Raw genomic sequence first — 54,367 nt, 5'->3', positions numbered from 1 at the left:
GCGGACCAGCGAGTGCCGCAGATCGGTGTCGAGGAGCAGTTCCTCCACCAGCAGGGCGTCGCCGTCGTCGTCCTCCACCAGCAGGATGCGGAAGGGCATCTCGTAGTCGATCGCCGGTTCTCTCACGACCGTTCCCCCTCACGGGCGTCGACGGCGGGAAGGGTGAACACGATGCGGGTCCCCGGGGTGTGGCCGGGATCGACGGCGATGGTCCCGCCGTGGAACTCGACCACCTTCTTGCACATCGCCAGCCCGATCCCGGTGCCCGGATAGGCGTCCCGGGTGTGCAGCCGCTGGAAGAGGACGAACACCTTCTCCCGGAACTCGGGTGCGATGCCGATGCCGTCGTCGGTGACGGCGAACCGCCAGTCGTCTCCGGCACGTGCCACGCTTACCCGGATCCGGGGCGGTTGCCCAGGGGTGCGGAACTTCACGGAGTTCGACAGCAGGTTCTGCCAGAGGATGCCCAACTGGGTCGCGTCGCCGAGGACGGTGGGCAGCGGATCGTGCTCGATCCCGGCGCCGCTCTCCTCGATGGACACGCTCAGAGCGTCCAGTACGCGCTGCATGACCTCCTCGAGGTCGACCGTGGTGTGGTCGTGGTGGACCCGGCCGACCCGGGAGAAGGCCAGCAGGTCGTTGATGAGGACCTGCATGCGGTTGGCGCCGTCCACGGCGAAGCCGATGTACTGGTCCGCCCGCTCGTCGAGCTGCCCGCCGTAGCGCCGCTGCAGGAGCTGGGTGAAGCTGGACACCTTGCGCAGCGGTTCCTGGAGGTCGTGCGAGGCGACATACGCGAACTGCTCCAACTCGGTGTTGCTGCGCCGCAGTTCCCCGGCCCGCTCGTCCAGCAGCTGCCGCGCCCGCTCGCTGTACTCCAGTTCCTCCACCAGCCGACCGCGCATCGCCTCCACGTCCGCGGCGAGCTGCCGCAGGTCGGCCGGGCCGGTGCCGTCGATGGGCCGGTCGAAGCGGCCACCGGCCACCTCCCGGGCCGCCCGGCCGAGATGGGCGAGCGGCGTGGTGACCCCGCGCCGCAGCCCCTCGAAGACGAGCCCGGCGACCAGGACGATGACACCCCCGATCACCGCCAGGCTGACATTGCGCAACCCGGTGCTGCGCCGCAGCTCGGCCCGCGCCTCGGACTGTCCCTCGCTGAGGTGCTCCTGCTGCCGCTGCGCCGCCCGCCGCACGGCGTCGAACAGGCGCTTCCCCTCGTCGGCACGGTCCGAGGCCACGGCCACCGCCCGGTCCGCACCGGCCTCGGACACCGGCCGCGCGAGACGCTCCCGCCAGCGCCCGGCCAGTCGTTGTACGGTGGTGAGGTCCTCGCGTCCCCGCGCGTCGCCCCTGACCAGCTCCCGCAGCCGCCGCGCCGCGGCCCGTTCGTCGGCCACGCCCTTGGGGTACGGCGCGAGGAAGGAACGCTCACCGGTGAGCCCGTAGCCGCGCACCCCGGTCTCCTGGTCGACCAGGGCCGACTCCAGCCGGACGGCCTGCTCCAGCGCGGGGGAGCGGTAGTCGACCAACTCGTCCGTCACCTGCGACGTACGCGTGATGGCCCACACCCCCAGCGACCCGAGGACGGTCAGCACGGCGAGGGTGACGGCGACCCCCGCCCGCAGCCAGCGCCGGGTCGTCCAGTGGGACCGTCCCGAACGCGGGCCGGTCACACGTTCCTTCGTCACGGTCAGCGCACTCCCTGCACCTCGGCTGTCACTGCGGACGTTGTGGCCGGGCCACCCTGAGGCGGGCCCTGACAACGGCCGTTGTCAGGGATGACGGTGCCCTCTAAGGTGAGCCGCATGCATGCCCCCCACCCCTTCCTCCCTGTGACTCCCGTGACATGCGTGACTTTCGTGCTCCTTGTGACGTCCGCGGATGACTGACGGGGGAATGACCGACCGAGTGGCCGCCGCCGTGGACGAGCTGACGCACCGGCTCGTGCACGACCTCGTCCGCCCGCCGAACGCCGACGCCGGGACACCCGACGCCCGTTGGCACGCACTGGCCCGCCTGCGCGTCCTCGTGCAGGTGGAGCAGGCCGTGTACGAACTGGAGCAGGGTGCCGCCCACGCGGCCGCGGTCGCGGGCGCCAATTACCCCGAGATCGGCCGGGCGGCCAGGATGACACGCCAGGGCGCCCGCCGCCGCTGGCCCGGCCTCAGCCACGCCCGACCCGGCCCCCCTCCCCGACCGTCCCCCCGGAGCCCACGACCATGACCGTTCCCCCCACCCCGGCCCGCCCCTACGACGTCCTGCTGGTCGAGGACGACATCGCCGACGCCATGCTCATCCAGGACGCCCTCGCGGGCCGGGGCGCGCGCAACCTCACCCAGGTCTCCGACGGCCTGGAAGCCCTGGAGTACCTGCGGGACGCGGCCAACCCCCGCCCCGACCTGATCGTGCTCGACCTGAACATGCCCCGGATGAACGGCCGCGAGTTCCTGGCCGTCGTCAAGGAGGACGCCGACCTGCGCACCATCCCGGTGGTCGTCCTGACCACCTCCGCCGCCCCCGACGACGTCTCCGACGCCTACCGCCAGCACGCCAACGCGTATGTCACCAAGCCGGTCAACCTGGCGGAGTTCGAGCAGGCGGTGCACGGCATCGACACCTTCTACCTCGACATCGCGGTGCAGCCGCCACGCCACTGACCCCGGCACGCGCGCGTATGGCGCACCGGGCGCCGCCCCGCAACGGGGACTGATCCGTCCGTGCGGTGACGTCCCCCGAATGGCGCGCCCGGCGCGAACCCCGGCCGTCCGTGCGGTCCCCTGACAGAGACAGGACCGTTCGGCAGACAGGGGAGTGCCGTGTACGAAATGCACATAGGTCCGGGAACCACGGACGGCGAACTGGTGTGGCACCTGGTGCCCCCGCACGACGGCAGAACCCTGTGCGGGGCACAAGTCATCGGATCCCCGGGAGCGGCGGCCGACTCGACCGACCGGCACTGCGCGCCGTGCATGGTCCGCTTCCAGCAGGCCATGGACGCCGAGACCGCCCGGTGACGGTGACGGGCCGCTGCCCCCCGGTCAGCGGGTGAGGGCCAGCAGCCCGTCGGCGTGCCGTGCCCCGCTCTCCGCCGCGATCTCGTCCAGGGTCTGGGCGTCGCGGACCGTGGTGAAGCGTGCCCCCGTGCCGTCGACGGTGAAGCCGTGGACGGCGGGACGGGGCAGGCTGTTGTAGGCCCACGGGGTGGAGAAGTAGTAGGCGCCCGTGTCGTACAGGACGACATAGTCGCCCTCCGCCAGCAGCGGCAGCTCGCGCGCCTCGGCCACCAGGTCACCGGCGAAGCAGCACGGCCCGGCGATGTCCTGGGCCACCGGCGGGCCCGCCTTCGCCCGCCCGCGGGCGTCGAAGGCGCCGACCCGCAGCGGCCAGGAGCCGGGCATCAGCACGGTGCGGGTCGCCGTCTGCGCACCCGCGTGGGTCACGGCGATCCGGCGCCCGCCGGATCGCTTGGCGTACTCCACGCGGGCCGCGATGAAGCCGTTCTTGGCGAGCAGGGACCGGCCGAACTCGGTCACCAGGCCGTACCGCCCGTCGAACAGGCCCGGCACCGCGGCGGTGAGCGCCCGGGTGTAGTCCTCGAAGGTCGGGCGCACCCCGTCGTCGGCGAAGTTGACCGGCAGCCCACCGCCGATGTCGAGGCTGGTGACCTGCCGGTGGCCCACCGCCGCGTTGATCTCCTCCGCCAGCCGGTACGTCTCCGCGACGCCCTCGGCGATCAGTTCCAACGGGCAGCCCTGGGAGCCGACGTGCGCGTGCAGCCGGGTCAGCCACGGGCGCCGGGCGAACGCCTCGACGACCCGTGCCCGGGCGCCGGGGTCGCGCAGCGCCACGCCGAACTTGGAGGTGGCGGTCGCGGTGCTCATCGCGCCGATGGCGCCGCCGCCGACCTGCGGATTGACCCGCAGCCCGACGACGGAGGCACAGCCGTCGGCGCGCAGGGCGTCGATCCGCTCCAGCTCGTCGAGGTTGTCGGCGTTCAGGGCGACGCCCAGGGCGAGCGCCTCGGCGATCTCCTGCCGGGTCTTGGCGGGGGAGTCCAGGACGATGCGCGACGGCGCGAACCCGGCCTCACGGGCCAGCCGCAGCTCCCCGGGGCTCGCCACCTCACACCCCATCCCGGCCGCGGCGAGCAGCCGCAGCACCGGCACCAGCGAGGCCGCCTTGGCGGCGAAGGTGTGCAGCACGTCGGGCGCGGCGCCGAACGCCGTGTGCAGGGCGGCGACCGAGGCACGGATCCCGTCGGTGTCGAGGAATCCGACGACCGGTGCGTGCCCGCAGAGCAGACCGTGGTCGAGCGCTGCCGGGAGCACCGCCGCGACGCGCTCGGACGCGGGACGCGGGGGCGCCGGGGGAACGGGGGTCAGGGTCACGGGCAGGCCTCCGTCGGGACGGGGAGCGCGGACGCTCACTGGTCCCTCGAGGGTCGTCGCCCCGGCCCGCCCCCGTCTTCGTCGCCCGCGCCAAAGGATCGCCGATTCTCTGTACGCCGCTCCCAACACCTACCCGTAACGGGTCAAATCTCCCCGTCCTCCGTGCCCGACCCGGCCAGACGCACCGCCAGCATGACGACCAGCCTGGTGTCCGGGTCGTCGAGGTCGACCCCGAACCGTTCCCTGACCCGGCGCAGGCGGTAACGCAGGGTGTTCGGGTGCAGCGTCAGGCGCTCGGCGGCCCGTGGGATGTCACCGCCCGTGTCCAGGTACGCCGTCAGCGAGCGCACCAGCTCCCCGCCGGACGCCAGGTCGGCCGCGACCATCTCCGGCACCGGCCCGGCATCCCGCCGCCACAACGGCCGTACGGCGTCCAGGACGCGCAGCACGGTCACGGTCTCCGCCACCTCGTCCGGACCGGCGTGCCGCCCTGCCGACCGGCCCCGCGCCTCCCGGTCGCGCAGCGCCCGCACCACCAGCAGCGCCTCCGCGTAGGAGTCGGCCGCGTCCAGCGGGGAGTGGACCACCGGACCGGCCCCGATCCAGACGGCCGGGGCGTCCGGCACCGCGGTGGCCAGGGCGTCGAGTTCCCGGGCGAGACCGACGGCGTCCCGCGCGTCACCGTCCGGGACCGGCAGCAGCACCGTCAGCCGATGGCTCTCCCGCAGCACGCGCGCGGTGGAACGGTGCGCCAGCGCCTGCAACGACAGCGACTGAAGTCCGCGCTCGGTGGCGGGATGCGGCGAGCGGTCGCGCTCGGCGACCAGCACGGCGCACGGCATGCCGGGCGCCAGACCGAGCGACCAGACGTGCGAGCCGCGATCCCCGTCACCGCGCAGCAGCTCACGCAGCGCGTGCTCCTCGCGGCCCCGGCCGACGCTCGCCCGCAGCCGGTGCCGCAACAGGTGCGGCACGGCGACCTCGGCGGCCCGGCGCAGCACCTCGGGCGCGTCCGGGGACAGCCGCCGTCCGTCGGCGGCGGCCCACAGCGAGCCGAGGATCTCACCCCCGCTGCGGACGGCGACCACCAGCCGCTCCGGGTCGTTGCCGTCGGCCGGGCGGTGGATGACGTCGCGGGAGTTCCACAGCGCCCGGAGCAGACCGCTGCGGCGCAGCTCGGCGATCCGCCAGTCGGGGACCTTGCCCTCCAGGATGGTGGACTGCCGCAGGCCGTCCGCGTCGGGGCTGGTCGCCGAGTGGGCCAGCACCCGGAACTGGGTGTCCTCCACGGTGATCGACGCCTGGCAGTACCGGGCGACCTCCGCCGCCAGCGCGCCCAGCCCGCCGCCCGCGGCGCCCTCCGCCAGCGGATCCGCCGTCCCGGCCGCCGCGAACGCCATCGCCGAGCGCAGCAGCTCCACGGTGTCGCCCCAGTCGGCCCACTCCGCCCGCGCCAGCAGCGCGACCCCCCGCTCCCGCGCCGCCGCCGACGCCTCGGCGGGCAGCGACGCCGGGCCACGGCTGCGCAGCACCACCGCGGCGGCACCCCGGCGGCCCGCCTCCCGCACGACCCGCGCCGCGGCCACGGCGTCCGGCGCCAGACCCGTCGCGAGCACGATCCGCCCCTCGTGCAGCCGCTCCGCCGCCTCCTCGCCGATGATCACACCCCGCACGGCGACGTCCTGCCCGGCCGGGGCCAGCAGCAGACCGAGGACGCCGTCCTCGTCGTAGCCGAGGATCTGCCGCAGGGTGACGTCCGGTGCGCCGGTCACGTCACGGCGGGTCGGGTGGGGGATGTGCGCATGGCCCCAGAATACGAAGCACCCGGGGCCGGGGCGGTACGCCCGGCGCTCGGCCGTTCGGCCGCGTCCGCGCGGGTGACCGGCGTCCCGCTCGGGCACACGGCCAGGAATGCTCACGGTAGGCACGCCGGACCGGTCGGGGGGCGGTGCCGGGCCGGGCCACCCCCTCACCCACCCTCTTGGAGCCGCCATGACGCTGCTGCGCGACGAGTACCTGGCCGCCGCCTTCGACCACGCCGCCCGCGGCTACGACCTGTTCGCGGCCGCAAGCCCGGGCTACCACGCCCACCTGCGCCGCTCGGTGCGCCGACTGGGCCTGCCCAGGTACGGCGAGGGCCTGCGCGTGCTGGACCTCGGCTGCGGCACCGGCGCCTCGACCGCCGCCCTCGCCGACATCCTGCCCGGCGCCCGGATCACCGCCGTGGACGCCTCCGCCGGGATGCTGGAGCGGGCCGCGGCGAAGCGCTGGCCGGACGGCGTGACGTTCGTGCACGCCCCCATGGAAGGGCTCGCGGAGGCGGGTGTGAACGGGCCGTTCGACGCGGTGTTCGCCGCCCACTTCTTCCACGACACCGCCGACCCCGACGCCGCCCTCGCCACCGTCCACGACCTGCTCGCCCCGGACGGCAGACTCGCCGCGCACGAGTACACCCTCAGCGGCCGTCGCGCCGACCGCGCGGTGTGGACCCTGGGCTGCCGCATCGTCCAGCCCGCCGCCACCGCCTTCGGCGACGGCCCGTTCTACCGCCATCTGTGGCGCAGCGTCGTCGACTTCGACACCGCCGACGCCTTCGCCGCCCGGCTGCGCGCCGCGGGCTTCGACCGTGTGCGCACACTGCCCCTGCCCGGCTGGCAGACCGGCATCACCCACACCTTCGTCGCCTGCCGGGGGCGGCCGGAGCCCGCCGAATGAAGCCACGGGCGCCGGACCGCCCCGATATCCTCCCTGGCATGTCTGCGTCCATACCGCCCGTCCCCAGCGCCCCGCCCGTTCCCGTCGAGCCGCCCCGCCGCCCCTGGCCGCCGCTGGCCGCGGCACTGGTCGTGGGTCTGCTCCTGGGAGGCGGCGGAGTCGGCGCGGCCTGGGCGCTCGGTGGCGACGACGGGTCCAGCGGTGCCGCGGGCGATGCCCGCGACGGCTGTCAGGCGCTGGACGGCTTCGAGGAGTCGGACTACACGGCCGACGGGGCCAAGGGCGAGATCGCCATGAACCGCTTCGCCGCCGCCACGGTCCTGTCGGCCTCGGCGGCAGCCGGGGACGCCGAGTTCAAGCCCTTCGCGGAGGCGATGCGCGAGGCGCAGAACCAGTACGCCCGCACCTTCGACCTGGCCAACGGCAAGGTGCAGAAGCCCCTGAAGACGGCCCGCGCCTTCTGCGCGGACCTGTGACGGGCGAACCCCCGAGCAACGGCGGGCCTACCGCTCCAGCGCGATCCGGGCGGCGATCGGCAGATGGTCGCTGCCGGTGGCGGGCAGGGTGCGGACATGCCGGACCGTGGCCGAACGGGCCATCACCTGGTCGATCCGGGCCAGCGGGACGGCCGCCGGGAAGCTGAAGGCGAAGCCCCGTTCGGCCGTGTGCAGCCGGGAGACCAGCGGGTCGAGGCCACGGTCGTCGACGGTCCCGTTGAGGTCCCCGAGGAGGACCACCGCACGCACCCGCTCGGCGGCGACGGCCCGGCCCAGCAGACCGGCGCTCTCGTCGCGCCAGGCGGAGTCGAAGCCGCTCGGCCGGACACGGACCGAGGGCAGATGCGCGACATACGCCGCGATGTCGCCGTGCGGAGTGGCGACCACGGCCCGCAGCCCGCGGTTCCATGACTCGGTGATGCCCTCGGGCCTGATGTCCAGCGGCCGTGCCCCGTCGATCGGATACCTGGACCAGAGCCCTACGGTGCCCCGCACCACGTGGTGCGGGAAGCGGGCGGCGAGGACCTCCTCGTAGACCGGCAGGGCGGCGGGCACGAGTTCCTGGAGGGCGATGAGGTCGGGGTCCGCGTCGGCGAGGGCCCGGGCGGTGTCGGCCGGGTCGGGATTGACGTCGCTGACGTTGTGCTGCACCACGACCAGCTCGCGCGGTCCGGGCCCCGGGTCGGGCAGGAGCAGCCCGCCGAACTGCTGCGTCCAGGCCGCGACCGGCAGCAGCAGGGCGATCAGCGCGACCGACGACCGGAACAGCAGCGCGAGCCCGAACAGCACGACCACCGCCAGGCCGAGCCAGGGCAGGAAGACCTCCAGCAGACTGCCCACCCGGCCGACCTGGTTCGGCACCACCCCGGGCCAGGCCAGCAGCAGCGCCGTCAGCGCCGCCAGCCCGGTGAGGAGCACCGTCGGCCGGGTGCACATGGTCGTCCGCCGCAGACCAGCGGCCCAATCCGTCGCTTTTATAGATCCCACGGTCCGAAGACGATCAACGCGGGGATTTGGTTTCCTGGGCTGGCTGCCGCGCGTGGTCCCCCGTGGCCGTGCGGTCGGGCGGTGCCGCTCGGTCCCGGAGCGCGCGGAAGTGGTCGCCCGGCCACCAGAACCAGCGGCCCAGGTCCAGGGCCAGGGCCGGGACCAGGACCGTACGGACGAGGAAGGTGTCCAGCAGGACGCCGATGCCGACCAGGACGCCCAGCTGGGCCAGGGTCACCAGCGGCAGCCCCGCGAAGACGGCGAAGGTGGCGGCGAGGACCATACCGGCGGAGGTGATCACGCCCCCGGTGCTGGTCAGGCCCTCCAGGACGCCCCGGGTGTGGCCGAGGCGGGCGGTCTCCTCGCGGACGCGGTGCATGAGGAAGATGTTGTAGTCGATGCCGAGGGCGACCAGGAACACGAAGCCCATCAGCGGCAGCGACCAGTCCACCCCGGCGAAGCCCAGCACGTGCTCGAAGAGCAGGTTCGCCCCGCCGAGGGCCGCGGCGTACGACAGCACCACCGTGGCCAGCAGCAACAGCGGCCCGACCAGGGCCCGCAGCAGCAGGATCAGGACCCCGAGCACCACCAGGAGCACGATCGGGACGACCGTGCGCAGATCCCGGTCGGCGGCCCGCTGGGTGTCGAGGGCCTCGGCGCTGCTGCCGCCCACCAGGGCGTCGGCGCCGTCGACCGCGTGGACGGCGTCGCGCAGACCGTCGATCGTGTCCTTGGCGGCGTCGCTGTCCGGGGCGTCCGTCAACACCACCGACAGGGCGGCCAGTCGCCCGTCGGCGGTGCGGTCGGGGTCCGGCTCGACGCGTGCCACGCCGTCGACCTCCAGGGCGGCGCGCCGGACCTCGGCGGCCCCGTCGGCGCGGGTGACGACCGTCGCGGGGTCGGAGGCGCCCGACGGGTAGTGTGCCGAGATCCTCTCCTGTGCGACGACCGACTCGGGCTTGTCGTCGAACAGCTCGGCGTGGGTCAGACCCATGGACATCCCGGCCGTGCTCAGCGCCAGCACACCCGTGACGGCCACCGACATCAGCCACGACCAGCGCGGACGCCGGGCCACGGCGGCTCCGACGCGGGACCAGACCGTGCGCGGCGCCCGGCCGGGGGTGCCGTGGCGCGGCACGAAGGGCCAGAACACACCGCGGCCGAAGACGACGAGCAGCGCGGGCAGCACCGTGACCATGGCGAGGAAGGCGCACACCACCCCCACCGCGCCGACCAGCCCCAGTGACCGCGAGGAGTTGATGTCGGCGAAGGCCAGGCAGCACAGGCCTACGGCGATGGTGGCGGCCGAGGCCAGGATCGCCGGGCCGGAGCGGTGGAGCGCGACGCGCATCGCCTCGTGCCGGTCGGCGTGCCGGTGCAGTTCCTCGCGGTAGCGGGCGATCAGCAGCAGGGCGTAGTCCGTGCCGACGCCGAACACCAGCACCATCAGGACGCCCGCGCTCTGCGGGTCGACCGGCAGACCGGCGTACCGCGCCAGCAGGTAGGTGCAGACCTGGGTGAGGACGGCGGCGAAGCCGACGGAGAGGAGGGGGAGCAGCCACAGGATCGGGCTGCGGTAGGTGATCAGCAGCAGGGCGGCCACGACCAGGCCGGTGGCGAGCAGCAGGGTCGTGTCGAGGCTGTCGAAGACCGCGACCTGGTCGGTGAGCGACCCGGCCGGTCCGCCGACGTCGACGGCCGCACCGGGCGGCGCGTTCGCCCCGGCGATCTCGCGCAGCTCGTCGACCTTGTCGGTGATCTCGTCCTCGGTGTCGAGCGGGACCACCGTCATCAGGGCCTTGCCGTCCTCGGACGGGATCGGCCCCGCGATCTGCTCCCCGGCGGCGACGAACCGCCGCAGAGCGCTCCGGTCGGCCGCCGCGGTCGCCTCGGCGCCGTCGCCCGTGTAGACGACCACGGCGGGCAGCACCTCGTCCGTCCGGAACTTCTCCAGCTCGGTGTTGACCCGCGCGGACTCGGAGCCGCGGGGGAGGAAGGCGTTGGCGCCGGTGTCCTCGACCTCGCCGAGCTTCCCGGCCAGGGGGCCGAGGGCGACGGCCAGGATCAGCCAGGCCGCCAGGACCAGCCTGCCCGTGAGGGGGTGCCCCCAGCCGCGTCGCCCGCCGGGTGGCCGGGCGACGCGCTTCAGCAGCGCGGACATGAGTACTCTCCTTGCGTGGGAAAGGGCGCCACCGCCGACCGGGGACGGTCGGCCGAGGGCGCACGGGCTCCGCACCACGGCGTGAGAGGTGTGACGACCTGCCGTGGTGTACGGAATGGGTGGGTCCGGAGTGCGTTCTTTCTCGGTACGGCCGGGAGTTGGCGCTCCCGGCCGTACGCTTCGGTGCTGCCCCGGGCTACTCGATCTCGCGCATCATCTTCTCCATCGAGCCGACCGCGAGCCGGGTCTGCGTCAGCTCGTCCAGGAGCTGCCGCTGCTCGTCGACCGTGCGGCGCTGCAACTCCACGGTGTCCTCGAGGAGTTGCGCGTACTTCGCGGCGAGGTCCTGGTACTGCCGCTCGCGGGCGGCCAGCATCCGGGCCCGCCAGGTGGCGGCCCCCTGCCAGACGATCACGATCAGCAGGCTGAACAGCCCGGCCGCTCCGACGGCGCCGACGAGGACGCCGAGCGCCTCGGCATCGGCGGCGACGGTCACCACTTCCTGATTCACTTCGCTTCCTCTTTCTCGGGCTGGGGGAGTGTCGCGGCCGCCCTTGCGACGACGCCGGGCGTCAACTCATAGAAGAAAGGGGCGACTTCGAAGTACTTCATCGTCTTGCCGTCCTCCGCGACCTCGAGTGTGCCGACGATCAGTCCGGCCGCCTCCAGCCGCTGCAGATGCATGTGCAGCAGCGGGCGGCTCATGCCGATCTCACGTGCCAGCGCGCTGACGTAGTTCCGGCGCTCCAGCAGTGCGGCGACGATCCGCATGCGGTGCGGGTTGCCGAGCGCGGAGAGCACCTTGAGCAGCTCGTCGCCCGTCTGTGCCGGAGGCGGGACGTCGGGCATCGCGGCCCCTTTCCCTCGTACCTGTAAGAAAACCCTGACAGGCCCCGGGGGACCTGTCAAAGATTCCTGACACATCTCAGGGGTGGATGGGGGTCGTCTCAGGGTCGCGTCGGGGTCCGGATGCCGTGCCGGGGCGGGGTCCGGATGTCCGTCGGGGGCCGGATGGGGAATCCCGGCCCCCTCTGGAACGGATCCGCTGGAGTTCTGGGATGGATCCGCTGAAGTGGGACTCGGCGACCGCGCGTTGGGGCGTCTGCGGTCCCCGATCGGGCTGGATCACGGCGCCCGCACCCCCGAGGGAACCGCGCTGTCGACCGCGGCCGGGTTCGTCGCCGACCGCCGCCCGGGCTCGGGCCTGCCGCTGACGATCACCCGCACCCCGATCCACCCCGGCGCGACGCCCAACCTCGCCCCGGAAGGTCCGACTCCGGCCCACTGACCTGCGCTGTGACACTTTCGCGCGGTTTCCCTAGGATGCCCCTATGCCCTCCACCACGCGACGCCCCTCCAGTTCGGTCGACCGACGGGCCGCCCTGGAGAAACGCATGCTGTCGGTGATCGAGGAGTGCCTGCGGCGCGGGGCGACCTACACCGAGCTGAGCGTGGAGCAGATCGCGAAGGCCGCGGGCATCTCACGGTCGACGTTCTATCTCTACTTCCGGGACAAGGTCGACGTCCTCCTGCGGCTGAGCGGCTCGCTCAAGCAGCAGAACTACGAGATCGCCGCGTCCTGGCGGCCCACCGGTCCCGGCGGTGACCTCGACGGACTGGCCCGTACCTACGAGCTGATCCTGCGCCACTACCGCGAGCACGCGGCGCTGCTGGCGGCGATCAACGAGGTCGCCGCCTACGACCCCCTGGTGCACGAGGCGTGGGTCGCCGACCAGGACCGTTTCATCGACAACATGGTGATCGTGCTGGAGGAGGAACAGCGGGCCGGGCGGACCCCGAAGACCATCGACGCCCCGCTCGCGGCCAGGCTCATCGTCCAGGGCGGCAGCCAGGTGATCGCCCAGCAGGTGGCGGACAGCGGCGGCGGTGATGACGCCGCCGTCGCCATGGAACTGGCCCGCACCTACTGGTACGGCGTCTTCCGCCGCCCCGAGGACTGACTACCCGGCGTCGTGCGGCGCGGGCGGCTGCTTCCCGGCCTCCCGCGCCGCACGCTCCAGCCGGTCCCGATAGCCCTGCCACCAGGCCGCGTTGCCCGGCGGCATGCTGTCGTTGCCCTCGTTCATGCCCACGGCGCCGTCCATGAGTTCCCGGAGGATGTCGGCGTGCCCGGCGTGCCGGTGCGTGTCGGCGATCACGCGTACGACGGCATGATGCAGCGTCACCTCGTCCCGGCCGTCGGGCCACCAGGGCACCCGGCCCACCGTGTCCAGCGCCAGCGCGTCGACGGTCGCGTCCGCGTGCGCCCACGCCCGGCGGTAGAGACCCACGATGTCCGCACGTGACTCCTCGGCGGTCGCCCACATGTCCGCGTTGGCCTCGGCGTCCTGTGCCACCCAGGGCAGCGGCTCGCCGGAGGGGCGGCCGAAGGTGTCCCCGAGGTAGCCCAGTTCCACGGTGGCCGCATGCTTGACCAGGCCCAGCAGATTGGTGCCGGTGGGCGTCAGCGGGCGGCGGCTGTCGTACTCCGAGAGGCCCTCGAGCTTCCACAGCAGGGCGTCACGGGCGGACTGGAGGTAGAAGCGGAGGTCGGCCTTGGGATCCGGTGCGGTCATGGCGGCAGTCTGCCGCTCGCGCGATCCCTGGTCACCGTGTTTTCCGCGCCGCCCGCGCGGCGGCTCACAGGCCGGGGCACATCGCGCCCGTCCCCTCGACGCGGCGGCCCCCCGGGCCCGTCACGGTCACCGGTGCCGGTTTCGCCGTCGGGTCGGCGGTGCGCTGTGCCGCGACGGCGGTGCAGATGATCTGTGCGGCCGCGAGGCCGGTCAGCCTGCCGACCGTCGGCGACAGTTCGACGGAGATCCGGCCGCCGCCCTCCGTCACTTCCACCAGCTCCATCGACTCGGCCGCCTGCGGCGCTTCGGTGGGGACGACCGTGGCGGCCGGGTCCGCCGGGGTCGGCGGCCTGACCGCCGAGCCCGCGAGGAGCGGCAGGTCCGAGGTGATCCGCTTGCCGTACTCCGGCTCGGTCGGCCCGAGGAACAGCACGTCCAGCGCCGCCTTCACCTCGACCGGCGTGCCGGTACGGCGCGGCACGGCGACCAGCGTGCCGCCCGCCACGAAGTACACCCGTACCGTCGGGACGACCCCACCGGCCGGACCGCCCGCCTCCACCACGCCGGTCGTGGGGATGCCGCAGGAGACGGTGAGCGCGCACAGGGCCGCCACGGCGGACAGCGCCGCGGCTCGGCGCCTGGCGCCCGCCACGGTGGACAGGGCCGCGGCTCGGCGCCTGGCGGCGCTCACGACCGGGACTCCCCACGCGCCGCGCCGCCGTCCAGCGGGAGCCGTACGGTGAAGACGGCGCCGCCCTCCGGCCGGTTCGCCGCGTGCACGGTGCCGCCGTGCACCCGTACGTTCTCCGAGGCGATGGCGAGACCGAGACCGCTGCCCTCGGTGCGGGTACGGGCGGCGTCCGACTTGTAGAACCGCTCGAACACGTGCGGCAGCACCCGGTCGGGGATACCGGCCCCGCTGTCCAGCACCTCGATGACCGCCCGCCGTGCCCCACCGGGCTCCGTGTCCTCGTACAGCCGGAGCCGGACGGGCCGTGCGCCGTGCCGCAGGGCGTTGCCCACCAGGTTGGCGACGACGACGTCCAGGCGGCGCGGGTCGACACGGCCGCGCAGCGCGTCGGGGGGCGGCAGTTCGCGGTCGACGAGGCCGGTCCAGGCGCGGGCGGCGAGGGTGCGGCGCAGGGACTCGGCGAGGTCGATCTCATCCAGGTGGAGGACGGCCGCGCCCGCGTCGAAGCGGGAGATCTCCATCAGGTCGTCCACGAGCCGGGTCAGTTTCACGGTCTCCTCACTGATCAGCCGGACCGCGGTGGCGGTGTCCGGGTCCAGCCCGGCGGCGTCCTCGTCGAGGACGTCGGTGACCGCCGACATGGCGGCCAGCGGGGTGCGCAGCTCGTGCGAGACGTCCGCGGCGAACCGGCGTGCCCGGGCCTCCATGCCGCGCAGCTCGGCCACGGACTTCTCCAGCGCGGCGGCCGTCTCGTTGAAGGTGTGGGACAGATCGGCGAGTTCGTCCGAGCCGTCGACGGCGAGCCGGGTGTCGAGGCGCCCCTCGGCGATGCTGCGGGTGGCGCGCCGCAGCGCCCGCACCGGCCGCAGGACCCCGCGCGCGGCGAGCAGCGCCAGCACCACGGCGAGGGCGAGCGCGGGCATGGCGGCCCGTTCCACGGCGGTGACCAGGGCGTCGACATAGGCCTGTTCCGTGGTCTGCGGCACCGTCAGGAACACCCGCACCCCGGAGGGGGAGCGCTGCTGCCCCTCGGGCGCGGCGAAGGTGACCGACATGCCGACGACGAGCGAGGTGTGGTCGCCGCTGCTGACCCGCTGGAAGACGGTGGCCAGGCTGGAGTCCACGGCCTCGCGCACCTCGGGTGTCAGCTCCGTGAAGGGATCGCCGGGGTCGGAGGTGGCGCTCAGCTCGCCGTAGGCGGCCAGCACGCGCCAGGTGCCGGACGGGTCGGCACGGGCGACGCTCGTGGCGAGGCTCCGCAGTTCGGCCTCGTGGGGAGGGAACGCGAGGTCCGGGGCGAGCCGGTCGACCTGGGTGCGCAGCAGGCTGATCACGGTGTCCTGGCTCTGCTGGAGCACGCCGGTACGCGCCTCCCGGAAGGTCAGGGCACCCGTGGTCGTGGCGGTGACGGCGGCGACGAGCGCGAAGGCCACGACCAGCCGCATGCGCAGTCCGCGCAACTGGGGGAGTCTGAGCAGGGCTGTGCCCACGGGGGACTTCTTCACCGCGCCGCGAACCGGTACCCGAAGCCGCGCACGGTCTGGATGTAGCGGGGATCGCGTGGCGGCTCGCCCATCTTGGCGCGCAGCCGCTTGACGCAGGCGTCCACCAGGCGGGCGTCCCCGTGGTAGCTGTGCTCCCAGACCGCCTCCAGGAGCTGCTGGCGGCTGAACACCTGGCCGGGGGAGCCGGACAGGGTGAGCAGCAGCCGCAGCTCGGAGGGGGCGAGCGCGATCGGCTCGCCGCGCAGGGCGACGGTGAGCCCGGCCCGGTCGACGGACAGCTCGCCGTAGGTGTCTATCTTCGGTATGCCCGCCCCGGCGGGTCCGCCCGTACCGCCGCCCGCCCGGCGCAGCACGGCCCGGATACGGGCCTCCAGGACCCGGGCCTGCACGGGCTTGACCACGTAGTCGTCGGCCCCCGACTCCAGTCCCACGACGATGTCCTCGTCGTCGCCCCGCGCGGTCGCCATGACGATCGGCAGGGTCTGGTCGAGGGCGCGGATGCCACGGCACACGTCGAGGCCGGGCATCCCGGGCAGCATCAGATCCAGCACCACGACATCCGGCCGGAAGCTCCGCACCCGCTCGAGACCGGCCTCCCCGGTCTCGACGGCGGTGACCTCGTGGCCCTGGCGGCGCAGGGCGAGGGCCACCCCCTCCCGTACGGCGCGGTCGTCCTCGATCAGCAAAACGCGTGGCATGGGCCCAGTATCGCCAGGTCATCCGGACCGCCCGGGATTTTGTTACCGGATGATCACATGAAACCTCCGCAGGGGCGGTCGTTATCTCTTCGTTATCGTCCGGGCCAGGTCCGATCACATCCCGGTCACAGCCTGACGATCATGAGCACGCACAAAGCGCCGCCCACCCGTGGCCGACGGAGGCGCGGCCCCGCCCATGCCCCCGCCCGCGGGCGCAGACTGCCGCTGTGGGGAGGCATGGCCGCCCTGGTCGTCCTGAGCGCCGCCAGCCTGGCGGCCGTGAACTGGACCTCCGCCGACCCGGACACCCCCGTCACCGACGCCCGCCCCGCGCCCACCGAGCCCGCCCCCGAGAAAGCCCGCCCCGACCCCTCCGCGAGCGAGGCGGACCCGTCGCCCTCGACCTCCCCGTCCGAGCCGGACATCCCGCTCACCGGCCCGGGCACGTTCACCACCGCCCCGGGCAACGGCGCCGAGGTCGGATCGGGCACGCCCCTGCGCTACCGGGTGGAGGTCGAGGACGGCCTCGACGTGTCCGCCGCCGACGCCGCCGAGCAGGTGGAACGCATCCTCGCCGACGAGCGCGGCTGGACGGCCGACGGCCGCTCGGCGTTCCAGCGGGTGTCGGGCGGCACCGCCGACTTCGTCGTCCGCATCGCGACCCCGGGCACCGTGGACGACATCTGCGGACAGTACGGACTGGACACCGGCGGCGAGGTCAACTGCAACGTCGGCGACAACGTGATGGTGAACCTCAAGCGCTGGCTGCTCGCCACCCCCGTCTACGCCGACGACGTGCCGTCCTACCGCGCCTTGATCATCAACCACGAGGTCGGCCACTTCCTCGGCCACGGCCATGTCACCTGCCCCGGCGAGGGGCGCCCCGCCCCGGCGATGATGCAGCAGATCAAGGGAATGCACGGCTGTGTGCCCAACGTCTGGCCCTACGACGAACAGGGGCGGTACGTGACGGGCCCCGCCGTGCCCTGACGCGCCTCAGTCCCCGCCGCGCCCGTCCAGCAGGCCGACGACCTGGGACCGTACGGCCTCCCACGCGGCGGTCGGCGCGTCGCGGAGGGTGCTCTCGCGCAGCGCGCGGAGGGCCTCTTCGGCGCCAAAGTCCACGGTGGCGCTGCCGCTGAGCACGTCGTAGCCGTCGCGTACGGCGACCCGCAGCCGGTCGCCCGTGCCGTCCCCGGCGTGCAGCGCCGAGGCCACGACGAGCGGCGGCGGTCCGCCCGGCTCGCCGGGCAGCTTGCGGTAGGCCGAGGCGACCGGCTCGCGCCAGCGCAGGCTGAGCAGCACCGGACGCTTGGCCACCACCTCGGCCAGATCCGTCTCCCGGACGCCGTCGGGCTCCAGCACGGTCGCCCGGGCGTCCAGGACGAGCGCCGCGGGCAGCAGACAGCGCAGCGTGCTGCCGACGAGATTGCCGCCGACCGTCGCCGCCCGGCGTACGGCGCCGGTCCCCACGCCGGACGCGGCCAGCCGGAGCACGTCCGGCACCCGGTCGTCGATCCGGTGCAACAGCACGGCGCTGCCGAGGGTCCCGCGCCCCAGCACGCCCGCCTCCGGCAACTCCCGCAGCGACATGGCCAGTTGCGGGAAGCCGTCCCGCTGCCACGTGGCCCACACGAGAGTCGCCCCGCCTATCGGTACGGCCCCCTCGGCCAGACACTCCTGAGCTTCGGACACGGACGTGGGCAGACGCAACAGCACAGCGGCCGACCTGCCTTTCTGGGGAGTGGGGCGAGAGGCGGGCGGGTGCCTCGGTCACCTGCCCACCGACAGGGCAGTTTTGTCGTACAAGTGGGGGCGCGTGCAGGGCTCACACAAGCACGCCCTGCACGCACCCCGCCACCTCCCCGGCCCGGAGTCGATCAGGCGGAGGGCACCTCGTCCACGAAGGACGTGCCGGAGCTTCGGTACCCGGCCACCTTCGCGGCCACCTGGGCCGGGGTGAGGACCTGGTCCTTGACGTGCAGGACGTAGTCCACGCCCTGGTCGTAGGCGCGTGCGGTCGTCGACGTCTGGCCGTTGAGGTCGATCAGCCACTGGTTGAAGTTGATCGACATCGGGCGCTCCGGCAGGTACGCGGCGTCATGGGTGCCGAAGTGCTGCCCGTCGACGTAGTAGGTGATGGCGTTGTCGTCGATGGTCAGGACGAGGTCGTGCCAGCCGCTGAAGCTGCGCCTGCTCTCGGTGTGCTGGTTGACGGCCTGCCAGGGGTCGGGGTTGTAGGTCTCCCAGGACGTCGCGTAGAGGATGTTGGACGGCTCGCCCCAGCCTCCGTTGGGCAGGTACTCGAAGTCGTACTCGGCGTAGTCGTCGGCCATCGGCGCCTTGAGGTCGTTGATGGTGAAGAAGGTCTGGACGATGTGGTCGCCGTCGGGGCCGTACTTGGGGGCGTCGGAGAACCGGACGCGGGCGGCGTAGGTGCCGTTCCTGAACTTCATGTCCTTGGTGAGGACTTCGGTGTGCCGGGTGGAGGCGCCGGTGCCCGCCGTCGAGGTCTCCATGTTCATCACCGCGTTGCCGCCCTCGGTGGCGAAGGTGACCTTGGACGGGTCCCAGGTGGCGCCGGGGACGCCCGGTCCGCCGGAGTTGGCGCGGATGTTCCACCCGTGCGCCGAGACGGCCGGGTCGGTGTGCGAGGTGTAGTCGAAGTCGTCGAACAGGGTCTGGCCGCCGCCCGGCGGGTCCGTGGGATCGGTCGGGTCCGTCGGGTCGTTGCCCGCGGGCGCGGTGCCCCACACGGTGGTCCCGGCGAGCTGGGCGGTGACCTTGTTCCAGTTCGCGTACGACGTCTGGGTGGCGCTGAAGGAGTAGTCGTCGCTCTGCCGCAGCGTCTGCCAGGTGGACTGGTAGAAGCGCAGCTGCAGGTCCCCGGTGTCGGCGCCCGGCGCCAGCGATCCGGCGGCCGAGGTGAAGCCGATCTCCAGATAGCGGTCGGCGGTGGCGGTGGGGTTGCTCAGCGTGCCGAACGTGCCGGTGATGGCGGAGCAGCCGCGGACCGCCCATGAGCAGGCGAAACGGTAGCTGGCGCCCGGGGCGTCGGCCTTGAAGTAGTAGCGGATCCGCACCTGGCTCAACTGCACCGGAGCCGTACCGGTGTTGCGCACCTTGAACCAGGGCTCGCTCTGGTCGGCGGTGGCGCCGGTCGCGCTGGTGCGGTACTGCACGGTCAGGCCGCCGTCGGCGGCGGCAGCGGTGCCGGTGGGGAGCGCGGCCAGCGCCGCGCTGCCGACCAGGGCGGTGAGCGCCAGGGCCGAGCGGGTACGGAGACCGATCGGACGCGTTCTCATGTGGGGGTCCTTCCTGTCAGAGGAGGTACAGGGGAGGTACAGAGGCGGTGCAGGGGAGGTGCAGGGGAGGTGCTCCCGCTCGCGGCGGGAGAGCCGGGGGGTCTCCTACGGGTTCACACGGCCGTACGGGCTGGCAGCTGGGGCGGGACGGTGTGCGGGACGCCCAGCGCGTCCAGGCGCGCCCGGTGTCCGGCCAGCCGGGCGCGGAAGTCCCGCCAGTCGGCGGTGGGGTGCCAGACCCGCTCGGCGAGGGCGCACAGCCGGGGGAAGGCGAGGTACTCGATGTGCGCGGGCGTGGCGACGAACTCCGTCCACAACTGGCCCTGCGCGCCGAGGATCCGCGCCCCGGCCCGCGGGTCGGCGTCGGGCGGCGCGAGGTCGAGGCCGTACACCGTGCGCAGGTCGACGATCTGGCCGGGCTGGGCGGGCGGCTCGGACGGTCCGGGCCCGCGCGCGTAGTCGAGGTAGGTGGTGCGGTGGTCGGCGTAGACGACGTCGTGTCCGCGGCGGGCGGCGGCCCAGGCGTGGGCCGGTTCGCGCCAGCTCATCACCGTGCACTCCACCGGCAGGGTGGTGTCGTTCTCGGCCCAGGCGACCGGCCGTCTGCCCGCCCCTACGACGTGCTCCGCGATGCGCGTCAGGAACCAGCTGTGCAACTGGTGCGGTCCGGGCAGCCCTTCGCGGAAGGCGCGGGCGATCGCGGCCGGGCTGCGCTCCCACTCGGTGGTGGGGCACTCGTCACCGCCGAGGTGGATGTGCGGCGACGGGAACACGTCCATCACCTCGTCCAGGACCGTGCGGAAGAACTCCAGGACGTGGTCGCCGACGCCGAGCACGTTCTCGCACACACCCCAGCGGGTCCACACGGTCAGCGGGCGGCCCGGGTCGTTGCCGAGTTCGGGGTGGGCGGCCAGGGCGGCGCGCACGTGTCCCGGCATGGAGATCTCCGGCAGTACGGTGACACCGCGCTCGGCCGCGTAGGCGACGAGGTCGGCCAGTTCGGCGCGGGTGTAGGAGCCGCCGTGCGGGCGGCCGTCGAAGCGGTCGCTGCCCGCCGGGCCACGCGTCGACTCGGCCCGGTGCCCGCCGACCTCGGTCAGCCGCGGGTAGGCGGTGACCGGCATCCGCCAGCCCTGGTCGTCGGTGAGGTGGAGCTGGAGCACGTTGAGTTTGTGCAGGGCCAGCAGGTCGACGTAGCGGCGCAGGTAGGACGCGGGCTGGAAGTGCCGGGCGACGTCGAGCATCGCGCCGCGCCAGGGGTACCGGGGCAGGTCCGTGATGTCCACGCCCGGCAGCTCCCAGTGGGTGGCGCGCCGGGGTGCGCCGGACAGCGTCCGGTGGGGGAGGAGCTGACGGATCGTCTGGACGCCGTGCAGCAGACCGGCCGGGTCGGCCGCGCGCAGCAGGACGCCGTCCGCGTCGACGGTCAGGCCGTATCCCTCGTCGCCGAGGCGCGGGCGGAGGGTGGCGTCGAGGGCGAGGACGAGCGTGCCGTCGGCGGCGTGCTCCAGCGGCAGTCCGGTGGCCGGTGTGAGGTACGCGCGCAGCAGCGCGGCGGCCGGTTCGGCGCCGGGGGTGATCCGCAGCCGGGTGGTGGCGTCGAGCCGGAAGCGGCCGGGGCGGCGGCTCAGCTCGCGGGGGCGGGGGACGAGGGCGAGGTCGGGTTCGGGCCGGGGCAGGTCCACAGATGGTCTCCGGGGGTATCCGTGCGGTCGGCGGACGTGGTTCAGCCTTTGACCCCTCCGGACGCGAGGCCCGCGGTCACATGGCGCTGGAGCAGCAGGAAGACGATCAGCGCGGGCAGCGCGAAGAGGGTGGAGGCGGCCATGGTGGCGCCCCAGTCGGTGCCGAACGTGGACTGGAAGGAGGACAGCCAGACCGGCAGCGTGCGGCTGTCCTGCTGCTTGATGATCAGGAAGTTGGCGTAGGTGAACTCGTTCCAGGCGGTGATGAACCCGAACAGCGACGTCGCCATCAGGCCCGGCGCCAGCAGCGGGAAGGCCACCTTGCGGAAGGCGCCGAGGCGGGTGCAGCCGTCGACCTGCGCCGCCTCCTCCAACTCGGGCGGGATCCCGGCGATGAAGCCGCGCAGGACCACCACGGTGAACGGCAGCGTGATCATGAAGTAGATCAGGGTCAGCGTGGGCAGCCGGTCCAGCATGCCGGTGTCCCGCGAGATGATGTAGATCGGGATGATCAGCGACTCCCAGGGCGCCATCTGCGCGATGAACACGGCGAGCATGAACTGCCGTCGGCCGCGCCAGCGCAGCCGCGCCACCGCGTAGGCGGCGCCGAGCGCGACGACGAGCGAGAGCAGGACGGCGCTGAGCGTGACCAGGATGCTGTTGCGCCAGAACAGGGCGAACCCGTCGGCGTCCACCGCCCGCCGGAAGTGGTCGAGCGTCCACTCCTCGGGGAGGAGCCGGGGGTCGTCGGACTGGATGTCGCGCGACGGCTTGAACGCGGTCGCGACCATCCAGAACACCGGGAAGAGACACACGGCCACGGTCAGCGCGGCGGCCGTGTTCAGCGGCAGACGGCGTACGACGCGGCGCGACGACGGGCGTGCTATGCCGCTCAGGGGCGTGCGCCCTCGCACGGTGCTGCTCACGGACGTTCGCCCTCCTGTCGGAACAACTGGCGGAAGTAGACGACGAGTACGCCGCTCATCAGCAGCACCGTCAGCATCGACGCGGCGGACCCCAGGTCGTAGCGCTGCTCGGCGAGCGCGGTCTGCACGGCGTACACCGGCAGGATGGTGGTGGCGTCGCTCGGGCCGCCCCGGGTCATGACCCAGATCTGCACGAACGCCTTGAACGTCCAGATGACCTCCAGCGACAGCACCAGCATGAAGATCGGCTGGATCAGCGGAAAGGTCACCGAGCTGAAGATCCGGGCCGACCCGGCGCCGTCGATCCGCGCCGACTCGTACAGCTCGCCGGGGACCGTGGTGAGCGCCGAGTACAGGGTGATCGCGGCGAACGGCACCGACTGCCAGACGATGAGCACCACCACGATGGCGAACGCGGCGCCGCCGTGCGCGAACCACGGGTACTCCTCGAACGAGGTGAACCCGAGCCCGGTGAGCACCTCGTTGACGATGCCGAACCGCGAGTGGAACAGCCACTGGAAGACGGTCGTCGCGGCCACCACGGGCACCGCCCACACCAGCACCAGCGAGCTGAGGACCACGGTCCGGCCGATCCTGCCCAGCCGTTCGATCATCAGGGCGACCAGGGTGGACAGCACCATGATGGCGACCACGTTGACCGCCATGAACACGAACGTGCGCCGCACCACCTCCCAGAACCGAGGGTCCGACAGCAGCGTCCGGTAGTTGCGCGTCCCGACGAACCGGGCGTCGCCCAGGATCAGCTGACGCAGCCGGAAGTCCTGGAAGGAGATCACCACCGCCCGCGCCAGCGGGTACAGGAGCAGGTACAGCATCCCGAGCACCGCGGGCGCGATGAGCACGTACGGCCAGGGGGAACCCCGGCGCGGGCGGGGCGGCCCGGAGGGGTGGGGCGACTTGGCGGTGCGCGGTGTGCGCGGTGCTCTCGTGGTGACCGACGCCATGGTCAGGAACCGCTGTTGAGGGTGTCGGTGATGGTCCGGGAGGCCTTGGCCGCCTCGGACTTCGCGTCGCGTCCGGTGAGTACGGCCGTCATGTACTCCTTGATCGGGTTCTTGGCCTCGACGGCCGCCCACTGGGGCGTGTTGGGCGTGGCGTGACCGTTCGCGGCGCCGACCGCCATCGCCGCGGCACCGGGGTCGGCGGCGACGGCACCGGCGAGCGTGGTCTTGTTGGGGACGTAGCTCATGGCCGTCGCGAGCTTCTTCTGCCAGGCGTCACCGGTGAGTTCCGTGAGGAAGGTGAACGCCTCCTCCTGGTGCGCGGCCACGGCCGGTACGACGAGATCGGAGCCGCCGGTGAACACGGCGCCCGGGGTCGTCGCGGTCTTGCCGGGGATGGGGAAGAAGCCCAGCTTGCCCTCGAGTTCCGGGTTGTTCTGTACGACGACACTGGCGCCGCCCGGGGTGGAGATGATCTGCGCGACCTCACCCTTGGCCATCACCTCGGCCTGCGGCGGCGCTGCCTCGTCGGAGTCCTTGGGACCCTCGCCGAGCGCCTGGAGGCGCTGGTAGAAGGCCATCGCCCGCAGGGCCTCGGGGCTGTCGAGCCCGCCGCGCCACTTACCGCCGGTCTCGGTGGCGAGGTCGCCGCCCTCGTCCCAGAGGAACCCGGCGAGGGCATACCAGTTCTGGCCCGGGAGGTAGATGCCCTGGGTGCCGTCCCGGTCGAGCTTGCGGGTGGCGGCGACCCACTGCTCCCGGGTCCTGATCGCGCTCGCGTCCACCCCGGCCTTCTCGAAGAGGTCGGTGCGGTAGATGACGACCCGGTTGGCGGCGTAGTAGGGGATGCCGTACTGCTTGCCGTCGTAGGCGCCGGGCTCGGCGAGGCCCTTGAGCCAGTCGTCGCCGCCGAGTTCGGCGACCTTGCCGGTGAAGTCGGTCAGGCCGCCGCTCTGCGCGTACTGGGCGACCTGGGTGTTGCCGACCTCGATGACGTCCGGGGCGTCATTGCTGGCCAGGGCCGCGGTGACCTTCTCGCCGATGCCCTCCCACTCCTGGATCTGGATCTTGACGTCGATGTCCGGGTGGGCCTTCTCGAAGCCCGCCTCGAACTCCTTCTGGAAGTCGGCCGAGACGCTGTCGCGCATCAGCCACACATCGAGCGCGGTCCTGCCGTCCGCGGTGCCGCCCGGCTCGTCGCCGGAGGAGCACGCGGTGAGCCCCGAGGCCATGAGCACGGCGGCGAGCAGGGCGAGGGAGTGGGCCTTCACGGGTCACCTCTGGGATACCTGGGGACGGACGACGCACACCACCCCTGGGTTTGACCAGTTGGCCACCAAGGGGCTTACCAGTTGGTGTCGGATGAAGGTGGCATAGACCAATCGCGGCGTCAACCCTTGCCGGGGGACAACGAGTTGACGGAAGCCGGAGGGATGTTCAGGGGAGACGGGGACAAATGAACCGCTAGACTCTGCTGACCAGCAGACCAGTTGCGGTCAAGGGCATACCAGTGCGTACGAGCGCACACCCGTGTCCGCCGCCCCGACGACGAACGAGAGCCCGCATGGAGATCGACGCCGCCACCTCGGGTGCGGTACTCAAACGTGAGCGGGTCCGGGACGCGATCCTCCAGCTCATCGAGGAGCGACGTCCGGGCGACGCCATCCCCTCCGAGCGCGCCCTGTGCGCCGAACTCGGCGTCTCGCGGCCCACCCTGCGCGCCGCGGTGGACGAACTGGTCGCCGCCGGGCTGCTGGTCCGCGAACACGGCCGGGGCATGTTCGTGGCGGCCGAGAAGATCACCCAGGAACTGGCCCCGGACCGCCATGCCTTCAGCCTCCCCCAGGCGGGCGGCATCTGGACCAGCAGACTGCTGGAGTTCCGCACCCTGCCCGCCGGTGCCCGGGTCGGCCGCAAGCTCCGTATCTCACCGGCGGCGGAGATCCGGTACGCGGCCCGGCTCCGCCTGGTCGACGGCTCGCCCATCGCCATCGAGCACCTGCACGTTCCGGCGGCCCTGCTGCCCGACCTGACCAGTGCGGAGTTCGAGCAGGGCGACCTGTACGAGCATCTGCACGACCGGCACGGGGTCGAGGTCAGCGAGGCCGTCCAGTCGATCGAACCCACCGTCGTCACCCGGGCCGAGGCCGAACTGCTCGACGTACCGGAGCTGTCGCCCGCGCTGCTTTTCGAGCGCCTGACCTCCGACACCCACGACCGTCCGGTGGAGTACGTCCACTCCCTCTACCGGGGCGACCGCTACCGCATCGTGTCCCGACTGGCCGTGGGCCCGCGCACCCACCCGCCCGCCCCGCACGAGGGGCACCATCCCGGCATTCCCCCGGGGGACCTGGCGCACGGGGATCAGGTGACGTTCTCGGCGCGTGGGGTGGTGCAGGGAGGCCTGTGATGTGAGGCCGCGCACTTACCGGCGGTCACGGCAACCGGTCCCGTGTTAACGTCCGCCCGTGATCATCCCGGACCTGGACAACACCGGACCAGTGGCGCCGTATGCCCCCACATCGCTCGGCGAGCTGGACCTGTTCGGCGACGGCTTCGTCCGCGATCCGTACCCCTGGCTGGACACGCTCCGCACCCAGGCACCCGTCCACCACGACCCCGGCACCGGACTGTGGCTGGTCAGCCGCCACCGGGACGTACGCCAGGTGCTGCTGGACCCGGCCGCCTTCCGCCCCGACAACGCGCAGGACGCCGTCACCCCGCTACCGGTGCCGGTCCTGAGGGTGCTGGCCCGGGCGGGCGTCCGTATCCCGCCCGCGCTCGCCAACAACGGCACCGACAGCCACGCCGGGCTGCGCCGACTGGTCAACCGCTTCTTCCACGCCCGGCGCGTCGCCGCCGCCGTACCGGTGATCGAGCGCGTCGCCGACGACCTGCTCGCCACGGCACGCACCCGGACCGCCACCGGCGACCCCTGCGACCTCTTCACCTCCTACGCCCAGCTCCTGCCCTGCCGCGTCCTGCTGGAACTGCTCGGCATCGAGGGCGTCGACGAGACCAGGCTGATCCGCTGGAGCGACGCCTCGCTGGAACTGTTCTGGGGCAGGCCCGCACCCGGCCGTCAGCTGGAACTGGCCGAGCTGGTCGGGGAGTTCCACCGGTGGCTGACCGCGACCGTGCGCGGCGGAGGGGCCGCACCGGACTCCTTCATCGGAGCCCTCGCGCGGCACCGGCTGCCCGACGGAGGGCCGCTGCCCGTCGAGACCGCGGTCAGCGCGTGCTTCTTCGTCTTCATCGCCGGTCAGTCCACCACCGGCCAGCTCATCGCCACCGTACTGCGCGGGGCGCTCGCCGACCCCGGGCTGTGGCCGCGCGCGGCCCACCCGGACACGGCAAAGGCCTGGGTGGAGGAGGTGCTGCGACGCGAACCGCCGGTGACCACGTGGCGCAGGACCACGGCGCGGGCGGTACGACTCGGCGGCGTGGAGTTGCCCGCGGGCGCGCGGTTGCTCCTGATGCTCATGGGCAGCGGATCGGACCCGGAGGTCTTCCCGGACCCGGAGCGGATGTGCCCGCACCGGCCGAACATCCGCCAGCACCTGGCCTTCGGCGTCGGCAGACACCGCTGCCCCGGAGCGGCCCTGGCCCGCACGGAGGCGACGGTGGCCCTGCGCATGGCGGCCCGCGCCCTGCCGGACGTACGCCTCACGGCGGACGCGCCGCGGACGCCGATGCTCGGCCTGCTGTCCTTCCGGGCACCGCTGAGGGTGACGGTGCGGCGGGCGGCCTAGCCAGCCGCGGTGGTGCGGAAGCGTGCGCGGTAGACGGTCGGGGAGACCCCGAGGGCCTACTGGAACGCGCGACGCATGTCCTCGGACGGCCAGAGACCGGCCTTTGGAGCACGTCGGCCTTGACGTGCCCAGCCCTCTCCGCCTCGCGCCCAACCCGCTTCGTCCGCAGGGCCGTATGTCCCACAGATACGGACGGCCCGCGTGGTGACCGCTCAGTTTCACAGCGTGCCCCGGTCTACCTCTCCGACAGCACACACCGAACGCGTCCCCGAGCAGGAGACCCAGCCATGACCGTGACCACCGCCCAGACCCGGATCGTCCCCCAGTCCCCGTCCCGTCTCGCCCGCACCCTGACCACCGGCAACATCTGGCTGGTCGGCGTCCTGTCCGCCGTCGCCGGAGCCCTCGTCACCGAGGCGTTCGCCCTCGTCGCCCGGGCGTCCGGGGTCCCGATGGAGGCAGCCGGTTCCGGGGCCACGGAGGCGGCCGAGATCCCCGTGGGCGGCTTCGCCGGTGGGGTGCTGTTCTGGTCGGTCGTCGGGATCGTCCTCGCCCCGGCCCTCGCCCGCTGGGCCGGGCGTCCGGCCCGCACCTTCGTGGCGATCACCGTGCCCCTCACGGCGCTGTCCATGATCGCCCCGGCCCTCGCCCCGCACACGGCCACCTCCACCCAGATCATCCTGGCCCTGTCCCACGTCGTGGCCGCCGCGGTGATCATCCCCCCGCTGGCGCGACGACTGTCCGCCCAGCACCGGTGACCCCGCCCCGGAAGCGAAGCGCCCCACCGTCGGCCCACGCCGACGACGGGGCGCTTCCTGTGGGTCAGCGGGCAGCCGCACGCACCATGAACACATCCACCGGGTCCTGGGACTCGACGACGAAACCATGGCGCTCGTAGAGACGACGGGCGGCACTGCCCTGCAAGACGTTGAGGGCCACGGCCACCCCTTCCGCGTCCGCCCGCTCCAGCACCGTGCGCAGCACGGCGGTCCCGAGGCCTCGCCCCTGATGACGCGGGTCGAGGTAGAAGTGCTCCAGCCACTGCCTGCCTTCGGCGGGCCGGACCGTGACGCAGCCCGCGAGTTCACCGTCGACCATGACGACCGAGGTGTGCCGCGTCGAGAACGAATCCCGCAGCCGCTGCCGCACCCGATGCTCGTCGTAGCGTCCCAGGCGCTCCAGGTCCGCCCGCATGACCACGGCCCGCAACTCCGCGATGACCTCGACGTCCGCAGCCACCGCGCCCCGCGACACCCAGCCCCACACCCCAGTGTTCATGGCCGGAGTATTTCAGCGAGGGAGACCTGTGATGTGCGTCACGTGTCTGCCGCTCGCGGGCGTCACGTGTCAGGCCCTCCGGCGGCGCAATCGTGGGTGTGCGGCGGGCCGTAACCCCCCGTTCACCTTCGATTCGGAGCAAGCGGCGCGCTTCCCGTGCCGCCGGGGCCGGATTCCGCCGCCGTGTCAGCGCACCCGGTCATCGGCTTTCCGGCGATCACGACAAAAGGCGCCCGGCGTCCCCGGAAAGCGGTTACGGAATTGAGTTCCCTGAATCATCCCGCGATGTCCCGGCGTGCTTCTTTGATTTGAACGACCCGCGCCGCCGAGCCCGCTGTACAGGCTCACGCGACCACAACTCCAGTCAAACCAAAGGCCGTTGATTTAACCACAGCGGCGGGCAACACTGGATTCCGGACCCGCACAGGGAGGGAGGTGAAAGACATGACCATGGAAATGACGATGACCACCCGGTGTGCCATCTCCGTGCGGTGGCAGCACCTGCGAGTGGTCATCGTCGTCGTCCTGGTGATCCTGGGTGTACTGACCCAGGGCCAGGTCGGCATGACACTGATCGACCCGCTTCTCCAGGTCAGGTGAGGGGAATCCATGATCCCCTCGTGAGGGCGGCCACCGAAACCGGGGGCCGCCCTTCGCCTTGTCAGGCTAGCGCGTGATGGAAACCGTTGAGTAGCGCATTGCCAAATCCCCGCTAGAGCTACGAATTGAAGGAGCGTCACGATCACACGGAGAGAATTCTTCGAAACGCGGCACCGTCGAATTCCTCCGGAGCGCCGACCGGAACGCCCTCCGCCTCGGTCCACGCGTGGAAGCGGTAAGGATCGATCGCCGCCCCAAGACACCACACCACGCGTCGCCTGGTGAACGCCAGCACCAGCAGCGTGGCGAGCGACAGTTCCAGACAGGCGGCGCGTCCCGGATAGAGCACACCTGCCCGCCGTACCGCCGCCAGCGCGGCGGCGGCCTGCGAGGAGGTCGCCTCCGCCCGGCACCACCCGCGCTCGGTCCACCCCACCACACGCACGAGGGTCCGAAACGGTGCGCGGATCAGCAGTAGCGCGAGCAGCAGGCCGAGGGCGCCGAGCAGCGTGCCGCACACGGCGCGGATCCTTCGGGCCCCGTCCGACCCGGGCCGGTCCGCGGCCATGGGCACCTCGGCGCCGACGGCCGCGTTGCCCGGCCTCGGCACGCCCGCCTCTCCCGCCTCGCAGCGGGCCACCGCCAGCAGTCCCCGGCTCGTGAGATCGTCGAACAGGCGTCGGGCGTCGTCCCGGATGACCTCGTGGTACGGCTCCGGATAGCGGTCGGCCATCACCCGCACCCCGGAGTCGAAGTCCTGGCTGCGCCGCCACTCCTGCCACAGCGTCCGCGCCACGGGATTCATCGCGAAGCAGTGACCGGAGCGGACGTCGAGCAGCACACTGCCGCCGTGCGGCACGCGGCTCTCGTGCACATGGTCGGGCACGCTCAGCAGGGGCATACGGCCTCCTCGCCACGGTCTCGGGCAGACATCCACAGATCCACGCCCAGTAGGCGGTTGAGCGCGGGAAACGGCGCGGGGAGCCCGGCCGCCGCCCGGTCGAGAGAGGCGATGACCCGGGACGGCTCCACGATCCCGAGGTCGGCGAGCGGTGACCGGGTCAGCCGCGCCCTGAGGTCCGCCGCGGACCGGCGGACACCGAGGTGGTCCTCGGCCGCGTAGTCGCCCTTGGTGCGCCGCCGCAGCACCGGGCCGGGGACCAGACCGCCGAGTGCGGCGGCGAGCAGCGGCTTGACGGTGAACGGGTCGGCCTTGTCCGTCACCGGCAGGCTCAGACAGGCGCGGACGACGTCCCCGTCGAGGAAGGGTGCCTGGGGCCACACACCGAAGTCGCGTGCCACGTCGACGAGTTGGCCGTGCAGCGCCGCGGAGTTGTGGAGTTCCGCGAGGACCGCCCGGGTGCCCGGCGTCAGCCCCGTCGGATCGCGGCGTTCCGACTCGGCACGCTCCCTGGCCAGTTCGGCGAGGTCCCGACGCGCCCGGCCGGTCAGCCAGGCCGCCTCGGGGCCGGGGGGCGGCCACCAGGCGATGGCGTCCGGCCACTGCACCGGACGGGACAGCGGGTTCTCGATCCGCACGGCCAGCTCCCGCAACGCGCTGTCCATCGGTGTCCGCGCCAGGCGCAGCGCCCGTAGCGCGACAGCCGCTGGGGAGACGTGGCGCAGTCGGCCCAGGGCGTGGGCGTCGCGCAGGAGTCGGCGCAGCCCGGCCGAGGCGGCCAGATCACCGAGAAAGGCGGGCGGTGCGGCCAGCAGCGCGTCCCCGCCTTCGCCCGTGAGATGAACCGTGCCGCCCTCGCGCGCGATGTGCGCGAGCCGCAGCCGCAGCCTCGTCACGGTGGCGGTGGCCGGGTCGGGCTGGTCCGGCACCCCCCGCGCCTCCATACGGCGGTAGGGCAGCGACGTGCCGTCGCCCCGGGTGACATGGAGCCGGATCCGGGGCGCGACCCCGGCGTGCCGCAGCGCGTGGTCGAGGTCGCCCGCCGGGGCGTCGGGGTGGTGGTAGACGAACGCGTCCAGCGGCTCGGGCGCCAGGTCGGCCGCGAGGAAGGCCAGCGAGGTGGAGTCCATTCCCCCGCTCAGGTCGGAGGTGACACGGCCCCCGCCACGGGTGCGCAGCGTGACGGCCCAGGTCAGAGCGGACCGCAGCCGAGCCGCGGCCTCCTCGAACCCGACCCCGTCGACCGGCCCCGGCCTCGCGTACGTCCAGCGGGTGACGGCACCGGACGGTTCGACGCGCAGTGCCTCCCCGGGCCCCAGCCGCCGTACACCGGCGAACGCGGAGCGACCCTCGACGAGTTCCGGCACCGAGGGGCAGACGATGTGCGCGGCGAGCGCCGCCGGGTCCGGGGTGCCTCCCGTCCCCGCGAACGCCGCCACCGCCGTGGCCAGGGTGGATACGACCGTACGCCCGTCGCGGGCCGCGTAGTGGAGCGGGAACTGACCGGCCGGGTCGGTGTACGCGGTGACCCGGCCGCCGTCCTCCGCGACCAGGAGCAGATAGGCGCCGGGCCAGCGCGTCAGCCGCTCCCAGTGGCCGTCCCGGACCGAGCGTTCCAGGTCCTCCCGCATCCGCTGGGGGTCGGCCAGACACCGCCCCACGGCGACGAGCCGGGCGCGAGCGCACTCGGCGCCGCTCACCTCACCGTCGTACCAGGTGCCCCAGGACCACAGCCGGTCGTCCGTGGACCAGACCCGGTCGGCGGGCCGGGACGGTAAGTGCCCGGTCGGCGGCAGGAACCCGGCGATCGCGGGCCCTGGGGTCAGACGGGGGTCCCGGGCGGCCGGGGGAGCGGCGTGTGAGGGGACGGACATGAAGGCCACGACGGGCTCTACCAGTAGTACTGGGCATTGGCGTCGGCGCTGCCGCTGGGCGAACTGCCCAGGGTGACCTCTCGGACATGGCCGAGATCGATCAGTGACGGTGCCTCATAGGGAACCGCGGCATCGAAGGGCGGGGAACCCGGGCCCGTGCGGGGCTGTTCCGCACTCTTGCGCTCGCGCACGAACCGGGCGTACAGGAATGTGGTCAACGGGGCACGTGTCATCGGGCCGCCTCACGGTCATGGGCACGACTGCCGGGGGAATTCGAAAGCCAAGAGGCCGTCAGGATAGCGACTGCTCTCCGCGGGCAGGTCATGAATCGGAAAGGCGTCGGCGGTGCGGTGCGGCGGTCGGCATAAGCCCCGGCGGGGGAGCACTGGTTGCCTTTGATGACGGGCATTCACTCATTCGAAGCCAAAAGGAGATTCCCTGCGGGTCCCTTCATCACTTTGAAGGGAGGCGGCCGGAAATCCCGGGCTCAGTCGTCGGCCGTCCCTGCGGAGGGCGCGTTCTCCTGGCCCCGTAACCCAAGGACGAAAGCGCCCTGGGCCTCCGCCTTGGTGCCCAGCTCGCTGCGGGTGATGTCGAAGCCGTTGCCGTAGGCGACCGCGCCCGGGAGCGCGAAGCGGTGCAGGGTCTCCCGGCAGCCCTCCAGCAGGAGATCGCACTCGGCCAACTGGCCCCCGATCACGATCAGATCGGGGTTGAGGAGATTGCACAACTGGGCGAGCGAACGGCCCAGCATGCGCCCGGCGTCCTTGATGACACGCATACAGACGGCGTCGCGCTCCCTGGCGGCCCGGATCACGTCCTCCAACTGCTCGAACGCCGCGGCGCTGGTCCGATGGCGGGCGGCACGGGCCTGGGCGATCAGCGGCTCGGCGCCGATCACGGTCTCCAGGCAGCCGCGCCCACCGCACTGGCACACGGCGCCGTCCGGGTCGACGGTGAGGTGCCCGATCTCTCCTGCCATGCCCCCGCGCCCGCGCAGCACGCTGTTGTGCACGATGATCCCGGCTCCGACACCCGTGGAGGCCTTCACATAGACGACGGTCTCGGCGTGTTCCCGCGTCCCGTAGGTCTGTTCCGCCAGCGCGCCGAGGTTGGCGTCGTTGTCGATCACGGCGGGCACCCCGAGGAACGCCCGGAGGTCACCCGCGGGGTCGTCGCCCGGCCGCCAGGGATGCAGGATCGGTGGCGTGAAGGCGCCGGTGCGCGGGTTGATCATCCGGGGTACGGCGATACCGACCGAGAAGACGTCGTCGCGCCGTCGGCCGGTCTCCTCGACGGCCTCGACGATCAGGTCCTTGACGACGGGGAGCGCGCGTTGCCACCCCCGGCTGACGCCTTCCGCGTTGACCCGGACGGCCACCTCGTCGAAGTCCTTGTCGAGCCTGCGGGCGACCACCGTGACATGGTTGAACCCCAGGTGGACCCCCACGCCCACCTCGTCGAGGGGAACCAGGCCGACCTTCCCGCCGCGGCCCTGGCCCTCGCTCCCCGTGCCCTGGGTGAGTCCGGCCTTACCCAGTTCCTTCACCGCGGCCGAGACGGTGGCCTGCGACAGGAGCGTGCGCCGCGCGATGCCGACCTGGGTGTCCGCCTTGATCGCGACGGCCAGGAAGACCTTCCTGCGGTTCGCTCCCCGAGTGGCCGTCCCCGGGAACTGGTTGAAGAAATCACGAACATCGGCCATCGAGCCCCCCGATCGCTGCTCGCCCCCGCGAAGCTTCGTCAGCTGATACGCACGGTAGCAGGTGGATCTTCGAATTGAACTCTCGGTCACTTCGATTAAATCCACGTTCCTTTGCGGCCGCCAGGAGCCCGGCATGCGAGCGCGCGACCGTAACGAATCGAAATTGACCGAAAATGTAAGTCCTGGTATCTGAGAGCCTGTTGACCCGGCGGAAGGATGGTGCGCGGATGGCGTTCGGACTCGGCTTCCACCCGTTGCTGCTCGGGGTCCGGTTCCTGCTGGAACTGACGGCCCTCGTGTGCTTCGGCATCTGGGCCTGGCGGGAGACGCCCTCCGGCCTCCAGTACGTGGCGGTGATCGCCGTCCCGTTGCTCGTCGCCGCGCTGTGGGGGGTCTTCGCGACGCCGGGTGACGAGTCACGCTCCGGCAGGACCGTCGTGGCGACCCCCGGACCACTGCGGCTGCTGCTGGAACTGGCCGTCTTCTTCGGCGGGGCGGCGGCCCTGTACGCGGCGGGAGCGCGCACCGTCGCCCTGGTCTTCGCCGCGGTGCTGACGGCGTATCACCTGCTGGCATGGGACCGGGTGGTGTGGCTGCTCGGGAACCGCGCACCTCGTCACTGAGACCGGCGCAGACCGGCGATGAGGAGTTCCACCAGGCGCCGCGCGTCGTAGTCGGGATCGCTCTCCGCCCCGACGCAGAGGTTGCCGACGCCGCGCATGAGTGGGTACGCCGCCAGGTCGGAGTGGATCTCGCCGGATGCGGCGGCGGCCTCGAGCAGTTCGGTGCAGACGGGCAGGAGGCGGTCCAGGAAGTAGGAGTGCAGGGTGTCGAAGCCCGCGCTGTCGGACTGGAACACGGCGGCGAGGCCGTGCTTGGTGACCAGGAAGTCGACGAAGAGGTTGATCCACCGGCCCAGTGCGGCGTACGGGGTCGCGCTGGACGCCAGCAGCGCCGGACCGGCCTCGGCGCAGGCGTCGACCTGGTGCCGGTAGACGGCGATGATGAGGTCCGCCCGGGTGGGGAAGTGGCGGTAGATCGTGCCGAGCCCCACCCCGGCCTCGGCCGCGATGGCACGTACCGGTGCGTCCACGCCGGACGTGACGAAGACCGTGGCGGCGGCGTCGAGCAGGGCCTTCTTGTTGCGCTGGGCGTCTTTCCGGGTGGACCTGGCCACCTGCCCCGCGCCCTCGTCGCTGTCGCTCACCGAGCTGTCTCCTTCCTTGTCGATCTCGTCGATCTGGCCGATCTCGCCGACCTTGGCATGCCGGGCAGCCCTGGGCTTGCCAAAGCGGAACGGTGTTCCGTATCGTTCCTGGTGTCGTTCCGGAACGTCGTTCCGGTTGCCCATGATGCCATATGGAGGACCACAGTCATGCAGTACCGCACCTTGGGCCGCACCGGTGTGCAGGTCAGCGCCCTCGCACTCGGCGCCATGAACTTCGGCCAGATCGGCCGCACCCCCCAGGACGAGGCCACCGCCATCGTCGACTCCGCCCTGGAGAGCGGCGTCAACCTCATCGACACCGCCGACATGTACGGCACCGGCGAGTCCGAGGAGATGGTCGGCAAGGCCATCGCGGGCCGCCGCGACGACCTCGTACTGGCCACCAAGGCGGCCATGCCGATGAGCGACGACCGCAACCACCGGGGCAGCTCGCGCCGCTGGCTGGTCACCGCCCTGGACAACAGCCTGCGCCGCCTCGGCGTCGACCACGTCGACCTCTACCAGATCCACCGCTGGGACCCGGCCACCAGCGACGAGGAGACCCTGTCCGCCCTGACCGACCTGCAACGCGCGGGCAAGATCCGCTACTTCGGCTCCTCGACGTTCCCCGCGTACCGCATCGTGCAGGCGCAGTGGGCCGCCCGCGAGCACCACCTGAGCCGCTACGTCACCGAACAGCCCAGCTACTCCATCCTCCAGCGCGGGATCGAGTCCCATGTGCTGCCGGTGACCGAGGAGTACGGACTCGGCGTGCTGGCATGGAGCCCGCTGGCGTCGGGCTGGCTGTCCGGCGCGGTCCGCCGGGGCCGGGACATCGCCACCCACCGCTCGGCCGTCCTGCCGGACCGCTTCGACCTGACCGCCCCCGCCAACCGTGCCCGGCTCGACGCCGTGGAGCGGCTCGCCGAGGTCGCCGACGAGGCGGGCCTGACGATGATCCAGCTCGCCCTCGGCTTCGTGACCGCGCACCCCGCCGTCACCAGCGCGCTGATCGGCCCCCGCACCCTGGACCACCTGCACTCCCAGCTCGCCGCCGCGGACACCGTGCTCCCCGCCGACGTACTCGACGCGATCGACGAGATCGTGGCCCCCGGCACCGACCTCGCCGCGCACGAGAAGTTCGACACCCCGCCCGCCCTCCTCGACCCGGCCCTGCGGCGCCGCTGACCGCAGGACCGGGCGGGTCCCGGGCTCAGGTGAGAACGACGAGCTGCTGGGTCGCCCGGGTCATCGCCACGTAGTGGTCGACCGCTCCCTCGACGCCCTCGCCGAACCTCTCCGGTTCGACGAGGACGACCAGGTCGAACTCCAGCCCCTTCGACAGCTCCGGCGTCAACGACCGCACGCGGGACGTCGTCGGCCGGAAGGCGGGATCGCCGATGACACAGGCGACCCCCTCGGGATGCGCGGCGAGCCAGGTGTCGAGGACCGCGCGGAGGTCCGACACGGCGCCGTGGACGACGGGGATGCCGCCGCTGCGGACGGAGGTCGGCACGTTGGCGTCCGGGAGCACGGCCCGGATGACCGGCTCGGCCTCCGCCATGACCTCCTTGGGCGTGCGGTAGTTGATGGTCAGCGAGGCCACCTCGATCCGGTCGAGCCCGATCCGCTCCAGCCGCTCCTCCCACGACTCGGTGAACCCGTGCCTGGCCTGGGCACGGTCACCGACGACGGTGAAGCTCCGGGACGGACAGCGCAGCAGCAGCATCTGCCACTCCGCGTCGGTCAGTTCCTGTGCCTCGTCCACGACGATGTGCGCGAACGGGCCCTCCAGCCCGTCCCGTTCGGCGCCCGGCAGCGCCGTCTCGTCGATCAGACTGTCCTGGAGGTCGCGTCCGCGCAGCATGGTCACCGCGCCCTCCCCGTCGTCATCGGCCGCGAGCACGCTGTCGATGACGTCGGCCACGCGGGCGCGCTCGGCCGCGACGGCGGCATCACGCCTGCGTCGGCGCTGCTCCGCCCGCGGGTCACCGATCCGCTGCCGTGCCGCGTCCAGGAGCGGCAGGTCGGACACCGTCCAGGCCTGGGGTGCCGCCTTGCGCTGGAGCGCGCGCACCTCGTCGGGGCCGAGCCAGGGGGCGCACATCCGCAGATACGCCGGGACCGACCACAGGTCCCCGACGACATCCGCCGCGTCGAGGATCGGCCACGCCCGGTTGAGGGTGTCGACCAGCTCCCTGTCGCTGAGTACCGCCTTGCGGAACGACTCGGCCGGAACGTCGCCGCCGTGCTTGTCGGCGAGGATCGTGACCAGCTCCTCCAGGACCTGACCGCGCGCCTCGTTGTGCGGTGTACCGCGCCCCGGCGCCCGGAACGCCTCCGCCCAGTCGTCGGCGCTCAGCCGGATGTCGCCCCAGTCGGTGGTGACCGTCATCCCCTCCGCGGGCGGCTCCTCGTAGAACCCGACGGCCGTCTCGATCGCCCGCACCATGTCCGCGGAGGACTTCAGCCGCGCGACGTCCGGACCGGTCTCGGCCGCCGCGCCCGCCCCCTCGGCGACGAGGTCCCGCAGCACACAGGTGCGCACCCCCTCCTCGCCCAGGCTGGGCAGGACGTCGGCGACGTAGTCCAGGTACGGCCGGTGCGGACCGACGAACAGCACCCCGCCCCGGCGGTGACTGAGCCGGGGGTCGGAGTACAGCAGGTACGCCGAGCGGTGCAGGGCGACGACGGTCTTGCCCGTGCCGGGACCGCCGTCGACGACGAGGGCGCCGCGGGAGCCCGCCCGGATGATGGCGTCCTGGTCGGCCTGGATGGTGGCCAGCACGTCCCGCATCCGTGCCGACCGGCTGCCGCCCAGGCTGGCGATGAAGGCGGACTGGTCGTCGAGCGCGGCGTTCCCGTCCAGCCCCTCGGCGGTGAACACCTCGTCCCAGTAGTCACTGATCCGCCCGCCGCTCCAGCGGTACCTACGGCGGCTCGCCAGCCCCATCGGGCTGGCGTGCGTCGCCGCGAAGAAGGGCTCGGCCGCGGGGGAGCGCCAGTCGACGAGGAGCCGACGCCCCTCGCTGTCGGTGAGACCGAGCCGCCCGATGTACAGGGGCTCGGGGTCGTCGGCCGTGACGATGCGGCCCAGGCACAGATCCAGACCGAAGCGCCGCAGCGCCCGCAGCCGTCCGGTCAGCTTGTGGATCTCCACGTCCCGCTCCAGCGCCTCCCGCCCGGCACCACCGGGCGCCCTGCGCTCGGCGTCGAGCCGGTCGGACACCTCGGCGATCGACTGCCGGAGGCTCTCCGCGACGGCCGCGAAGTGCTCCTCGTCGCGGCCGATCAGCTCCGCACCGGCCTTGGGGGAGAGGCGGTCGGAGAGGTCGAACGCGCTTGTGGTCAGGGGGTTCAAGCAAGGACTCCGATCTGAGATGTCAACAGATCGGCGATTGTGCGGCACCAGGGGGGCCTTGCCGCAAGGCCCCCCGTGAGCTATAAGTTGAGAGTGGCAAGGAGCGTCTGACCTCCTTGCCTTCGTCGTTTCACCCCTCGTCCCGGGCCTCGAAGCGCACGCGGAACGTCTTCGGCCAGTTCTTTCCGGTGAGCAGGAACTCGTCACTCCCGGGCACAGCGGCGATCCCGTTCAGCACCCCCGCACGTTCACCGCGTCCCCACAGGCCCGAGGCGTCGATGTCCGCGGTCACGCGCCCGCTGTCCGCGTCGACCCGCACGATCCGGTCGCTCCCGAAGACATTGGCGTACACGCTCTCGCCCACGCACTCCAACTCGTTGAGATACCGCACGGGTCGGGCGTCGCCGCCCGGCTCGGTGACACGAACCCGGCCGACGGCCGCCAGCGTCCCCGCATCCCGGTACGTCAGCCAGGCGGAGCCGTCGCTGGTCACCACCCGCTGACGGCTGGCCTGGTAGCAGATCCCCCACCCCTCGTCCGGGTAGGGGACGCGTCGGATCTCCCGGAGCGTGCGCGCGTCCCGCTCGACGGCGACTCCATTGCGCCAGGTGAGCTGCCACAGCCTGCGGCCCACGACCGTGAGACCCTCACCGAAGAACTCCGCGGGCAGGCGCAGACGGATGGCCGGAGGCTTCCCGGGCGCCCCCACCGCGACGGTGGACCTCCCGAACCTGCCCGTGCTCTCGTACAAGCGCCCGCCGCGCACCTCCAGCCCTTGGGTGTAGGCCCGCGGATCATGGTGGAGTACCTCGACGACGCGGACCTCCTGGGTGGCCGCGCCGGGACCGGGTGACGGTACGTCACCGGCCACGCCGAAGACCGCGGCCAGCGCCGCGACGAGCAGCCAGGTGCGGGTGGGGTGAGGAGCGCCCATGGCGCCTACCGTGACAGAGCAGGTGCCGTCCCGTGCTCAAGGCGGGGCTGATTTGACGCGCGCGAGATGCGAGTGGTTAATTACTTACATGAGTGAGGCGAGAGTGCGGCAACGCTCCACGGCGGACGAACGCAGGGCCACCGTGATGCGGACGGCGATCAGGGCGTTCGCGGAACGTGGCTACTACGGTACGTCCACCTCGGACGTCGCCAAGGCGGCCGGGATCTCCCAGGGGTACCTGTACCGGCTCTACCCCGACAAGGAGGCCCTGTTCGCCGCGGTGATCGAGCACTGCTCGACGGTGCTGCGGGAGGCGGCGGCGGAGGCGGTCGCCAAGGTCGCGAGCGGCGACCCCGAGGCCGTCATGGCGGCGCTGGCGTCGTCGTACGGCGATGTCGTCGCCGACCGGGACGTCCTCATGATCCTCATGCACGGCAACTGCGCGGCGTCGGTCCCGGCCATCGGTGAGGCCGTACGGGACTGCTACGCCCGCCAGGTCGAGTACATCCGGGCGGCCTCCGGCGCGTCGGACGAGCAGATCAGGCGCTACTTCGGCGACGCGCTGCTCAGCAATGTGCTGCTGGCGGCCGGTGCGTACGACCTGGACGCACCATGGGTGCGCACCCTGCGCACCCTGCCCAGCTGACCGCTCACCCTCACCTCTGGCCGCTTCGGCGGCCATTTTTTCCGCCCATTATGTAAGCGGTCAACCGCTTACATGCAAGAAAGAAGAGACCCCATGTCCACACCCAGCCGGGTCAGCGTGAAGGGGAGCGGGCCACTGCTGGCCCTCCTCGCCTTCGGGCAGTTCATCAGCGCGATCGACTACAACATCGTCTATGTCGCCCTGCCGGAGATCGGCCGCGCCGTCGGCTTCGACGCGCACAGTCTCCAGTGGGTGATCAGCGCCTACGCCGTCGCCTTCGGAGGCTTCCTGCTGCTCGGCGGCAGGGCGGCCGACCTGCTGGGCCAGCGCCGGATGTTCACCGTCGCGCTGACCCTCTACGGCCTCTCGTCCCTGGTCGGAGGCCTGGCCACCCAGCCCGGGGTGCTCGTCGCGGCGCGTGCGGTCCAGGGCCTGGGCGGCGCCCTGCTCCTGCCCGCGACCCTCTCCCTCATCGCCACCAGCTTCCACGAGGGCCCGGCACGCAACCGCGCCCTCGCGATCTGGGGCGGCGCGGGGGCCGTAGGCCTGGCACTCGGCTCGCTGCTCGGCGGCATACTGACGGAGTACCTCGGCTGGGAGGCCGTCTTCTACGTCAACGTTCCGCTCGCCCTGGGCGCGGCAGCCGCCGCCTTCGCCGTCATCCCGGCCGACCCGGCGCGGGAGCGGGGCCGAGGCTTCGACCTCGGCGGGGGCCTGACCGCCACGGCGGGCTTCACCGCGGTCGTCTTCGGGGTGGTGCAGGGCCCGGAGGAGGGCTGGACGTCACCGCAGACCCTCGTCTCCCTCCTCGTCGGCCTCGCCCTGGTCGGCGTCTTCCTCGCCGTCGAGGCCCGTACCCCCCACCCCTTGATGCCGCTGCGCCTGCTCCGCAACCGCAGCCTGGTCGCCGCGATGGGCATCACCTTCGTCTTCATGGGCACGTTCGGCGCGCAGTACTACTTCTTCACCGTCTACCTCCAGAACGTGCACGGCTACGGCGCCATGGCCACCGGTCTGGCCTTCCTGCCGTCGGCACTGACCGGCATGGTCGGCACCCAGGTCAGCGAATGGCTCCTGGGACGCACCGGCGTACGGACCACCATCCTGACCGGCCTCCTCCTCGGCGCCGGAGGCATGACCGCCCTCGCCCTCGCCCTGTCCGAGACCGGCGGCTACGCCTCCCTGCTGCCCGGCATCGTCCTGCTCAGCCTCGGCCAGGGGCTCTCCTGGACCGCCATGTTCGCCGCCGCCGGAACCGGCGTCGACGCCCGCCACCAGGGCATCGCCTCCGCCATGGCATCCACCACCCAGCAGATCGGCGGCGCCGTCGGCCTCGCCGTCCTCGTCGCGGTCGCCGGAGCCAGCGCGGACGCGACATCCGGCCCCGCCCTGGTCCCCGGCCTCCGCACCGCGGGCCTCACGGCCGCCGCCCTCACCCTCCTGGGCGTGGCGACAGCCCTGACCCTGCGCCGCCCGCCCACGCCCGCCATCGCTCACGCGGCTCCCACGGACGACGCACGTCCGGCGCGCGAACGGGCCAGCCACTCGCCCGCTCGCCAGGAGGATTAGAACGACGCCGGTCTGTCCACGTCTGTCCACTCGAAGGGCATGGCTCGGTCCGACGACGAGGTCGCCGCGCCGTGCGCCGAGTACGCGGACCTGATCGCGATCACCGGCGGAGAGGCGTACAAGGCGGGTGTACGAGAAGGCCGCCCGTGCGGTGAGCGGCTACCACGCCGACGTGGCCACGCCCGACGCCAAGGGTCTCCAGAGATCCCGCATGTCGGCAGGTCACCACTTACGAGCGACCGCTGTCCGAGCCGCCCCGTGCATGGACGGTCGCCGCCCCGTGCATCGACGGTCGCCGCCCCGCCAGCGAGGTCGACCGTCGCCGAGGTCAACCCGTCGTTGCGCGAGCCCGAGCGGAAGTGGCGGCTTCCGCCGCCTCCTGGAACTCGGCGATGGCACCGCCGTAGTCCCTCGCCCAGTTCGTCAGGACCTCGATGGGCTCGACGAGGGTCCGGCCGAGGTCGGTGAGGCGGTACTCGACCCGCCGCGGGACCTCGGCACGGCGTTCGACCAGACCGTACTGCCCGAGCCGACGCAGCGTCTGGGTGAGGACCTTGCGCGAGATGCCGCCGATGAGGTCGACGAGTTCGCCGTGCCTACGAGGCTGCTGACTGAGCCCGAAGATCACGAGCACGGCCCATTTGTCGGAGAGGATCTCGACGGCCAAGCGCGTGGGGCAGTCGGCGAGGAAGGATGATCCAGCCACGTTCCGCATGGACGTCGAAGGTACCAGGAGGTAACCCGCCGCTCCGTAACGTCGCCCGCGAGCAACGAAACCAGCACCAAGGTCTGGCTCGCCGACCGGTACACCAGCGACACCCCGACCTACGAGTACACCTACCGGGTCGCCGAGGAGAGTCCCGTCGCCGTCGGCACAAAGACCATCGGGAACAACGGCGCCCAGCTCACCTCGTACGTCCTCTACGACGGCTTCCTGCGGCCCCGCCAGAGCCAGGACCCCGGGCCCGACGGCGGACGCCTGCTCACCGACACCTTCTACGACGAACGCGGGCTGACAAGCAAGGAGTTCCTCTCCTACTACACCACCGCCGCACCCACCACGAGATTGGAGGAGCCGGAGAACGCGCTCGCGGTGGAGACCCAGAACTGCTACCTCTACGACGGCCTGGGACGACAGACCGAGCACCGGCAGATCTTCGGCAACGGCGACGGCGGAAGGCGGTGAGCCCTGGACTTTGGTGATGTCGGGTCCGGGGCTGGGGCCCGAAGGGTTCATCCGCGCTGAATCTTCCAGCCTGAGCGACTGCCTCGAACAGGGGTTCACCCGGTTGCGTTCCCGGCCCGGCGACTGGGAATGGCTGGCAGAAATCTCATAGCCACTGAGCTTCTTCAGCGTTGCAGCTCCAGTGTGAGGACTGCCTTGGCGATTGACGTCATGCGGTTGGGGCTGCAGCGGGACCTGCGGAAGATCCGCCAGGACTTCAGGCGGGCGACGCCGCGTTCGACGGGTGCTCGTGCCGCGGCCAGGGCACGGTTGCGGGTCCTGTCGGTGGGAGTGAGTTCCTGGAAGGGCTTGGGCTTGATGCCGGTGGTGAGCCATGGGCCGGCGCCCTGGTAGGCGAGATCGGCCACGATCGGAACGCCCTGGCGCTCGCAGATGCGGATGATCCGGTGGGTGCGTGCGGCAGTCAGGTCGTGAGTGCGGCCCGGCAGAGCGGGCGAGAGCCATAACAGCCGGCCGCAGGGATCGGTGACAACCTGCACGTTCACGCCGTGGCGCCGGTGTTCGTGGGAGTAGTCGGCCCGGCCGTCGCCGACCCGGTCGCACTCGGCGAGGGTGCCGTCGAGCAGGACGAAGTCGGGTTCGTGCTCGCGCAGTGTCTTCAGCAGACCTGGGGCACGCGCGGCGAGCTGGTCGACGACCGCGCTGGTGTAGGCGTGGGCGGTGGACTCGCTGATCCCGAACCCGGTGGCGATCTTCGCCAGAGTGATGTGTTCGCGCAGGTACACCAGTGCCACCATCGCGCGCTGGGACGGCCGGAGCTTGCAGCGCCGGTCGTCCTCACGGGTGACGATCAGCATGGTGACCCACTCCACGAGTGCATGCGGCAGGTCGAGTGCGGCAGGATGGATGACCAACGAGGCCCCCGAGCAACGTGATTGAGACGTCAGACACCTCGATCAACAGCTCGGGGGCCTCGCTCGTTGCGCTTGTCGGCCCATCACCCGATCGGTGGCGACCTCGAAGAAGCTCATTGACTCAAAGGGGAACGAAATTGACACGCTCTGATCCTCTCTCCTATTGATCAGAAACGCATTGGTTCATTCGTCGAGGAAGAGCTCTTCGATCCTCAGGTCGAAGAGCTTGGCGAGACGGAAGGCGAGGGGAAGGCTTGGGTCGAATCTTCCTGTTTCGATGGCGTTGATCGTCTGCCTGGACACGCCGACATGCTGAGCCAGGTCGGCCTGCGTCCAGCCCCGCTCGGCGCGAAGGTCCGTGATGCGGTTCTTCATCGGTATCGGATCTTGCCGACGACGAAGGCGACCACAAAGACGATTCCCATGAGCGCGGGGAGGACGGCGATATTGACGTCGCGGGCGACGAGGCTGGCGTCGTCCGTAACGACATAGGTGAATCCGAGGATCCACCCCACGCCGAGGGTGACCGCCAGCGCATCCTGCATGATCTTCCGTTGCAGCTCATCGAGCGCGCGGAGAAAGCGCGTGAAGGCGACGATCCAGCCGGTGCCGGCGGCGAGATTGGCGGCAACGGCGGCCCAGCCCGCCACCCGCTGTGGCGGATCCCATAGGAGTTGCGGGCCGAACTTGGCCAGGGCAAGGGTTGCCGCCCAGGCGAATGTCCAGAGCACGAGCCGAGCGCTCGCCTTGATCTCGTTAGGCGTTTGCACGGGTGCCACCCCCCGGTGCGATGTCAAGGACACTTGACACGCTACGAGGCGCCGCGCCTTGATGTCAAGTGTGCTTGACATCAAGTGCCGTCTGGTCAGTCATACTGATCAGAAGTGTCTTGGGTTCACTCGTCGAGGATGTAGCGGACGTGCGGGGCTTTGAAGTAGCCGGTGACGACGTGGGGCTGGCGTTGTCGACGGCGAGTTCGGACTGGTTCCTGGCCCGGTGGGTGTGGGGCAGGCTGCGTTTGAGGTCGGCGTTGACCAACTCGTCGGGGTCCAACTCGGGTGAGTACGAGGGCAGGAAGTGCAGCTCGATCTCGTCCTTGTGGTCAGCGAGCCAGGCCCGGACGGTCTTGGAGCGGTGGGCCGAGTGCCGGTCGACAATCAGGTGGACCTTCCGGTCGAAGTGCCCGACGAGCCGGGCGAGGAAGCGGCACATGACCTTCGCGTCGAACGACTCGGTGAAGACCATGAAGTGCATCCGGCCGCGGGTGCTGATCGTGGACATCGCGTTCACGGAGAACCGGTTCCCGGTGCGACGGACGACCTGAGTCTTCCCCTGCTCACCCCAGGTGCGGCCGGTGACCTGGTCCGAGCGGACGCCGACCTGGTCGGCGAAGAGGACTTCACCGTTCTCCGCTTTTGCCCTGGTCCGGATCGCTGGCCAGGTCTCCTCGCGCCAAGCGCGGACCGCCTCCGCATCCTGCTCGACGGCCCGCTTGTCCGGACGTTGGAAGGTCAGCCCCCACCGCTTGGGGTACTTGCCCACGCCGGGCTCCGTGAAGCGGACCCGATACAGCTTGAAAAGCAGCGCGCCTATCAGCCCCCGTGTCCACAGCTGACCGGATAACCCCAGGCCGGAGGGGTGTGATCGAGGACGGTCTGCCACACTGCGGCCTGCTCGGCCTCGGACAGCACCTGGTGTTCGCCGACGCGGCGGCCTCGCGGACGGGACAGCAGCGCATCCCGGCCGCCGGTCCGCCATTTCGCCCACCAGTTGTCCACGGCCTTGACCGACACCTTGAACAGGGCAGCGACCTCTGCCCGGTCCCGGCCCTCCACCAGCGCGGACACCGCCAGCAACCGCACAGCCTCCTGCGCGTCCGGCGACCAGGTCCGTGCATCCCCCACCAGCTCACTCACGCAGGGTCAACGAGCCTGAACCCAAAGCGTTTCGAATCAATAGAGCGCATGCAGCCGATCGGCGCGGGCCGCGTCGAGGAACTGGCGGGCCTCGGTCGCCGTCAAGGGCTGGAAGCGCCTGGGCCTGGTTGCGGTGGTCTTGACGTTCCGTGCGACGTTGCGGGCCAGCTCGTCCTCGCGGACGGCGTGTTCCAAGGCAGACTTGAGCACTGAGTGCACGTAGGTCACGGTCGACGGGGACAGTGAGCTCTTTCCAACCTCACGCTGACGCGTGGTGAAGGACGAGGACGGCCTTCACGATGTTGGTGATGCGGTTGGTGCTGCAGCGGAGTTTCCGCAGGAGCCGCCAGCCCTTGAGGGTGGCCATGGCCTGTTCACCGACACAGCGGATCTTGGCGTGGGTGGTGTTGTGGCGGCGCTTCCATCGCTTGAGGTGGCGGCCCCGGAACGGGACGCGGACAGGTCTGCCGGCTCCTTGATACGCCTTATCCGCCCAGCATGTGAGGCCCGCTGCGGCGAGGGCGTCGATGATCCCGTGTTGCCGGGCGGCGGTCAGGTCGTGGGTCGAGCCGGGCAGAGCCGGTGAGGCCCAGAGCAGACGGCCGAACGGATCGGTGAGGACCTGGACGTTCATGCCGTGGCGTTTGTGTTTCCCGGAGTAGTACGGGGTGTCGGCGGCGATGCGGTCGATGGGCAGCAGGGTTCCGTCGAGGATGACGAACGCCTTCGTCCGGATGGTCTTCATCGCCTCGGTCAGGGTCGGGGCGAGGGCCGCCAGGACCTCGATGACCTCACGGATGTAGCGGTAGACGGTTGCGATCCCTATGCCGAACCCGGCCGCGAGTTGGGCGTAGGTGTCACCGCACCGCAGGTGGGCCAGGACGAGCAGGGCCTGACGTGCCACGGGAAGCCTTCGCCACCGAGTCCCGATGCCCTGGCGCCTGGCCGTCAGTTGTCCGGCCAGGAACCGCAGAGTGCGGGTGGACAAGTCGATCGAGGACGGGTAGACAAGCACGCGAAGCTCCTGGCGGACACGGGTGATCTTGGTCGAGAACCCGTCTACCAGGAGCTTCGTCGCTGTGCAGGACTGTCCAACTCGCGGTCAGAGCAGCCAGCTTGGAAGATGCTCATTGTCCCGGGCGGCGCCGCATCCGCACCCCGGGCGGCATCCGCATCCCGTGCGGTGCCGCAACGGGCCATCGGTCACCGCTGCGGCCCCATGCAGGCGCGCATTCCGGCCACCCGGACCAGGCCCGGCCAGGATGCACGCCTGCAGGCCTCTCAGTCCGGCGACACCGGTCAGCGGAGGGGGACGTTCAGTTCCGCGCCGCCCGCGAAGTCGATCGTCTGGAACGCGGTGTTGTAGTTGTTGTAGAGGGTGTCGACACCGTCGATGACGAGGGCGAGCCGGTTTCCGGCGGGGACGTCGTAGGCGGTGGAGTACATCTCGACGTCGAGGGTGAACGGCTGCCCCGGCGTCTTGCCGTGGAAGCTCACGGGGCCGTGGCTGACCAGCTCGCCGATGCCGAGCCCGTTGACGCTGTAGAGGTAGGCGACCACCGTGCCGTCGGACCGGTTGCTGGTGACGGTCGCGCGCATGGTCGGCGTGCCGCGTACCTTCTGGACGGTGTCATAGCGCTCGGTCTGCCAGACGGCCGCGCTGATGCTGGGCAGCAACGGGATGGACACCGTCGGGGAGACCCGGGCGAACTGGTCCAGCATGCTGGACAGGAAGGAGATGCCGGCGTTCGCGCCGGACTCCAGCTGCGGGAGGATGTCCTCGTCGTCCGTGAACCGGAGGTTCTGCGTGCGGCTTGGGACGGCGGCCCAGCTCGCGTAGCCCTCGTACTCGCCGCCGGAGCGCGACTTGAGCTGGACGGGCTCCTCGGCGTCGATGCCGTTCTGGACGCCCTTGAGATGGTGGTCGAACCAGCGGAAGGTGTTGTTCCAGACGTCGTTGGGCAGCCCGAGCAGGCCGAGGCCCTCCGCGGTGGCGTGGTCGCCGGGGCGCAGCTCCAGGCGCTTGGGGCCGCTCAGCTTCTCGTAGAAGGACGCGTACTGGTTGGGGGCGAAGAACGAGTCGCCCCATGCGTTGGCCAGCATGATCGCGGTGTCGTTGGTGTTGAGCTGGGCCACCTGGTGGGCGACGGAGCGCTGCTCTGCCCAGGGGATGACCTCCTCGATGCGGTCGGTCTTCCCGCTGAGCATGATCTCCATCTTCTCGGCGGCCTCGGCGCTGGGCCGGCCCGTCGCGTAGCCGAGGCTGGCGAGTATCGCGGTGGCCTGCGTGTGCTGTGTCTCGCCCTTGTACAGGGACTCGACGAGGTCCGCCCAGCCGCTCATCGCGGATACGGCGTCGACGCGGGCGTCCTGGGCGGCCGTGAGCAGGCTGATGCCCGCGCCGTAGGAGACTCCGGCCATGCCGATCAGCTCGGGGTCCGCGGCGGTGTTGGCCAGGGCCCAGTCGATGACCTTGCGGGCGTCGGCGACGTCTTTGGGACCGGCCACCTCGATCTCGCCCTCGGACTGCCAGAAGCCGCGTACGTTGTACGAGACGACGACGTAGCCCTTCTCGGCCAGCTTCGTCGCCTGTGCGATGTACTCGATCTGTGGCATCGCCCAGCTCGTGGGGAGCACGATGACCGGGTAGTTGCGGCTGGTGTCGGTGGGGGCGACGACGTTCGCGGCGAGTGTCACGCCCTCGTAGCCGGCGATGTCGACGAAACGCGTCGTGGTGGGAAGCGTCTGGGAGGCCGTGGCGGCCGTCGGGGCCTCGACGGCCTGCGTGACGGGTGCGAGGCTGATCCCCGTTCCCGTCACGATAGCGGCCGTCAGCGCGGTGGCGGCGATGCGGGATCTGTGGGGACGGAGAGGGGCGGTGGGGGTGATGCGGCTCATGTGACGCGACTCCTGGACTCGGTGCCGTCTGCAGGTGGGGATCGGCACGCAGCGGAAGTACGCCCGCCGGGCCCGATGCCGACGGGTTCTCGCCTCGTTACCCGCCCGCGAACCGAGGGTTACCGGCAGGTAAGTCGTCGCTCCAGGATGGGGCCGAGTCGGCCAGGATCCGCTTGGTTCCACCGTTAGAAGTTTTCGGGGGAGTTGGTGACAGGTCACAAAGAATCGGGGGCGTCATACGCCGCCATAGCCGCCTGCACCCGTGCCAAATCCGCTGGTCGGGTCGCGTCGAGGCCCGTCAGAGCAGTGATCCGCCGCAGCCGGTAGTCCAGGGTGTTGGGATGGACGCTCAGCCGCTCGGCAGCGCCGCGCCGGTCCATGCCGCTGGACAGATAGGCCCTGAGCGTCGCCAGCAGTTCAGGCTTCCCGGCCAGCGGTGCGAGCAGCGAGGAGAGCTGTGCCAGTGCGGGCCCGGGACGGGTCAGCTGGTACTCCAGCACCACGTCCGTCAGCCGGTACGGCCCCGGTGGGCGGCCCACGGCCTGCGCGACCTTGCGGACGTCGTCGGCCAGCCGTGCCCCGTTGCGCACACCGTCCGGCGCCGCGATCACGATCCCCGCGGTGATCGTCGCACCCGACACCCGCATCATGTGCCCGAGGACGCTGTCCACCCACTCCGCCATGGCCTCCGGTACGTCACCGGCCAACCCGGCCGCGCCCTCGCCGGTCGGCTCGCCCGGAACCGGGAGCAGGGCCAGACCACCGTCCACGGACAGCGCCGACAGCACCACTCCGCTCACGTGCCGCTCCAGCTCCATCCGCAGCCGCCGCAGTTTGCGACGCCCGGCGATCACCGGGTCCACGCCGGGCGTCCGCTCGTCCGGATGCGCGTCGACGGCCAGGCTTAGCACGAGGAACCGCGCCGGCAGAGCGATACCGGCCCGGTCGGCCGCTTCCCGCGCGGGTGAGCCCGCCAGCAGCGCTTCCAGCAGCGCCTGCTGGGCGAAGTGCTCGACACCGAACGCCGCCTGCCGCTCCTGGAAATAACCTCCCACGCCGGCCGCCGTGACGCGCTGCAGGTACTGCATCAGCACCCGGTTCAGCGCGAGGACGTCCTGTACGTCCTGCGGCCTCACCGACGGCGCCAACGTGTCGATCACCACCTGCGCGCCCAGGTGGTAGGCACTGATCACCGAGTCGAGCATCAGCCCCTCCTCGGCACGGTGAGCCGCCGCCTCCCGGATGACGGCGAGCCGCTCACGCCCCGGCAGCTCCCCGGTGCGCAGCACCTCGGCGAAGCCGTGAATGCCTTGGTACGCCACCCTCATGGTCTCGTTGCGCAGTTCCTCCGAAGGCAGCGCGCCGTACGCGGGCAGCTGGCCCACGAGCTCGTCCACCACACGCCTGGCGAGGTCACGGGCGTTTGCCGAGAGCTGCCGGTGCACCGGTACTCCGCCGAAAGAGAGGTCCGCGAGGTGAGGATCGGTCACACGACGACTGTCGCAGACGGCGATTGTGCGGTGGCGGATTTGAGGTGATGGTCACAGTGGCGGAGACCAAGGTTCAGCGGTCGGTTGCTCCGGAGACCTCGGTTGGGGCGAGGAGCCGTCGGTGGAAGAGGTCGAGGACCTTGCGGGTGGGTTGGCCGGGTTCGTCGATGAGGTGCTGGGTCAGGACCAAGTGCAAGGGAATCAGGCCGTCCGGGTTTGCCGTGCTGTCGTCGAGGACGAAGCTCCTGGTAGACGGGTTCTCGACCAAGATCACCCGTGTCCGCCAGGAGCTTCGCGTGCTTGTCTACCCGTCCTCGATCGACTTGTCCACCCGCACTCTGCGGTTCCTGGCCGGACAACTGACGGCCAGGCGCCAGGACATCGGGACTCGGTGGCGAAGGCTTCCCGTGGCACGTCAGGCCCTGCTCGTCCTGGCCCACCTGCGGTGCGGTGACACCTACGCCCAACTCGCGGCCGGGTTCGGCATAGGGATCGCAACCGTCTACCGCTACATCCGTGAGGTCATCGAGGTCCTGGCGGCCCTCGCCCCGACCCTGACCGAGGCGATGAAGACCATCCGGACGAAGGCGTTCGTCATCCTCGACGGAACCCTGCTGCCCATCGACCGCATCGCCGCCGACACCCCGTACTACTCCGGGAAACACAAACGCCACGGCATGAACGTCCAGGTCCTCACCGATCCGTTCGGCCGTCTGCTCTGGGCCTCACCGGCTCTGCCCGGCTCGACCCACGACCTGACCGCCGCCGGGCAACACGGGATCATCGACGCCCTCGCCGCAGCGGGCCTCACATGCTGGGCGGATAAGGCGTATCAAGGAGCCGGCAGACCTGTCCGCGTCCCGTTCCGGGGCCGCCACCTCAAGCGATGGAAGCGCCGCCACAACACCACCCACGCCAAGAACCGCTGTGTCGGTGAACAGGCCCTGGCCACCCTCAAGGGCTGGCGGCTCCTGCGGAAACTCCGCTGCAGCACCAACCGCATCACCAACATCGTGAAGGCCGTCCTCGTCCTTCACCACGCGTCAGCGTGAGGTTGGAAAGAGTTCAGTCGCTTCTGGCAGCACTTGCCGATCGCGCAGCACTTCTTCTGTTCGGTGTCGAGTGCCTGGGTGCAGCACTGGCAGGTGGTGCGGAATCGGTCGAGGAAGGTGCGGACGTCCTTGGCGGTGAGGCGGGCGATCTTCTTGGTGCCGAGGCCGGGGATGAGGTGGAGGCGGACGCAGGTGGTGTAGCGGGTGTGGGTGTTCTCGCGGACCTGGAGGACGCCGTAGGAGAAGCCCCATGACCGCTCTCAGTAAGAAGCCAGGAAGGTGCGGCCCCTGTCGCCAGTCCGCGTACAGCCCTACACTCCGGGGCGAAACCGCCAACTCCCTTGCCTGTCAGGGGGATTCGTGCCCGACAGTACCTCCGCAGGAGCCGCGCGGGGTAGCCCCGGCGACGCGCGGACGCTCGCGCTGCGCGCTGAGGTCGAACGGCTCATCACCGAGGCGCAGATCGGCGCACGGCGGGCGCAGCGCCGCGCCAAGCTGTGGCACGCGGCCTATCTCAGCCTGGGTTTCCCCGCGGCGGTCCTCGCCGGAATCTCGGGCGCGGCAGGTCTGGCCTCCGCCGGGGCGCGCGTCCCGGCGGCCATCCTGGCACTGCTGTCCGCCGGTTTCTCGGCCGGGTCGACGTTCCTCCGGGCGGACGCCCGCCACATGACCAACCTCCGCCGACGCTACGCCTGGCAGAACCTGGAAACCCGCGCCCGCCTCGTCCTGGCCTACGACGCCTACGAGGGCCCCGAGCACCTCCACGCCGCCCTCGTGGGCCTGCACGAACTGCGCACCGCCGTCCCCTCCAGCGCCCTGATCCTGGCCGAACAACAGGCATCCGCGATCCCCACGCCACCGCTGCCTACGGTCCACCCGTCGACGCTCACGGCCCCACCAGCCCCACACCTGGCCATCCCGACCCAGACGGCACACCCACCCGTGATTCCCTCGCCGCCGGGCCCCACCGGAGATCGCCGGGAGTGAACGCCTGGACCATGGGGGTGTCGTGGACGTCAGGCCTTACCCCGGAGGTAATCGCCTCCACCTGCCAACGCTGGCAGGGTTGGCGATCTCACCGCGTCGCAGGACGCGGACCTGGACGGAGAGGGTCAGTCATGTCCACAGCCGCATCTACGGACACGCGTACGGTAGTTGAGGAGTTGCTGCGCAGGATCGGCGGCGGCGATCCCGAGCGCATCGCCGAGCTGTATGCCGAGCGGGGTGACTGGAAGCTCGACTGGCCGGAGGCCGAGCACGGTCGTGCGGCCACGCCGTGGATCCGGCACCGGTCCACCCGTACTGACGCGGCGGCCCACTACCGGGAGCTGGCCGAGTACCACGTGGCGGAAGACGTGGCGACTGAGGTCGAGCGCATCCTTGTTGACGGCAACGACGCCGTCGTGCTCGGCGAGATCCGGCAGACGGCCCGGCCCACCGGGCGTGCGTACCGGGCGCGGTTCGCGCTGCATCTCACCGTCGAGGACGGTCTTGTCACCCGGCACCACGTGTATGAGGACAGTCTCGCCGTCGCCCAGGCGTTTGAGGTGGGGAGTCGGTGACGGTCACCGGCGTGCTGGTGGTGGAGGGCGGTCGCCTCGGCTCCGGCGTGCTGGTGAGAGAGGGTGGTCGCCTCGGCTTCGGCGCCCCCTGCCGCGCGGATGCCGTACCCGCGCGGCAGGGGGCGCCGGACTCTACCCGAGCGTGAGCATCGCCTCGGCGACCTCGTCGGCCGCCGCAGCGGGGAGTGCGGTGGCGGTCTCCTCGAGGACGAGCAGCCGTGCCCCGGGGATCTCGCGTGCGATCGCCTCGCCGTTGCCGACGGGGAAGAAACGGTTGCGGCGACCGTGGACGACGAGTGCGGGGACCTTGATCTCGGGCAGGCGCTCGCGCCAGCGGGGTGCGCAGTCGAGCCGGGAGAACACCATGCCCAACTGGTTGGCCAGCTGGACCGCGGCTCCGGTGCCGGGCGTGCGGTCCCAGACGCGCGCGGCGTTCGCGCGGGCGGCGGCGGGGTCGTCGCCGAGGATCTCCGCGCCGACGGCGGCGAACTCCGCCACCGCCTCGCGGTCGGTCCAGTCGGGCCCCGGACGCGCGAACAGCCGCTTCATCGTCGCCGGGTCGTGGTCGGGGAGGTCGTCGTCGGGCGGGCCGGGGGCAACCGGGCGGGTGCCGACCAGGGTGAGCGCCGAGAACGTGCCCGGATGGTCGAGCACGGCCACCTGGGCGACCATCCCGCCGACACCGATCCCCGCGAGGTGCGCGGGCCCACCGCCGAGCGCGTCAGCCAGGGCCGCCGCGTCGGCGGCGAGGTCACGCAGGGTGTAGGCGGGCGCCTGGGGGTCCGCCGTCGTGGACTCCCCGCTGTCACGCAGGTCGTAGCGCACCACACGGCGCCCGGCGGCGGCGAGCCGTTCGCACAGCGCGTCGGGCCAGGAGAGCATCGTCGTCCCGCCCGCGAGCAGGACGAGTGGCGCGTCGTCGTCACCGAACGACTCGATGCCGAAGGCGATGTCATGGGCGATGATTCGAGTCATGCCAGGGCAGACCCGATCCCCCGCCCGAACTCATCGCTCACGCCCAGACGACGTCGCGGGACCACCGGGACGGTGCGGCGTCCCGGCATGCCGTCGGACTCGGTAGGGTACGGACCCGGCGTGGCAGGTGTCGGTGAGGGGGGAAGCGTGGCGTACCTGGTCGAGTTGCCCGTGTCCGGGGCGGGCGGTGAGGGGGAGGGGTCCGCCGCATTGTCGGTGAAGGTCCAGGTCGACGAGGCCGCGGACGGGCTGGTGCAGGTCGCGCGTCCCGGGCAGGTCGTGGCGCGGGCGACGCGGTCGCTGGGCGACATGCTCGCCGGGATCCGGCCCGTCGCGGAGAACTTCGTCGACGGGTTCCGTGACATGGCACGGCAGCCCGAGGAGATCGGCGTCGAGTTCGGCCTGTCCCTGTCGGCCGAGGCGGACGTGGTGATCTCCCGGACAAGCGGTCAGGCCAACTTCAAGGTCACCCTGACCTGGCGCAATCCCCCGTCCGGCGAACCGGCGGCGGACGCGGCGGGATGACAGGGCCCGCGTTACCTCCCGAGCGGGCCATGGGTCCGGGCCCGGCCGTCCTACGGGTCCGCGACGGTCGCGGGCAGCCCGTCGGCGTTGCCTTCCTGGTCTCCGACACGCTCGCCCTGACCTGCGCGCACGTGGTCCACGCGGCCCTGGGCACGGCGGGCGACGCGGCGCCTCCCGCTTCCGCCCGGATCCAGGTCGACCTGCCCCTCGTACCCGCCCCGCAGCCCGACGGCGGAGCGCCCGCGACCGCGGCCGGTGTCGAGCACTGGGTGCCGCCCCGGGCACCCGGCGGGGGAGCACCGGTGCCCGCCGCCCGCGCCGGGGCACCGTCCGGGCGAAGGCGCGACGCCGATGTCATCGAGCCCGCCGACGTTGCCGTACTACGGCTGGAGGCGCCGCTCCCGGGAGCGGTCCCGGTGCGGTTGGTGGACGCGGACGTCCTGTGGGGGCACCCGGTGCGGGCGTTCGGGGTGCCCGCCGGACGGTCCGGTGGTGTCTGGCACGCGGGGGTGTTGCGGGGGCGGCAGGCCGATGGCTGGGTGCAGGCCGATCTCGTCGGTGACGGCTATCCGGTGTCGCGGGGTTTCAGCGGTGGGCCGGTGTGGGACGACCGGCTGTCGGGCGTGGTCGGCATGGTCACGGTGGCCGAGTCCGGGCAGCCCCCGGTCAGTTACCTGATTCCCACCCGCGGGCTGCTGGCCGTCCGGCCCGAGCTGCGCGCGGTCACGCTGCCGCCCTCGCCGTTCCGTGGGCTGTCGGCGTTCCAGGAGACGGACGCGGCGGTCTTCCACGGCAGGCGGGCCGAGAGCGACGAGGTGGTGCGGGCGCTGACCGTCGAGCACCGGGTCACCGTCGTCGGACCGTCGGGGTCCGGCAAGTCGTCGCTGGCCCTGGCCGGGGTGGCGCCTCGGCTGCGCGCGGAAGGC

The 54,367-nt window shown here is 71.7% G+C and carries 55 protein-coding genes and 5 pseudogenes (2 of these 60 cut by a window edge); 22 read left to right on the top strand and 38 right to left on the bottom strand.

What is annotated here, in order from left to right; all coding sequences use genetic code 11:
• Both ACFVQG_RS28025 and ACFVQG_RS28020 read right to left on the bottom strand, forming a co-directional pair.
• Positions 1 to 99, bottom strand: the beginning of a protein-coding gene (locus tag ACFVQG_RS28025) for a PP2C family protein-serine/threonine phosphatase (protein WP_383388851.1). The gene continues 1,050 nt to the left of window position 1, outside the view; only the first 99 of its 1,149 coding nucleotides appear in the window; the start codon lies at positions 97 to 99; its stop codon lies beyond the left edge, outside the window.
• Between the two features lie 23 nt (positions 100 to 122).
• The gene (locus ACFVQG_RS28020; RefSeq protein ID WP_383388582.1) at positions 123 to 1,688 is read right to left on the bottom strand and encodes an ATP-binding protein; all 1,566 of its coding nucleotides are present in this window, start codon (positions 1,686 to 1,688) and stop codon (positions 123 to 125) included.
• A gap of 208 nt (positions 1,689 to 1,896) precedes the next feature.
• Between ACFVQG_RS28020 and ACFVQG_RS28015 the strand changes: the two genes are divergently transcribed.
• From ACFVQG_RS28015 to ACFVQG_RS28005, 3 genes are all read left to right on the top strand, one after another.
• Positions 1,897 to 2,223 carry a hypothetical protein gene (locus tag ACFVQG_RS28015; RefSeq protein WP_383388580.1) on the top strand — a complete coding sequence of 109 codons (327 nt, stop codon included), beginning with the start codon at positions 1,897 to 1,899 and terminating at the stop codon, positions 2,221 to 2,223.
• Complete coding sequence (locus ACFVQG_RS28010; RefSeq protein WP_383388578.1) at positions 2,220 to 2,657, top strand: response regulator; 438 nt, start codon at positions 2,220 to 2,222, stop codon at positions 2,655 to 2,657. The genes ACFVQG_RS28015 and ACFVQG_RS28010 overlap by 4 nt, the downstream gene beginning before the upstream one ends.
• A gap of 168 nt (positions 2,658 to 2,825) precedes the next feature.
• Positions 2,826 to 3,014 (top strand): hypothetical protein, encoded by a 189-nt coding sequence (locus tag ACFVQG_RS28005; protein ID WP_383388576.1) that lies wholly within the window; start codon positions 2,826 to 2,828, stop codon positions 3,012 to 3,014.
• A gap of 24 nt (positions 3,015 to 3,038) precedes the next feature.
• Here ACFVQG_RS28005 and ACFVQG_RS28000 read toward each other — a convergent pair whose 3' ends face one another.
• Both ACFVQG_RS28000 and ACFVQG_RS27995 read right to left on the bottom strand, forming a co-directional pair.
• A complete protein-coding gene (locus ACFVQG_RS28000; RefSeq protein ID WP_383388847.1) occupies positions 3,039 to 4,382 on the bottom strand; it encodes a diaminopimelate decarboxylase in 1,344 nt (447 codons plus the stop codon).
• Between the two features lie 149 nt (positions 4,383 to 4,531).
• A complete protein-coding gene (locus ACFVQG_RS27995) occupies positions 4,532 to 6,160 on the bottom strand; it encodes a PucR family transcriptional regulator (protein WP_383388574.1) in 1,629 nt (542 codons plus the stop codon).
• Between the two features lie 220 nt (positions 6,161 to 6,380).
• Here ACFVQG_RS27995 and ACFVQG_RS27990 point away from each other — a divergent pair, with 220 nt between their 5' ends.
• A complete protein-coding gene (locus tag ACFVQG_RS27990) occupies positions 6,381 to 7,103 on the top strand; it encodes a class I SAM-dependent methyltransferase (RefSeq protein WP_383388572.1) in 723 nt (240 codons plus the stop codon).
• A gap of 38 nt (positions 7,104 to 7,141) precedes the next feature.
• Positions 7,142 to 7,579: a hypothetical protein gene (locus tag ACFVQG_RS27985; protein ID WP_383388568.1), complete on the top strand. Its 438-nt coding sequence runs from the start codon at positions 7,142 to 7,144 to the stop codon at positions 7,577 to 7,579.
• Positions 7,580 to 7,606: 27 nt separating this feature from the next.
• Here the strand turns inward: ACFVQG_RS27985 and ACFVQG_RS27980 are convergent, their stop codons facing one another.
• From ACFVQG_RS27980 to ACFVQG_RS27965, 4 genes are all read right to left on the bottom strand, one after another.
• Positions 7,607 to 8,536 carry an endonuclease/exonuclease/phosphatase family protein gene (locus tag ACFVQG_RS27980; RefSeq protein ID WP_383388566.1) on the bottom strand — a complete coding sequence of 310 codons (930 nt, stop codon included), beginning with the start codon at positions 8,534 to 8,536 and terminating at the stop codon, positions 7,607 to 7,609.
• Between the two features lie 64 nt (positions 8,537 to 8,600).
• Positions 8,601 to 10,748, bottom strand: coding sequence for an MMPL family transporter (locus ACFVQG_RS27975; protein ID WP_383388564.1), 2,148 nt, complete (start codon positions 10,746 to 10,748; stop codon positions 8,601 to 8,603).
• Positions 10,749 to 10,944: 196 nt separating this feature from the next.
• A complete protein-coding gene (locus tag ACFVQG_RS27970) occupies positions 10,945 to 11,259 on the bottom strand; it encodes a hypothetical protein (protein WP_383388562.1) in 315 nt (104 codons plus the stop codon).
• Entirely contained in the window at positions 11,256 to 11,597 is a 342-nt protein-coding gene (locus ACFVQG_RS27965) for an ArsR/SmtB family transcription factor (RefSeq protein WP_383388560.1), read from the bottom strand. Before ACFVQG_RS27965 ends, ACFVQG_RS27970 begins: the two co-directional genes overlap by 4 nt.
• A 214-nt stretch (positions 11,598 to 11,811) precedes the next feature.
• Here ACFVQG_RS27965 and ACFVQG_RS27960 point away from each other — a divergent pair.
• Positions 11,812 to 12,036 (top strand): annotated as a pseudogene (locus tag ACFVQG_RS27960) (XdhC/CoxI family protein); the annotation flags it as partial.
• A gap of 43 nt (positions 12,037 to 12,079) precedes the next feature.
• Positions 12,080 to 12,709 (top strand): TetR/AcrR family transcriptional regulator, encoded by a 630-nt coding sequence (locus tag ACFVQG_RS27955; protein WP_383388558.1) that lies wholly within the window; start codon positions 12,080 to 12,082, stop codon positions 12,707 to 12,709.
• On the opposite strand, the gene ACFVQG_RS27950 is transcribed toward ACFVQG_RS27955, so the two are convergent.
• The 4 genes from ACFVQG_RS27950 to ACFVQG_RS27935 form a co-directional block, all read right to left on the bottom strand.
• Positions 12,710 to 13,324: a DinB family protein gene (locus ACFVQG_RS27950; RefSeq protein ID WP_383388556.1), complete on the bottom strand. Its 615-nt coding sequence runs from the start codon at positions 13,322 to 13,324 to the stop codon at positions 12,710 to 12,712.
• A 64-nt stretch (positions 13,325 to 13,388) separates the two neighbouring features.
• Positions 13,389 to 14,015, bottom strand: a complete 627-nt coding sequence (locus tag ACFVQG_RS27945; protein WP_383388554.1) for a hypothetical protein — start codon at positions 14,013 to 14,015, stop codon at positions 13,389 to 13,391.
• Complete coding sequence (locus ACFVQG_RS27940) at positions 14,012 to 15,460, bottom strand: sensor histidine kinase (protein WP_383388843.1); 1,449 nt, start codon at positions 15,458 to 15,460, stop codon at positions 14,012 to 14,014. Before ACFVQG_RS27940 ends, ACFVQG_RS27945 begins: the two co-directional genes overlap by 4 nt.
• 56 nt (positions 15,461 to 15,516) lie before the next feature.
• Positions 15,517 to 16,218 (bottom strand): response regulator, encoded by a 702-nt coding sequence (locus ACFVQG_RS27935; RefSeq protein WP_383388552.1) that lies wholly within the window; start codon positions 16,216 to 16,218, stop codon positions 15,517 to 15,519.
• 141 nt (positions 16,219 to 16,359) lie between these two features.
• On the opposite strand from ACFVQG_RS27935, the gene ACFVQG_RS27930 reads away from it, so the two are divergent.
• A complete protein-coding gene (locus ACFVQG_RS27930) occupies positions 16,360 to 17,208 on the top strand; it encodes a DUF3152 domain-containing protein (protein WP_383388550.1) in 849 nt (282 codons plus the stop codon).
• A 6-nt stretch (positions 17,209 to 17,214) separates the two neighbouring features.
• Here the strand turns inward: ACFVQG_RS27930 and ACFVQG_RS27925 are convergent, their stop codons facing one another.
• The 6 genes from ACFVQG_RS27925 to ACFVQG_RS27900 all read right to left on the bottom strand — a co-directional run bounded on the left by ACFVQG_RS27925 (position 17,215) and on the right by ACFVQG_RS27900 (position 24,328).
• The gene (locus ACFVQG_RS27925) at positions 17,215 to 17,937 is read right to left on the bottom strand and encodes an FAD binding domain-containing protein (RefSeq protein ID WP_383388548.1); all 723 of its coding nucleotides are present in this window, start codon (positions 17,935 to 17,937) and stop codon (positions 17,215 to 17,217) included.
• 161 nt (positions 17,938 to 18,098) lie between these two features.
• The gene (locus tag ACFVQG_RS27920; RefSeq protein ID WP_383388546.1) at positions 18,099 to 19,523 is read right to left on the bottom strand and encodes a cellulose binding domain-containing protein; all 1,425 of its coding nucleotides are present in this window, start codon (positions 19,521 to 19,523) and stop codon (positions 18,099 to 18,101) included.
• A gap of 113 nt (positions 19,524 to 19,636) precedes the next feature.
• A complete protein-coding gene (locus ACFVQG_RS27915) occupies positions 19,637 to 21,208 on the bottom strand; it encodes a beta-N-acetylhexosaminidase (RefSeq protein WP_383388544.1) in 1,572 nt (523 codons plus the stop codon).
• Between the two features lie 41 nt (positions 21,209 to 21,249).
• A complete protein-coding gene (locus tag ACFVQG_RS27910) occupies positions 21,250 to 22,122 on the bottom strand; it encodes a carbohydrate ABC transporter permease (RefSeq protein WP_383388841.1) in 873 nt (290 codons plus the stop codon).
• An 8-nt stretch (positions 22,123 to 22,130) separates the two neighbouring features.
• Positions 22,131 to 23,099: a carbohydrate ABC transporter permease gene (locus ACFVQG_RS27905; protein WP_383388542.1), complete on the bottom strand. Its 969-nt coding sequence runs from the start codon at positions 23,097 to 23,099 to the stop codon at positions 22,131 to 22,133.
• A 2-nt stretch (positions 23,100 to 23,101) separates the two neighbouring features.
• The gene (locus ACFVQG_RS27900) at positions 23,102 to 24,328 is read right to left on the bottom strand and encodes an extracellular solute-binding protein (RefSeq protein ID WP_383388839.1); all 1,227 of its coding nucleotides are present in this window, start codon (positions 24,326 to 24,328) and stop codon (positions 23,102 to 23,104) included.
• A 332-nt stretch (positions 24,329 to 24,660) separates the two neighbouring features.
• Here ACFVQG_RS27900 and ACFVQG_RS27895 point away from each other — a divergent pair, with 332 nt between their 5' ends.
• The 3 genes from ACFVQG_RS27895 to ACFVQG_RS27885 all read left to right on the top strand — a co-directional run bounded on the left by ACFVQG_RS27895 (position 24,661) and on the right by ACFVQG_RS27885 (position 27,606).
• Positions 24,661 to 25,506: a GntR family transcriptional regulator gene (locus ACFVQG_RS27895; protein ID WP_383388541.1), complete on the top strand. Its 846-nt coding sequence runs from the start codon at positions 24,661 to 24,663 to the stop codon at positions 25,504 to 25,506.
• A gap of 58 nt (positions 25,507 to 25,564) precedes the next feature.
• Positions 25,565 to 26,848 (top strand): cytochrome P450, encoded by a 1,284-nt coding sequence (locus tag ACFVQG_RS27890; RefSeq protein ID WP_383388539.1) that lies wholly within the window; start codon positions 25,565 to 25,567, stop codon positions 26,846 to 26,848.
• A 287-nt stretch (positions 26,849 to 27,135) separates the two neighbouring features.
• Entirely contained in the window at positions 27,136 to 27,606 is a 471-nt protein-coding gene (locus ACFVQG_RS27885; protein WP_383388537.1) for a DUF6069 family protein, read from the top strand.
• Positions 27,607 to 27,670: 64 nt separating this feature from the next.
• Here ACFVQG_RS27885 and ACFVQG_RS27880 read toward each other — a convergent pair whose 3' ends face one another.
• On the bottom strand, positions 27,671 to 28,126 hold the full coding sequence (locus ACFVQG_RS27880) for a GNAT family N-acetyltransferase (protein ID WP_383388535.1): 456 nt from the start codon (positions 28,124 to 28,126) through the stop codon (positions 27,671 to 27,673).
• Positions 28,127 to 28,570: 444 nt separating this feature from the next.
• On the opposite strand from ACFVQG_RS27880, the gene ACFVQG_RS27875 reads away from it, so the two are divergent.
• Positions 28,571 to 28,726, top strand: a complete 156-nt coding sequence (locus ACFVQG_RS27875) for a hypothetical protein (RefSeq protein WP_383388533.1) — start codon at positions 28,571 to 28,573, stop codon at positions 28,724 to 28,726.
• 142 nt (positions 28,727 to 28,868) lie between these two features.
• Here the strand turns inward: ACFVQG_RS27875 and ACFVQG_RS27870 are convergent, their stop codons facing one another.
• The 4 genes from ACFVQG_RS27870 to ACFVQG_RS27855 all read right to left on the bottom strand — a co-directional run bounded on the left by ACFVQG_RS27870 (position 28,869) and on the right by ACFVQG_RS27855 (position 33,206).
• The gene (locus ACFVQG_RS27870) at positions 28,869 to 29,627 is read right to left on the bottom strand and encodes a lasso peptide biosynthesis B2 protein (RefSeq protein WP_383388531.1); all 759 of its coding nucleotides are present in this window, start codon (positions 29,625 to 29,627) and stop codon (positions 28,869 to 28,871) included.
• Positions 29,615 to 31,501, bottom strand: a complete 1,887-nt coding sequence (locus ACFVQG_RS27865; protein WP_383388837.1) for an albusnodin/ikarugamycin family macrolactam cyclase — start codon at positions 31,499 to 31,501, stop codon at positions 29,615 to 29,617. The genes ACFVQG_RS27870 and ACFVQG_RS27865 overlap by 13 nt, the downstream gene beginning before the upstream one ends.
• A 17-nt stretch (positions 31,502 to 31,518) precedes the next feature.
• The gene (locus tag ACFVQG_RS27860) at positions 31,519 to 31,719 is read right to left on the bottom strand and encodes a lasso RiPP family leader peptide-containing protein (protein WP_383388529.1); all 201 of its coding nucleotides are present in this window, start codon (positions 31,717 to 31,719) and stop codon (positions 31,519 to 31,521) included.
• Between the two features lie 269 nt (positions 31,720 to 31,988).
• Positions 31,989 to 33,206: an ROK family protein gene (locus ACFVQG_RS27855; protein ID WP_383388527.1), complete on the bottom strand. Its 1,218-nt coding sequence runs from the start codon at positions 33,204 to 33,206 to the stop codon at positions 31,989 to 31,991.
• 227 nt (positions 33,207 to 33,433) lie between these two features.
• On the opposite strand from ACFVQG_RS27855, the gene ACFVQG_RS27850 reads away from it, so the two are divergent.
• Positions 33,434 to 33,829: a YrdB family protein gene (locus ACFVQG_RS27850; RefSeq protein ID WP_383388525.1), complete on the top strand. Its 396-nt coding sequence runs from the start codon at positions 33,434 to 33,436 to the stop codon at positions 33,827 to 33,829.
• Here the strand turns inward: ACFVQG_RS27850 and ACFVQG_RS27845 are convergent.
• A complete protein-coding gene (locus ACFVQG_RS27845; RefSeq protein WP_383388835.1) occupies positions 33,823 to 34,413 on the bottom strand; it encodes a TetR/AcrR family transcriptional regulator in 591 nt (196 codons plus the stop codon). The genes ACFVQG_RS27850 and ACFVQG_RS27845 overlap by 7 nt on opposite strands.
• 168 nt (positions 34,414 to 34,581) lie before the next feature.
• Here ACFVQG_RS27845 and ACFVQG_RS27840 point away from each other — a divergent pair, with 168 nt between their 5' ends.
• Positions 34,582 to 35,601, top strand: a complete 1,020-nt coding sequence (locus tag ACFVQG_RS27840; protein ID WP_383388523.1) for an aldo/keto reductase — start codon at positions 34,582 to 34,584, stop codon at positions 35,599 to 35,601.
• Positions 35,602 to 35,626: 25 nt separating this feature from the next.
• Here ACFVQG_RS27840 and helR read toward each other — a convergent pair whose 3' ends face one another.
• Positions 35,627 to 37,774 (bottom strand): RNA polymerase recycling motor ATPase HelR, encoded by a 2,148-nt coding sequence (helR, locus tag ACFVQG_RS27835; protein ID WP_383388521.1) that lies wholly within the window; start codon positions 37,772 to 37,774, stop codon positions 35,627 to 35,629.
• Between the two features lie 130 nt (positions 37,775 to 37,904).
• Entirely contained in the window at positions 37,905 to 38,708 is an 804-nt protein-coding gene (locus ACFVQG_RS27830; protein ID WP_383388520.1) for a glutaminyl-peptide cyclotransferase, read from the bottom strand.
• A gap of 88 nt (positions 38,709 to 38,796) precedes the next feature.
• Between ACFVQG_RS27830 and ACFVQG_RS27825 the strand changes: the two genes are divergently transcribed.
• The 3 genes and pseudogenes from ACFVQG_RS27825 to ACFVQG_RS27815 all read left to right on the top strand — a co-directional run.
• Positions 38,797 to 39,354, top strand: a complete 558-nt coding sequence (locus ACFVQG_RS27825; protein WP_383388518.1) for a TetR/AcrR family transcriptional regulator — start codon at positions 38,797 to 38,799, stop codon at positions 39,352 to 39,354.
• A 93-nt stretch (positions 39,355 to 39,447) separates the two neighbouring features.
• Positions 39,448 to 40,923, top strand: a complete 1,476-nt coding sequence (locus tag ACFVQG_RS27820) for an MFS transporter (RefSeq protein ID WP_383388516.1) — start codon at positions 39,448 to 39,450, stop codon at positions 40,921 to 40,923.
• A gap of 39 nt (positions 40,924 to 40,962) precedes the next feature.
• Positions 40,963 to 41,148: pseudogene (locus ACFVQG_RS27815) on the top strand (helix-hairpin-helix domain-containing protein); the annotation flags it as partial.
• Between the two features lie 103 nt (positions 41,149 to 41,251).
• On the opposite strand, the gene ACFVQG_RS27810 reads toward ACFVQG_RS27815, so the two are convergent.
• The 10 genes and pseudogenes from ACFVQG_RS27810 to ACFVQG_RS27765 all read right to left on the bottom strand — a co-directional run bounded on the left by ACFVQG_RS27810 (position 41,252) and on the right by ACFVQG_RS27765 (position 49,523).
• Complete coding sequence (locus ACFVQG_RS27810; protein ID WP_383388514.1) at positions 41,252 to 41,638, bottom strand: winged helix-turn-helix transcriptional regulator; 387 nt, start codon at positions 41,636 to 41,638, stop codon at positions 41,252 to 41,254.
• A gap of 635 nt (positions 41,639 to 42,273) precedes the next feature.
• Positions 42,274 to 43,023, bottom strand: a complete 750-nt coding sequence (locus ACFVQG_RS27805) for a transposase family protein (RefSeq protein ID WP_383388512.1) — start codon at positions 43,021 to 43,023, stop codon at positions 42,274 to 42,276.
• A gap of 183 nt (positions 43,024 to 43,206) precedes the next feature.
• Positions 43,207 to 43,398 (bottom strand): helix-turn-helix transcriptional regulator, encoded by a 192-nt coding sequence (locus ACFVQG_RS27800; protein WP_383388510.1) that lies wholly within the window; start codon positions 43,396 to 43,398, stop codon positions 43,207 to 43,209.
• On the bottom strand, positions 43,395 to 43,793 hold the full coding sequence (locus tag ACFVQG_RS27795; RefSeq protein WP_383388508.1) for a hypothetical protein: 399 nt from the start codon (positions 43,791 to 43,793) through the stop codon (positions 43,395 to 43,397). The genes ACFVQG_RS27800 and ACFVQG_RS27795 overlap by 4 nt, the downstream gene beginning before the upstream one ends.
• Positions 43,794 to 43,918: 125 nt before the next feature.
• Positions 43,919 to 44,879 (bottom strand): annotated as a pseudogene (locus ACFVQG_RS27790) (IS630 family transposase).
• Between the two features lie 99 nt (positions 44,880 to 44,978).
• Positions 44,979 to 45,182: pseudogene (locus ACFVQG_RS27785) on the bottom strand (site-specific integrase); the annotation flags it as partial.
• 16 nt (positions 45,183 to 45,198) lie between these two features.
• Positions 45,199 to 45,954 (bottom strand): transposase family protein, encoded by a 756-nt coding sequence (locus tag ACFVQG_RS27780; protein WP_383388506.1) that lies wholly within the window; start codon positions 45,952 to 45,954, stop codon positions 45,199 to 45,201.
• 284 nt (positions 45,955 to 46,238) lie between these two features.
• A complete protein-coding gene (locus ACFVQG_RS27775; RefSeq protein ID WP_383388505.1) occupies positions 46,239 to 47,837 on the bottom strand; it encodes a CocE/NonD family hydrolase in 1,599 nt (532 codons plus the stop codon).
• Between the two features lie 215 nt (positions 47,838 to 48,052).
• Positions 48,053 to 49,327 (bottom strand): PucR family transcriptional regulator, encoded by a 1,275-nt coding sequence (locus tag ACFVQG_RS27770; RefSeq protein WP_383388503.1) that lies wholly within the window; start codon positions 49,325 to 49,327, stop codon positions 48,053 to 48,055.
• A 73-nt stretch (positions 49,328 to 49,400) separates the two neighbouring features.
• Positions 49,401 to 49,523: a hypothetical protein gene (locus ACFVQG_RS27765; protein ID WP_383388501.1), complete on the bottom strand. Its 123-nt coding sequence runs from the start codon at positions 49,521 to 49,523 to the stop codon at positions 49,401 to 49,403.
• A gap of 100 nt (positions 49,524 to 49,623) precedes the next feature.
• Between ACFVQG_RS27765 and ACFVQG_RS27760 the strand changes: the two genes are divergently transcribed.
• Positions 49,624 to 50,379 (top strand): transposase family protein, encoded by a 756-nt coding sequence (locus ACFVQG_RS27760; protein ID WP_383388499.1) that lies wholly within the window; start codon positions 49,624 to 49,626, stop codon positions 50,377 to 50,379.
• Positions 50,380 to 50,390: 11 nt separating this feature from the next.
• Here the strand turns inward: ACFVQG_RS27760 and ACFVQG_RS27755 are convergent.
• Positions 50,391 to 50,606 (bottom strand): annotated as a pseudogene (locus ACFVQG_RS27755) (site-specific integrase); the annotation flags it as partial.
• A gap of 133 nt (positions 50,607 to 50,739) precedes the next feature.
• Between ACFVQG_RS27755 and ACFVQG_RS27750 the strand changes: the two are divergent.
• Entirely contained in the window at positions 50,740 to 51,366 is a 627-nt protein-coding gene (locus tag ACFVQG_RS27750) for a hypothetical protein (protein WP_383388497.1), read from the top strand.
• A 131-nt stretch (positions 51,367 to 51,497) separates the two neighbouring features.
• A complete protein-coding gene (locus ACFVQG_RS27745) occupies positions 51,498 to 51,941 on the top strand; it encodes a nuclear transport factor 2 family protein (RefSeq protein WP_383388494.1) in 444 nt (147 codons plus the stop codon).
• 132 nt (positions 51,942 to 52,073) lie between these two features.
• On the opposite strand, the gene ACFVQG_RS27740 is transcribed toward ACFVQG_RS27745, so the two are convergent.
• A complete protein-coding gene (locus ACFVQG_RS27740; RefSeq protein ID WP_383388492.1) occupies positions 52,074 to 52,916 on the bottom strand; it encodes an alpha/beta fold hydrolase in 843 nt (280 codons plus the stop codon).
• 147 nt (positions 52,917 to 53,063) lie between these two features.
• Between ACFVQG_RS27740 and ACFVQG_RS27735 the strand changes: the two genes are divergently transcribed.
• The gene (locus ACFVQG_RS27735; protein ID WP_383388491.1) at positions 53,064 to 53,441 is read left to right on the top strand and encodes a CU044_2847 family protein; all 378 of its coding nucleotides are present in this window, start codon (positions 53,064 to 53,066) and stop codon (positions 53,439 to 53,441) included.
• Between the two features lie 29 nt (positions 53,442 to 53,470).
• Positions 53,471 to 54,367, top strand: the beginning of a protein-coding gene (locus ACFVQG_RS27730) for a trypsin-like peptidase domain-containing protein (protein WP_383388489.1). The gene runs 3,429 nt beyond the window's last position; only the first 897 of its 4,326 coding nucleotides appear in the window; it begins with the start codon at positions 53,471 to 53,473; its stop codon lies off the right edge, out of view.

Source organism: Streptomyces sp. NPDC057877 (genome assembly GCF_042796855.1).
In the GTDB taxonomy this organism is placed as follows: domain Bacteria; phylum Actinomycetota; class Actinomycetes; order Streptomycetales; family Streptomycetaceae; genus Streptomyces.
This window is presented reverse-complemented; position numbering and strand designations above follow the sequence as displayed.

What these genes read in the sequence shown, in the direction of transcription:
- ACFVQG_RS28015 (WP_383388580.1), top strand. Translation starts at nt 1,897, where the DNA reads ATGACCGACCGAGTGGCCGCCGCCGTGGACGAGCTGACGCACCGGCTC.
- ACFVQG_RS28010 (WP_383388578.1), top strand. Translation starts at nt 2,220, where the DNA reads ATGACCGTTCCCCCCACCCCGGCCCGCCCCTACGACGTCCTGCTGGTC.
- ACFVQG_RS28005 (WP_383388576.1), top strand. Translation starts at nt 2,826, where the DNA reads ATGCACATAGGTCCGGGAACCACGGACGGCGAACTGGTGTGGCACCTG.
- ACFVQG_RS27990 (WP_383388572.1), top strand. Translation starts at nt 6,381, where the DNA reads ATGACGCTGCTGCGCGACGAGTACCTGGCCGCCGCCTTCGACCACGCC.
- ACFVQG_RS27985 (WP_383388568.1), top strand. Translation starts at nt 7,142, where the DNA reads ATGTCTGCGTCCATACCGCCCGTCCCCAGCGCCCCGCCCGTTCCCGTC.
- ACFVQG_RS27980 (WP_383388566.1), bottom strand. Translation starts at nt 8,536, where the DNA reads ATGTGCACCCGGCCGACGGTGCTCCTCACCGGGCTGGCGGCGCTGACG.
- ACFVQG_RS27975 (WP_383388564.1), bottom strand. Translation starts at nt 10,748, where the DNA reads ATGTCCGCGCTGCTGAAGCGCGTCGCCCGGCCACCCGGCGGGCGACGC.
- ACFVQG_RS27965 (WP_383388560.1), bottom strand. Translation starts at nt 11,597, where the DNA reads ATGCCCGACGTCCCGCCTCCGGCACAGACGGGCGACGAGCTGCTCAAG.
- ACFVQG_RS27955 (WP_383388558.1), top strand. Translation starts at nt 12,080, where the DNA reads ATGCCCTCCACCACGCGACGCCCCTCCAGTTCGGTCGACCGACGGGCC.
- ACFVQG_RS27950 (WP_383388556.1), bottom strand. Translation starts at nt 13,324, where the DNA reads ATGACCGCACCGGATCCCAAGGCCGACCTCCGCTTCTACCTCCAGTCC.
- ACFVQG_RS27940 (WP_383388843.1), bottom strand. Translation starts at nt 15,460, where the DNA reads ATGCGGCTGGTCGTGGCCTTCGCGCTCGTCGCCGCCGTCACCGCCACG.
- ACFVQG_RS27935 (WP_383388552.1), bottom strand. Translation starts at nt 16,218, where the DNA reads ATGCCACGCGTTTTGCTGATCGAGGACGACCGCGCCGTACGGGAGGGG.
- ACFVQG_RS27930 (WP_383388550.1), top strand. Translation starts at nt 16,360, where the DNA reads ATGAGCACGCACAAAGCGCCGCCCACCCGTGGCCGACGGAGGCGCGGC.
- ACFVQG_RS27920 (WP_383388546.1), bottom strand. Translation starts at nt 19,523, where the DNA reads ATGAGAACGCGTCCGATCGGTCTCCGTACCCGCTCGGCCCTGGCGCTC.
- ACFVQG_RS27905 (WP_383388542.1), bottom strand. Translation starts at nt 23,099, where the DNA reads ATGGCGTCGGTCACCACGAGAGCACCGCGCACACCGCGCACCGCCAAG.
- ACFVQG_RS27900 (WP_383388839.1), bottom strand. Translation starts at nt 24,328, where the DNA reads ATGGCCTCGGGGCTCACCGCGTGCTCCTCCGGCGACGAGCCGGGCGGC.
- ACFVQG_RS27895 (WP_383388541.1), top strand. Translation starts at nt 24,661, where the DNA reads ATGGAGATCGACGCCGCCACCTCGGGTGCGGTACTCAAACGTGAGCGG.
- ACFVQG_RS27885 (WP_383388537.1), top strand. Translation starts at nt 27,136, where the DNA reads ATGACCGTGACCACCGCCCAGACCCGGATCGTCCCCCAGTCCCCGTCC.
- ACFVQG_RS27880 (WP_383388535.1), bottom strand. Translation starts at nt 28,126, where the DNA reads ATGAACACTGGGGTGTGGGGCTGGGTGTCGCGGGGCGCGGTGGCTGCG.
- ACFVQG_RS27875 (WP_383388533.1), top strand. Translation starts at nt 28,571, where the DNA reads ATGACCATGGAAATGACGATGACCACCCGGTGTGCCATCTCCGTGCGG.
- ACFVQG_RS27870 (WP_383388531.1), bottom strand. Translation starts at nt 29,627, where the DNA reads ATGCCCCTGCTGAGCGTGCCCGACCATGTGCACGAGAGCCGCGTGCCG.
- ACFVQG_RS27865 (WP_383388837.1), bottom strand. Translation starts at nt 31,501, where the DNA reads ATGTCCGTCCCCTCACACGCCGCTCCCCCGGCCGCCCGGGACCCCCGT.
- ACFVQG_RS27855 (WP_383388527.1), bottom strand. Translation starts at nt 33,206, where the DNA reads ATGGCCGATGTTCGTGATTTCTTCAACCAGTTCCCGGGGACGGCCACT.
- ACFVQG_RS27850 (WP_383388525.1), top strand. Translation starts at nt 33,434, where the DNA reads ATGGCGTTCGGACTCGGCTTCCACCCGTTGCTGCTCGGGGTCCGGTTC.
- ACFVQG_RS27840 (WP_383388523.1), top strand. Translation starts at nt 34,582, where the DNA reads ATGCAGTACCGCACCTTGGGCCGCACCGGTGTGCAGGTCAGCGCCCTC.
- ACFVQG_RS27830 (WP_383388520.1), bottom strand. Translation starts at nt 38,708, where the DNA reads ATGGGCGCTCCTCACCCCACCCGCACCTGGCTGCTCGTCGCGGCGCTG.
- ACFVQG_RS27825 (WP_383388518.1), top strand. Translation starts at nt 38,797, where the DNA reads ATGAGTGAGGCGAGAGTGCGGCAACGCTCCACGGCGGACGAACGCAGG.
- ACFVQG_RS27820 (WP_383388516.1), top strand. Translation starts at nt 39,448, where the DNA reads ATGTCCACACCCAGCCGGGTCAGCGTGAAGGGGAGCGGGCCACTGCTG.
- ACFVQG_RS27810 (WP_383388514.1), bottom strand. Translation starts at nt 41,638, where the DNA reads ATGCGGAACGTGGCTGGATCATCCTTCCTCGCCGACTGCCCCACGCGC.
- ACFVQG_RS27800 (WP_383388510.1), bottom strand. Translation starts at nt 43,398, where the DNA reads ATGAAGAACCGCATCACGGACCTTCGCGCCGAGCGGGGCTGGACGCAG.
- ACFVQG_RS27775 (WP_383388505.1), bottom strand. Translation starts at nt 47,837, where the DNA reads ATGAGCCGCATCACCCCCACCGCCCCTCTCCGTCCCCACAGATCCCGC.
- ACFVQG_RS27745 (WP_383388494.1), top strand. Translation starts at nt 51,498, where the DNA reads ATGTCCACAGCCGCATCTACGGACACGCGTACGGTAGTTGAGGAGTTG.
- ACFVQG_RS27740 (WP_383388492.1), bottom strand. Translation starts at nt 52,916, where the DNA reads ATGACTCGAATCATCGCCCATGACATCGCCTTCGGCATCGAGTCGTTC.